The following is a 56788-nucleotide window of genomic DNA, read 5'->3' on the forward strand; positions in this document are numbered from 1 at the left end:
GATTCGTGGGTGCGCGAAGGCTATCTCACGCGGCGCGATGACCCGACCACGGTTGAGACGACCTTCGAGCTTTCGGTATCGACCGTTGAGGCGATCGGTTTCATTTCCTCTCTCGAGGAGCATCGCCCCACGACCACCGAGTCGCGCCTCACGCTCGTGATGCAGCAGTTCGAGCGACTCGCCGAAGACACCGAAGGTGACCGCGACGTGCGCCTTCGTGGCCTCCAACTGCGCCGCGCGCAGATCGAGCGAGAAATTCAAGCGCTCAGCGAGGGCGAACTCATGCTGCCTCCCGCTGAGCACTCCGCGGAGCGCCTTCGCGACATCCTCCAAGTCGCCGACGAGCTGAGCGGTGACTTCCTCCAATACCGCGAGGATCTGCGCGCCGTGGACCTCAATCTTCGCGAGCAGATTCTTTCGCCCGAAGGCTCGCGCGGCGAGATTTTGGAGCAGCTCCTCGCGGGCGATGACCTCCTCGGTCAATCCAAGGTGGGCAAAACCTTTACGGCGTTCTTCCGGATGCTCAACGACCCGAAGCAAAATGAGCGCGCCCAGGATCTCGTGGATCGCCTCCTTTCACGTGACTTCACGCGCACACTCACACGCCGCGAACGCGACCGCCTCGCGAACGTGTTCAGCGACCTGTACGAGCCCGCCCAAGAGGTGCTCGACGTCAAGACCGAGCTGTACCGTTCGCTCGCGCGCTTTGTGCGCAGCCAAGATTTCCGCCAGCATCGCGTTCTTCTCGACCTTCTTCAAGAGGCACAGGGCATTGCTCTTGCGCAAAAAGATTCCGTGAGCCATCGCAAGGCCGAACCGATTGATTTGGGGCTTTCGCGCGTGCAGATGAATTCGGTCGCGCAGCACCTTCTCAAGGATCCAAGTGATCCGGGTGTGCCGCCCGAAGCGGAAGTGCATGATGCCTCGCGTCTGAGCGTCGAAGTGCTCGATGAACTCGTGCGCACGAATGACATCGATCTCGTGGGGCTCGCCTCGTCCGTCAACGGCGTTGTCAAAGCGAAGGGCCAGGCGAGCATCGCTCAGGTCGTGCGCGAGCAAGGGGCCCCGCAGGGTCTCGCGAGCATCATCGGCCTCATGTTCCTCGCCACGGCGCACGCGGATGCGCGCGAGGGCGATACTGAGATCGTGCGCTGGCGCGAAGATTCCCTCGAGGCAGGTGGCACGGATTACGCGGCGCGCGTGCCCGCGTTCTTCTTCCTCAGCGAGGTCCCTGAGCAGTAAGCGTCGTGGTGGGCATTGCGGCGCCTGGCCGCTTCGCCGTGGAGACCGCGATACCGGCGATGAGCATCACGAGGAATCGCGCCCAGTCAATGACAAACGGCGCGAAAATCAACAGGAAGCTGAATCGCGGAAGCTTGTCTTGAAGCGATTGAGGGTCCGGTGAAAAGAGGACACCCACCGGGGCGAGGATGAGCGCCCAGATCGCTACGCTCACGATGGCACCCACGAAGAAAGCGATCGCCGCGATCGTCCCGAATCGAGCGGTAGCCGGCGAGGGGCAGCGACGAAGGGCGCGGACGATGGCGGGGATGGACGCGAACACCAGGACGTTCGCGGCGAGTGCCGAAACAACGCACATGAGGACCGAGCGGACAACGGTATACGTGAGCGTGTTGACGCTCCGGAAGGCCGGCATTGTGTCCGGGGGGTCCTCGATGAAGATGGGAAATGCGAAGAGGGCGAGCGCAACGCCTGGTGCGAGAACGAGCACAGCAATCGCGATAGAGGACATCAAGACCCACACGCGAGCGGGTGCGCGATGAGTGTTGCCTGTATACGCGTGAACTGGGGTGATCATGATGCGTGGACCTCATATGCGGAGGGTTTGACGAGGGATACTCGAATGCTCGCGAAGAAGAGATATATGAACCTGGCGATGTCGAGGATCGGAGGGACGGCGAAGGCAGCGGTCACGAAAGGCACAGCGACGTTCCGTGCGCCCTCGTTGTGTGAGGATGCCGCGTCGAGCACGTTCAGCACCACGAGGTAGAGGACGACGAACACGATGAAGCTGAGAAGCACGATGACGGGGCCCACGACGAAGTAGATGAGCGAGTAAATGTTCGTCCGGAAAACCTTGCGTGTGCACCGCTTGAGAGCCGTGAGCGCAAAGGGGAACGAGAACAGAGCGAGAAGGTTCGTGCCGACTAGCCAGCAGACGATGAGGACAGCGAGCGATTTCAGGCTCTCCACGAGCGAGTCAAACTGCTTTGCGTAGGTCCCCACATCGTTTGGACCCTGAGGTGATGGTGACGGGGACTCGCCTGCCGGGAAAAGAATGATGATCGGCAGTACGGGGATCATCGCCAGTGCGAGGCCGCTGAACAGCATCCATAGCGCAGCGGGGCGTCGGTGTGAGGGGGGTGCAGACGCCGTCACGATACCTCCCTGGACTCATTGAAGGTGACGCACACAACTTTACGGCACTTTCGCGGGCTGGGGAGTAGGACGGTTACCGCGCTCAAGGGGAGCCGGCAGGGTCAGAGCGGGGGTCAGCGAAGTACACGATGACTCCCGCAAACGACAGGACGGCGAATCGCAAGAGATCGATTGCGAGCGGGACAGCGAACGTTCCAAAGACGACCAGAGAGCGGAGTCCCTCCCACTCGGTCCTCACCGCGCCTGTGGCGGGATTGCTGGTGACCTCGGTTGCGAGGACCAAAGAAAGGGCGACCATGGTGAGCGCGCTCAGAACGGCGAGGAGCGGCCCGAGGATGAAAAAGGTTATCGCCGTGAGAGCAAACCCGGTGCGGTCTGCACCTTTGCAACGCGTGAGAGCCGCGATCGCAAACGGGACTGCGGCAAGCCCGGCGAAGTTCCCTGCGCCGAGGAACACGCTGATCACGAACAAAAACGCGAATATGCGCAAGAGGATCTGGTCGAGCCCCGCCAGTGGACTGTTGCCCCAGGCCGACTCGGGGCCGACAGGCACGAGCCACATTGCGACAGGGGCGAGGCACAGCCCTAGAACGACACACACGAGAGCGAACGTCGCAAGGATGACCCAAATTTTCGCGGGAGTGCGATGAGTTTCGCCAGTGAGCGAGGGAAGGGACACTTCGGCTCCTTCGGGTGAGGTGAGCTGATGCAGTCAACCTATGAACTCAAACGCGGGCCCAAAAGAGGGCGGGGGAAAATTGTGGATAACTCTTCGGCGGCCGGTAGTCTGGAGGGCGTGGAAAACGAGGAGAGCGCGCGCATGCGAGAACACGAGGACACGGTCACCGATGGCCGAACCGCCCCCGAGGCGATGCCAAGCGTGGATCGAGACGACTGGGCGCTCGCACGTGACGATGACGACCTCACCTACGCCGGCTCTACCGGGGGAGCGCTTGTCGAGGATTCCCGCCGCGTTCTCGTGGCCTTGCTTCAAGGGCCCTACCTGGACGGTCGACGCGACCCCCAGCGCTACGGCCAGCTCCTTCGCGATCGCGCCTACATCGAGCAGCGCCTCGCCGACATGTTCCTCGAACTCGTGCTCGACGACGATGCGCAGGTCGCATTCGTGCGCCAAAGCGAAGACGACCCGGACGCCCCGAAACTCCTTCGCCGACTCACGGGCCTCAACCGACTCGACACCGTGCTTCTTCTCGTGCTGCGCCAGCACCTCCTCACGCAGTCTTCGCGCGGCCAGCGCGCGGTTGTGAGCGAATCCGAACTCCTCGCCAACATCGCTCCCTACCGGCGCTCGACCTCGACCGATGAAGCAGGCTTCACGAAAGATATCCGCACGTCGATCGCGAAAATCCAGCGCGCAGGACTCCTCGAAGAGCAGGGCGATTCCTTCGAGGTCTCACCCGTTCTCAAACTCATGATCAACCCCGACACCGCGCGCACCTTCATCGACCTTTACGAGCGCGCGGGTGACGACGTCACGGGCGCCGCAAACGCACTTGACGATTCCCGCGCCACGACCGAAGGACAGGCCGAATGAGTTCTACGAGCGGAGATATGCCCATGAACGACGCGCAAAACCCCCTCGACGGCCTGGGCGAGGCAAGCGTCGGAACCGCCGCCGAAAACTCCCGGCGTGACGTGACGGATCCCGACCACCCGCACCCGGGCCAATGGCGCCTCAACCACGTGCAACTGAGCAACTGGGGCACGTTCCACGGCACCCACGACCTCGAGATCAGTTCGAAGGGCTACTTCCTCACGGGCGGTCCCGGCACGGGCAAGTCCACACTGCTCGACGCGATCAGCGCGCTACTCACCCCGCCGCGGGCCCTCCACTTCAACGCCGCCGCCTCCGACGCAGGGCCGCGCAGCACGAAATACCGCCGTACCGTTGCAAGCTATGTGCGAGGCGCGTGGGCGATGCACTACGACGCCGCGACCGGCGAATTCAGCCAGGAAGTGCTGCGCGAGAACTCCACGCTGAGCGTCGTGAGCCTCCGCTTCGGCAACGGCCTCGGCGAAACCCTCCAACTCACGCGTATGTTCCTGCTCCAATCGGGGCATAGCTCTGACTCGGACGTCAAGAGCCTCTACGTCATCTCCTCGAAGCCCTACGACGTTGCAGACCTACGCCCGTTCGTGAGCACGAGCATTGAAGGCCGCGAGCTCGAAAAGACTCTCGAGGGCACCGAGACGTTCCGCCAATTCCGCGAATACCGCGCACGCTTTAGCCAAATCCTTGGCATTCCCGACGAGAAAGCACTCGGGCTTCTCCACAAGATCCAATCCGCGAAGGAGCTCGGCGACGTCAATGCGCTGCTTCGCGACTACATGCTCGACGAGCCCCGAACCTTTGACCTGGCTGATCAGGCCCTCGCGAACTTCCAGAACCTTTCCGAGGTATACGACGCGCTCGTGACCGCGCGCGAGCAGCGTGACGTTCTCACAGGGCTGCGTGAAGCCGACAAGGTGTGGCGTGAGGCGCGCTCGCGCGGAAGCGAACTCGTGGATCGCCGCAACGATATTGATGTTTTCGCGGCCCAGCACCTCGTGCGCCTCCTCGCCGATGAAAAGGACCGCCTCACGCGTGACCAGGACAGGCTCCGCGCGCACCGCAACCGCCTCTCCCAGGACATCGCTGATGCACGCGGCGACCTCGCTCAGCTGAAGGAACAGCGCAAGAGCGCTGGCGGCGGTGAAATCGACGATTGGAAGAAACAGATCGCGGGCCTCGAGGTGGAACGCGACCGCCGCCGAGAACGCGCGACCGAGTTTTCCGGGCAGCTCGCGCTCGCGGACCTGCGCACACCGTCGAACGAAGAAACGTTTACACAAACCCAGCGTGAGGTCGCGAAATTGCGCGCCGCGCTTGAGGAAGACGAAAAGAACGAAGCGCAAACCCAGTGGGAGGCCGAGGCGAAGGTGCGCGAGCACGCGCACGCACTCGAGACCACCCGCCAGGAACTGGCCTCGCTGACGACTCGCGCCTCGAACCTCCACTCCGACGACGTCGCCCTGCGCGATCTTCTCGCCGAACGCATCGGCGTGGCCGCAACCGGTCTCCCGTTCGCGGCCGAGCTGCTGCAGGTGCGCGCGGGCGAAGAGGAATGGACGGCCGCCGCCGAGCAGGCCCTGCGTGGCCTCGCACGCTCGATCCTCGTACCCGAGCGCGCCTACCGTGCTTTCGCACGCGAAATCGACGGCATGAAGCTTCGCCGCCGCGTGTCCTATAACCGCATCAACACGGGCGTGAAACCGGCACCGAAGCGGCTTGAACCGCGCTCACTCGGGGCGAAAATTGACATTCGCGAGGGCGAGTTCCACGACTGGCTCTCGAACGAGGTTGCCTCGCGCATGGACTATCTGTGCGCGGAAAACCTCGAGGAGTTTACGAAGCACCCCCGCGCTGTGCTCCGCTCGGGTCAAATCAAGCACTCGGCAACCCGCCACGAGAAGAACGCCGAGCGGCAGATCAACGACCGCTCAAACTGGGTGCTCGGCTTCGACAACCGTGCGAAGCGTGCCGTGTTCGAAGCGGAACGCACGCGCGCCGAGCAGGCCCTTTTTGAAGCGCAGGCTCGCCGGCGCGACCTCGAAAAAGCGGCCCACACACGCCGAGAAAAACTCTTCGCGCTCCAGGCGATCCAAGCTGTGACCTGGGACGATGTGGACGCTGCGAGCGTCGCGCGCCGCATCGCGAACCTCGAAGACATGGTGCGCGCCGCCGAAGATGGCTCAAGCGCCCTCACCCAGATTGCCCGGCAGATTGACCAGGTCGAGATGTCGATCAGCGAAGGCGACGAGGAACTCCTCGAGATCGTGGGGCAGCTCGGCCGCGTCAACGAGCAGCTCGACCAGATCAGTGAACGCCACCTCCAGGCCGAAGCCCAGATCGAGGAACGCGCCCTCGCGCCCGAGACGAGGGCCGACCTCGAGGAACGTTTCCGCGCGATCGCCCCGACCCTTCTCCTCTCCAACATCGACCGGGTCACGCGCGATGCTTCCGCAACTCTCGATGCGGAACTCATGGCACTCACGAAGAAAACCGCACGCGCGGAAGAAGACATGCGCACCGCAATGCGCGAATTTACGCGGCGGTGGCCCGCGGGCGGCGCAGACGTTGACACCTCGCTCGAGGCCGCGCCCGAATACCTCGCGATTCTCCGCAGCATCGAGGAGGAAAAGCTCCCCGAGGTTGAGGATCGCTTCTTTGAGTTCTTTACCTCGAACACTCTCGGCGATGTGCAGGCCCTCGCGACCGCGATCGCGCGCGAACCCGCGCAGATTAGGAAGCGCCTTGCGAAGATCAACGAGTTGCTCGCGCAGGTCGAGTTCCACGAGGGCCGCTACCTCCAGCTGTCAATGAGGCCCGTGCACCTCGCGGCTCTCGACGAGTTCAAGCGCGCCTTGAACCAGGCGACGAATTCGAGCCTCGAGAACGACCTCACGCTTGATCGAGAAAAGGCCGAGGAGCGCTTCCTCGCGCTCCAGAACCTCATGGAGATCATCACGAAGGCTCGCACTCGCGAGGATCTTGCCTCGCGTGCAATCCTCGACGTTCGCCGCCATGTTCATTTCCACGCCGAAGAAGTGAACAAGGAAGGCGAAGTTGTCCACGCGCACGAGTCCGGAGGCCCGCTCTCCGGCGGTCAGAACGAACGCCTCACGACGTTCTGCCTCGCCGCCGCGCTGCGCTATCAGCTGGCCGGGACCGGCGTGGACGTCCCCCGCTACGCGCCCATCATCATCGACGAGGCCTTCAGCAAAGGCGCGGGCAAGTTCATCACCGCCGCGATGGAATCCTTCCGCCACTTTGGCTTCCAGGTCATCCTCGCGAACCCCGGTAAGAACCCGCAGGCCCTCGCGCCGTTTATCGGCGGCGTGGGAGTCGTGTCGATCCGCGAGGACCGCTACTCCTCCGTGAGCCCGATCGACTTCATTCCTGAAGCGTAGTGTGAGCCGTCGCCGTGAGCTCCTCGAGCGCGGTGAGAGGGATCGGGAGCCACTCCGGGCGGTTTTGCGCCTCGTACACGGCTTCGTAGGCGGCCTTATCGAGCTCGAACACACGGAAAAGTGAACGCAGATCCTCCGCGCTGCCCTCCCCGCCCCGCGCTGAACGTTCCGCGAGGTAAGCCTCGATGAAGGCCTCGCGCGCCGTGCCGGCCCACTCGCGCGCATCGATGCCCTCATTGAGTTCAACGTAGGCTGCCGCGTAGTCGATGCTTCGAAGAATGCCCGCGACATCCCGGCAAGGCGAGTCGGCCGTGACACGCTCCGCCATGGGGCGCAAAGGCTCCCCCTCGAAATCAAGAAAAACCCAGCCCTTGGTTGGCGAGTTGAGGACCTGGCCGAGGTGAAGATCGCCGTGGATTCGCTGGAATGGCGGCCACTCTATTCGAAGAGCACGTGTGAAAACGTCGTTTGCTGCCTCGGCGAAGCTCTCCAGTACGGGCAGAGCCTCGACGTGGTGCGCGAATCGGCGCTTCATTGACTCGAGTGTGAGTGCACGCGCATTGGTGCTCGCTCGCTCGGTGGGCAGGGCACGTGCGAGGTCCGTGTGGATCTGTGCGAGGGAGGTGCCAAGGTCCGACGCCTGCCCGGCAAAATCGATGCCCTGGGCAGCAGCGATGAGGGCTTCGCGCCACGCGTCTTGAACGTCGGGAAGGAAACGGTTGAGGATCGCGATGTCGGATCCGCCGAGCGCATCCGTGCCACTCACGTAGCCGAAGAATTCGGGAATCTGCGTGTTGCCTTCCGCCTGCAGAGCCTCTTGAAGTTCGGCATCGGGATTTGTGCCCTCATGGAGGTGGCGGAAGATCTTGATGATGTACTCGTTGCCGCTTTCCGTGTGAATGATGAGGGACGTGTTCGACTGCTCGCCCACGAGACGTTCGGTCGTGGTGATGGCCTGCAAATCTGCGCGTACACCCTGCGCGGTTGCCTCGCACAGGTGTGGGGTGAGCGTGAGCCCCTCGCCAGAGGCCCCCTCGACAAGGGCGCGGGCGAGGAGGGCGCGAGCGCGATCGATCCCCGTCGCGTCGTACACGTTGTGGGAGCCTACCGGGGTGTCGACATGCGTAATGAGGTTTTCGAGTTCCCCCTCTTCAACGCGACCGTCTTTATTCCACGCCACCGGAAGTGCGAAGCGTGCGCCGTCAGTGGCACCGAGGGTCACGAACGATACGACGAGGTGCTCATCCTCGGCGAGGCGAGTCCACCCCGCGATCTGTAGCTCGGGCGCTTCTCGGTGCGAGTTGCTGCACCAGCGTTGCCCCATGATGAAGCGCGCGGCATCCTCGAGAAACGAATCGCGGCGAAAATGATCGGAAAACACGATGCTGAGCATGGGACTCCCTACGCTGGGATACTTGGGCTCTCTAAGACTATCGTCGCTGGTAGTGTGGCGGGTGAATTCGAGGTAATCGTGGGAAGGAGAATCGTGCACCGGAAATCGATTCTCCAGAGTGCTCTCGCGCGCACCGCAGCGTGCGCGCTTGTTCTTGCGGCAACCGTCGGACCCGCGCTCGCTCCCGTGGCCCAGGGGCCCGGTGCCGTGGCTCTTGTTCCCGCCGCTCACGCACTCGGCGAAGATGGCCCCTTCACACTGCCCGCGGATCCAGCGGCGCTCAAGCACACGGCAACCCTTGGCAACCCCGGGGATTTTGACTTGTTTCTCATGGTGTCCGCGGAGGACCTCGAGACACTCGACACGGATTCGATGAGGCTTCTTTCGAGCACCGAATCCGAGGACGCGACGCCCACGAACGGCGGTAAGAAGCTCTCTGTCAAAGGCGTGGGAAAGTGGGAGATCACGGACACGCGAGTGAGGTTCACTCCCGAAAATTCCGAGGCGGGAGGATCCCACAGCGTGCAATTCTCGGTGCGTTCGAAGACCGGGTACGAATCGGCACCCGTCACCCTGACCGTGACGTATCCCGGAATCCCGAGCGTGAGCGCACGCGCCTCGGAAGGCGAAAAAGTCACCATTCCCCTTTCCATCAACGGTACGGGCGTGGACCCTTCCTCGCTCGCCTTCACGCTTGAAGGGCTTCCCGCGGGCAGCACGCTCGTGGAAGACGGCACGCGTCTCATCGTTCCCGATGAAGGAACGTGGGCACTCGCGACCGATGACCGGGCACAGGTGACCTTCACTCCGAGGCGGGAAAGGCTCGGGACCCAACCGAGACCCATCACGCTCGAAGGGCGCGACACGAAATATCAGCCCGTCGCCAAAGGCACCGTGACAGTCAAAACCCCCGCCATCAGAGACGTGACGCGCGCCGCAGGTTACGGTGCACCGGTGACCTTTGACCTCGCGAGCGCGGCGGCCAACGTCGATCCGTCAACGCTTGAGCTTGCGCCGTTCGGTGGCGAGACCTCTTACTACACCTCCGACGACGGCCTCTCAGTGACCGTGGCCGATCAGGGAACATGGGGGCTCGACCGGAACATGCAGACCCTGACCTTCACTCCGCTCGGCGACAAAGTTCGTGACGTGACGCCCATGGGGGTGAAAGGCAAAGATCTCGACGGCAACACGTCCTCGGTTGCACCCATGAGCGTCGGCTACCCCCAGGTTGGTGCACGGTATACAGCCGCGAAGTGGGGCCAGGTGGCAATGTTCACGCCCCTTGATGGATCCCTCAACGTTCAGCCCTACACTTTCGCGTTTACCGAGCGCGACATGCCGCAGGGCACGACCCTTTCCTCCGATCGCAAGAGAATGACGGTGCCTGGCGAGGGGGTGTGGGAATTCGACCCCGACTCCCGCGCCGTGGCCTTCACTCCCGATACGGTGCTGCGCAGCTCGCCCCACGTCGCCACTTTCACGATCGAAAGCGTCCTCGCTTCCAACACCACGAGCGGAACTCTCCACGCACAATACGCGAGCGCCGTGCCCACCGCGCGTGACGACGAAGCCCTCTCAAACAGCCGAGTGAACTCCGTGACGATTGACGTGCTCGGCAACGATACTCCCGCGAGTCCTGGTCAGACCTTCGATTCCTCGACACTCGTGCTGCGTAGCTCACGGGCCACCAACATTGAAGAACTCGTTGCAGGCTCGGGCCGTCGCCTCGAAATCCCCGAGGAAGGAGTTTTCGAGGTGACAAGCGCCGGCGGCGTGCGCTTTACCCCCGCGAACACGTTCGTGGGTCGCACTACACCCATCGAATACACGGTCGAAGACTCGGCGGGCCTACGCACGAGCGCCCACATTGTGATCGATGTCGAGCCGCTCGTTCCTAGCACTGCTTCCACGTCGCGCGATGCGGGGCTAAGCGCCATTTTCGGGCGCCTCATGCCTTCCTCGAGCGCGACATTCGCGGTGTTCATGACGAGCACGGCACTGCTCATCTTTACGGGAATCGTGTCCCTCTGGGTCGGGGGGCAAATGCGTAAAGACCGCGGTGCGGACCTCTAAGGATTCGCGCCCCTAGTCGAGGATTTTGCGGGACTCAACGCCGAGGTGGGCGAGAAGTGCCTCGTGTGCGCGCAGGCGTTCGTGAAGCTCCTCGGTGTCGATCGACGACCCCCACGCGTGCTGCGCGACCGCCACGAGGCGCGGGAACAGCATGTACTCGAGGTGACGGGCCGTGGGAATGAACTGACCGAACGCCGTTGCTTCGATGCCGAGTACGAGCTTGCCGTGCTCATCGCTGAGCTTTTTCGGAAGCGGGCTCGCCTTGAGCACGTCCTCGAGGCTCAAAACGGGGTGTGCGCCCGCTGGCTCGTTTCGGCTCTGCACGCGATCAAGCCCGAGCACCGACTCGGGTGCCGCAACGGTCTGGAAACCACGCGACGTCGCAGCCTTCACGCCCTTCGGCTCACCCCCCGCGAGCACAATCGCATCGTCGGGAATACGCACAAGGGCTGCGGAATCCCACACCGCAAGGCGCTTCCCCTTGTCGCGAAGCACCTCACCCGCGAAGGTGATGAAGCGGCCGAGGATTTCGCTCTCGCGCGAATATCCCCACTCCTCGCGGCGTGTGCGCGCCTCGGGTGAGCGTTCCCACTCGGTCAGGGGTGCATCTTCGCCGCCGACGTGGACGAAGGGCGAATCGAAAATCTCCGCAACCTGCTCGAGAACGTCACGAACAAACTGGAACGAGGCTTCGGACGTACCGAGCACGTGATCGCTCACGCCCCAGGTTTCACGCACGAGAAGCTGACGCTCGGGGAAGTTCCCCAGGTTCGGATACGCCGCGATCGCCGCCTGTGCGTGGCCCGGAAGATTCACGCCCGGCACGAGAGTCACGCCGCGTGAGCGCGCATACTGCACGAGTTCGCGCAGCTCATCCTGGGTATAGAAGCCGCCGTGGCGGTCTTCGGCGAACGTGTCCTCACCCTCAAACTGCGGGGTGCCCTCAACCGTGCGTTCGCGCCACGCGCCAACCTCGGTGAGCCGCGGGTAACCGCTTACCTCGAAGCGCCAGCCCTGATCATCCGTGAGGTTCAGGTGCAAAACGTTGAGGCGATACACGGCCATCACCGTGATAAGCCGTTTGAGGTCCTCAACCGGAAGGAAATGCCGCGCGGGATCCACGAGGAGGCCGCGCCACGCGTGCTTGGGAGAATCGTTCAAGGTTAGTGCCGGGATGCGGTAAGTGGGGTCCGACGGTTGCTCGGTAGTCACCGTCGCCGCGGCTGCGAGCTGCGAACGCACCGCTGAAAGGTGCACGATCTGCGCGAAGGCGTTGCGGCCATCGGCGAGCGCTGCCTCGCTACCCGCCGTAATCGAGGCGCCCTTCTTGTGGATCGTGATGGAGAAGTCGGTGCGGGGGACATCCTTGTTGACGCCCACCGTGACCTCGCCAAACGGATCCGAAGTCACCCAGTCCTCCGCAGGGGTGTTCCCAAAGCGCACCGAAACCGGTTCGGGGATGAGGGGCAGGGGAGCGGTATTGAGTTCAGGGTTCGTGGACATGTCACTCCTCGGGTAGATGGGGCGGGCTCCGCGCGCTCGAGCGCAAAGATACAGCTCAACCCTGCCATGAGGGGATAGGTGCACGCTGGAAAAGGGAAAGAGCGGTGAAGTCGTGGTGCCGTCGGACATAAAAACGGGCAGCCCCGAGGGGCTGCCCGCATGACTGATCGGTGTGGCCTCGATCCTCTTCCCACGACGCGTTGCGTCAGGATCGAACCCCTCTACCGGTCAGCGGTATGTGACGTAGATAACCTTCGACGTCCAAATATCTCGGTGAACGACCTGATTGCGCGAGCGGCTCGCGTCCACGATCTTGCCATCGCCCGCGTAGATGCCCACGTGGCCGTAGTTGTTCTGCGTGAACACGACGAGGTCGCCCACCTGCGCTTCGCTTTCCGAGATGATCGTGCCACCGAAGGCCTGCTTACGAGCCGTGCGCGGGATGGAGATGCCATGCTCGCGATACACGGTCGAGGTGAGTCCCGAGCAGTCGAAGCCCGAGGTCGAAGAGCCGCCCCATACATAGGGGGTGCCGAGGTATTTCTTGGCGCTCTCGACAATGGCTTCGCCAGAAGCATCGGATTTCACCGCGGTCTTGGGCGCGGGGGTCTTGGTGCCCCCAGCTGCACGCGGCCCGGAGATCGTGACGTTGCCCGAGTTGAGCTTGTCCCAGGTGCGGGGGCCCACGACGCCGTCGACGCCTACGCCGGCGGAGGACTGGAAGTTGCGCACGGCGTTGTAGGTGCCGCGGCCGAACTTGCCGTCTTCGCTGATGTTCGCGCCTGCCTTGTTGAGGAGGCTTTGGAGGTTCTTGACGGCACCGCCGCGGTTGCCCCTGCGGAGCTTCGGGGTGTTGTTGACCGCCGCTTTGTTCGTCGAGGCGGCGGCTGAGCCGGCGCCCGAGTTGAGCTTGTCCCAGGTGCGGGGGCCCACGACGCCGTCCACGCCAACGCCGGCCGAGGACTGGAAGTTGCGTACGGCGTTGTAGGTGCCGCGGCCGAACGATCCGTCGACCTTGATGTTGGCGCCGGCCTTGTTCAGGAGGCTTTGGAGGTTCTTGACGGCGCCGCCGCGGTTGCCCCTGCGGAGCTTCGGGGTGTTGTTGACCGGTGCCGAGGTGGTGCTCTCGGTTGGGCGGGAGTTGGCGATCGTGACGTTGCCGGAGTTGAGCTTGTCCCAGGTGCGGGGGCCCACGACGCCGTCGACGCCTACGCCGGCGGAGGACTGGAAGTTGCGCACGGCGTTGTAGGTGCCGCGGCCGAACTTGCCGTCTTCGCTGATGTTCGCGCCTGCCTTGTTGAGGAGGCTTTGGAGGTTCTTGACGGCACCGCCGCGGTTGCCCCTGCGGAGCTTCGGGGTGTTGTTGACCGCCGCTTTGTTCGTCGAGGCGGCGGTCGAGCCGGCGCCCGAGTTAAGCTTGCCCCAGGTGCGGGGACCCACGACGCCGTCCACGCCAACGCCGGCGGACGACTGGAAGTTCCGCACCGCGGTCTTCGTTCCGCGGCCGAACACGCCGTCGACCTTAATGTTGGCGCCGGCCTTGTTCAGGAGGCTCTGGAGGTTCTTGACCGCATCGCCGCGCGATCCGGGGCGCAGCTTCGGGGTGGTGTTGACCGAGGTCGGGTTTTTCGAGACGAGCGCCGAGCGAGTGCGGGCGCCCACGACGCCGTCCACGCCAATGCCGGAAGAGGACTGAAATGTCACGACGGCGTTGCGAGTCTTACGGCCAAACGAACCGTCGATCTTGATGCTTGCGCCGTGGTGGTTGAGGAGTGACTGGAGTGCCTGAACTTGCTGGCCGCGCTGACCGGTGCGCAGGGGCTTGGAGCCGAGTGCGGAGATCGACGGGAGTTTGGTGCCTGCCTGCGAAACGGGACCGTTATGGGTCGAAGGAGCGGCGTTTGCAGGGGCGAACTCGAGACCGGTTGCGGCCGTGGCGGCGACGGCAGTCAGAGCAGCGGCGCCGACGGCACCCTTCGAGACAGGGGCGAGAAGGCTGCCGTAGTCGATGACGGCGGGGCCTTCGGCACGATGAGTGCCACGCTGTGCGGTACGAAGCATTGGGGAGCAACTTTCCTACCCTCGCGATTGGTGCTTACACCAACTCCCGCCACAGGGTGCACATCGAGGAAGCTACCCCCGAGGTGACGGGAAGCGATCACGGGGGTGAGTCACGTGCATGACCCGCGCTCCACATTAGGGGAGGGGAGGGGTGGACGGGAACTCTCAGGAATCATTCAGAGCATCGGATTTGCCAAACTTTTACTCCTTTTTGCCCAAAGTGATGCCGCGGCGGCTTTTCAAAAGGATGTCATCGTGGTAGTTACATCCGTGTAATTCCAAGAGATGTATTTAAGTGAACGCCCTCCGATATCGAAGAAGAAAGTGCGTTGAGTTTTCGGGCAAAAGAAAAACCCCCGCCTAAGCGGAGGCTTTTTCTTGGTCGGGGTGACAGGATTTGAACCTGCGACCTCTTCGTCCCGAACGAAGCGCGCTACCAAGCTGCGCCACACCCCGAATAGAGCGCTCGGGCCGCATGGGCCCCGCGAACCTCATCAACTATAGCGCCTCGCCTCGCTGCGAAGCGAATTGATGTGGCGTGATCGCCACCACCGTGCGGCGCGCCGGGCGCTAGGTGAGGCGCGGTTTGAGCGTGAGGAGCGTGACCTCGGGCCGGTTAGCAAACCGCATGTTGTAGAAGGGGCTCGCGCCAATACCGCCACTGACGTGCAGCGGAACGCCTCGATGGAAACTGAGTCCTTTCGCCTGTGAACGGTGAAGATCGCAATTCGTCACGATCGCGCCAAAATACGGAAGGGCAAGCTGGCCTCCGTGAGTGTGCCCCGCGAAAATGAGGTCGCACCCATCGTCGACAAACTGGTCGAGCACGCGCTTATAGGGCGCATGGGTGACGCCAATCTTGAAGGAAGGGCGAGTGGTCCTGGCGGCACACGCCGGATCTACTGGGGGAAACTCGTCGTGTTCGAGGTGAGGGTCATCGACCCCGACAACCTCGATATCGCAGCCCGGAAGCTCGAGGAGGGCTCGAGCGTTCGAAACATTCGACCAGGCGCCAGCGGTCAATTTTTCCACGAGCCGTTCGACCTCGAGCGGCTCATTTTGAACGCCGTCACGGAAGTTCTTTGGCCTGGGATCGCGAAGGAGATAGCGGAAAATGTTTCGCTTCCCTGCCGCGTATTTATCGTTGGAGCCGAGGGCCACAACCCCCGGGCGTTCGAGCAGCGGCGCGATATCGCGTGCGATGGCATCGATAGCACCTTCGCTCGCCACGTTGTCGCCGGTATTGACGACAAGATCGGGTTCAAGCGAGGCGAGGCTTCGCAAAAATTCGCGTTTCTTCGTTTGTTCGGGGAGCAAGTGGGCATCCGACATATGGAGCACGCGGATTGGCTGGGTCCCGTAAGGGAGAACATGCAGGTCGAGTGCGCGGATTTCGAAAAGGTTGATCTCGATATGGCGGGCCCACACGTGGGCGGCCGCAGCGGTTCCGACGGCTGCAAGCGCGCCGGCGCCGCCAATGAGAGCGAGTGGTTTCGCGCTAGTCACCGGGGTAGTACTCCTCGTATTCCACGTAGTCGTCGTAGTCCGGGTCCCCCGGGTAGACGTACCTGTACCCCGCGGGTGCTTCTTCGCGCGCGGGAGCCGATGCGGCGGCGCCGGCGCCGGTCTCCGCTTCTTCCTGGGTGTCCTCCTGAGGTGCGTCGCCCTGGTCGGGCGCGGGAGCGGGCTCTTGAGGTTGGGTCGGTGCGGGGGCATTGCCACCGTCGTCCTCACTTGAGCCGCGAGAGTCCTGCGTTTTCGGTGCCCGCTGAACCCCCTGGGGCTTCGGCGGGAAGGGGATCGAGGGGAGTCCCTCGTGGGCCTTGATCATGAACTCTTGCCAGGTGGGAAGGGAAACGGTGCTGCCCCACACGTTGCCAACGAGGCGCTGACCATCGACCTCCACGCCGGTGGGCCGACGATTCGCGGTGGGGTTGCCGAACCACACGGCGGTGGAGAGGTTCTTGGTGAAGCCTACGTACCACGTGTGGTACTGCCTACCGGAGGTGCCCGTCTTGCCACCCGCATCGTGGCCGGGGATTGTTTTACCTTTGCCGGTGCCCCTTGGATCCGAGAGGCCCTGCATGAGAGTCCACGCCACCGCATTGGCGACTTCCGGCTTGATGACCTGCGAGCACTGCGATTTTGTGAAGGGAAGTTCTTTCCCGTCGCGGCCAACGACTGTTTCGATCGCTTGCGGCTTGCAGTAATTGCCTTCCGCCGCGAAGGCGGCGTAGGCGGCGGCCATGTTCACGGCCGGAATGTTAATCTCGCCGATGACCTGCGATGCCGGGGAGAGGTTCGTTCCGAACATGTCGGTCACGGCCTTTTCCTTGAGTTTCGGGTCCGCGTCGTTCCAGTTACCCGGGACCGCACCGAGGGCGCGCGCCGTGTTAGCGATGTTGCACAGATCGGTGCGCAGCGCGATGTTGGCGTACGCCGTATTGATCGAGAACTTCGTGGCGTCGAGAACGCTCATGGAGCCATGGATGTCCCGGCCGGCGTCCTTAAGGCGCCACCCAGTGCTCGAGCGCCAGCGGCCTTTCTTGAGGCAGTGCGCAGGGAAGTTGTTGAACGTGTTGGAGCCGCGCCCAACGGTGTCCCAAATTGAGCCGCCGTCGGTCAAGAAGGTCGTGAGAACGAATGGCTTGAAGGTTGACCCTACGGGGAAGCCGTTTCCGCCGCCAAGATAGCTGGGGGCCGTGTAGTTGAGCGAGGTTTCGCCCGGCTTCGCATCCTTGTAGGGGTTGAACTTGCGGTTTTGCGCCATCACGCGGATATTTCCCGTGCCTGGTTCAACGCTCACGATCGCGTGGCCGAAGCCCGACTCCGAATCGGCCGGAACCTTGCGGTTGACGATATCTTCCGCCATCTTCTGACGTGCCGGATCAAGGGTGGTCTTAATCGTGAGGCCGCCCCCGTAGAGGAGTTTGCGGCGATCCTCTTTCGTTTTGCCAAAGGCTGGATCGTTGAGGAGCGTGCGGGTCACGTAGTCGCAGAAGAAACCGCTGCCGCCGGCAGTCGAGCAACCCGCGCGGAAATCGGTGACCTTGAGCATGTCTTCGATGGGCTGATTCTTTGCCGCTTCGTAGTCCTCTTGGCTGATATAGCCCAGCTGGTACATGTCGTGAAGCACCTGGTTGCGCCTCTTGGTGGCGTTCTTCGGATGCTTCACGGGGTCATTGCCGTTTGGTGAGTTTGTAATACCGGCGAGAAGCGCTGCTTCGCCCGGCGTAAGATCCGCAGCACTCTTCGAGAAGTAATGCTGCGCAGCAGTTTCGACGCCGTACTGGGAGGGCCCGAACTGTGCAACGTTGAGGTAGCCGTTGAGGATCTCGTCCTTGCTCCACTTTTTCTCGAGGGAGATCGCGATTTTGGCCTCGCGAAGCTTCCTGATGAGTGAGGATTCGGTTGCGGCCTGAATCGCTTCATCGTCACCGCGCTGGAAGGCGTCCATGAGCAGAGCGTTCTTCACGTACTGCTGGGTGAGGGTCGAGCCGCCCTGGAGGCTATTGCCCGCGAGGTTCGAGGCGAGTGCACGGAACGTGCCCTGGGGATCGAAGCCGTTGTGCTGATAGAAGCGGCGATCCTCAACGGCGACCACGGCGTGCTGAAGATCCTCATCGATTTTGTCGAGCGGAACCATGATGCGGTTCTCGGAGTAGAAGGTCGCCAGCAGGCTGCCGTCAGCCGCTTCGATGCGGGAGGCTTCGTTCAGCGGTGCGACATCGAGTTCGCTCGGGAGGGAATTAAAGAGGTTCACGCCGTCCTTCCCGGCTGCCGACATCGCGGTCACGACCGGAAGGAAGAACGCGGCGAGCAGAATGCCCGCGAGAGTGCACACGGCGAGCAAACCGCCCACGCCGGTGAGCGCTTGGGTGAGAGTGGTGGTCGGTTCACCTGGATTGGAACGGACCAATGGCTCCTGCTGAGACTCTGGCATGCTCACACCCTACTAAGAGGAGCGCGCTCAGGGCAGTATCGCGCGTGTGAAAGTTGTGCGCAGGTTCCCGAATTGGGGGTCGCGTCACACTTTCATTAGTATGGGATCACGCCAAAATTCGAAGCGAGCTAATTCGGGAGGTGTGACAGTGAGCGTGAGCAGTGTTGACACGTTGCACGACACGCGTCATTGGGCATCGCAGGGCGCGTGCGCGAGCCTCAATCCGGAAGAGTTCTTCGTCCAGGGTGCCGATCAGCACAAGGCCAAAGTGGTGTGCCGTTCGTGCCCGGTCCTCAACCAATGCCTCGCCGATGCGCTCGACAATCGGATTGAGTTCGGCGTGTGGGGAGGCATGACCGAGCGTGAGCGCCGCCGCCTCCTTCGCGAACACCCGTCGATCACGTCGTGGCTGCCTGTGCTCGAGAACCGGAAAGGTTCAAGCACGCCCGGCTAAGCTGGGAGCATGGCTACGATTCAGAAGTGGGAATATCTCACCACACCTCTGCTCATTCACAACACCAAGGCGATTCTGGACAATTTCGGCTCCGACGGCTGGGAGCTCGTCCAGGTCATCCAAGGCCCTCAGGGCCCCGAATCCCTCGTCGCTTATTTCAAGCGACCCATTAATGAAGGAGCCTGATTTCCTATGAGTACCGTCGAACAAAAGCTCAGTGAGCGCGGACTGACCCTTCCCGAGGTGGCCAAGCCCGTTGCGGCCTACGTTCCGGCCGTTGTCACCGGAAACACCGTGCAGACCTCCGGTCAGTTGCCTCTCGTGGGTGGCAAGCTCGAGGTGACCGGCAAGGTCGGCGCCGACGTCGAGGCCGAGGTGGCGAAGAAGGAAGCCGAGAAGGCCACACTCAACGCACTCGCGGCAATCAAAGCTGAGATCGGGGACCTCGATCGCATTACGCGCGTCGTGAAGGTTACCGGCTACGTGGCGTCGGCTCCCGAGTTCACGGCGCAACCCGGAGTGATCAACGGTGCGAGCGAACTGCTCGGTGACGTCCTCGGGGAAGCGGGCTCGCACTCGCGTGCCGCGGTGGGCGTTGCCGCGCTCCCGCTCGATGCTGCCGTTGAGGTCGACCTCCTCGTGGAGTTCCGCTAACGATGAACCGCGAGCCCGATTCTTCCGGCGTGCAGCTTTCGTGGGTGCTCGCCCCGAATTCAGGGCCGCGAACGCTTGACGGCACGCGCACCTATATCTTTACCGCTCAGCGCACCGTGTGGATCGTTGATCCAGGTCCCGCGGTGCGCGGGCACGCCCAAAGCGTCGTCGACGCGGTTGTCGCGACCGGTGCGCGGCGAGTGGGGGGGATCATCGTGACCCACCACCACGAAGGCCACACGGGTGCCACGTCGATGGTGCGGCGAGCGCTCAGCTCCGCGACCGGCATCACCGTGCCGCTGTGGGCCGCCGAGCCCGCCCTCGTGCCCGGCGCGGCCCCCGTTCCGAGCGAGATCTCGCTCGACAGCCGCATCGTCGCCGACGTCATTCACCTCCCGGGCCACACGGCTGATTCGATTGGACTGCTCCTTGAGGGCGGTGAGTTGCTCACGGGCGACACCCTCCTCAACGGCGCACCGACCGTTGTGGGCGAGGATTGCACGCTCCACGAATACCTTCAGTGCCTCAATATCATTCGCGTGATGTGTATGGATGGGCGAATCTCGGGTCTTTACCCCGGGCACGGGGCACCGATTGAAGCCCCCCATGAGGCGCTCGTTGCTTCCCAGGAGGCCCTCGCACATCGGCGCGAGAGACTCGAGCAGGTGAGGAAAGCGCGCGAGCGCGGTGTTCTCACGGTGCGGCGCATGTTCGAGGAGATCTACGGACATGATTTCGTGGCCCTGCGTGAGGAGGGCGCGAGCAAGAGCGATCTTGAGAGTTTCCGAGAGGGTTCGGAGCGCAACATTCGCGCGGCGCTTGAATACATCACGGGTGCCGACCGGGCTTAGCCGCGCTCATGAGGCGAGAGCCGTAAGAAAAAGGAAGGGAGCGAACCCCTAGGGGTTCGCTCCCTTCCTTTGTTGCAGAGTGTTTCGCGCGTTCCTTAGCGTGCGCGGCGGCGCAGACGCTCGATGTCGAGGAGCAGCACGGCGCGAGCCTCGAGGCGAATCCAGTTGCGGTGTGCAAAGTCGGCGAGTGCCTTGTTCACTGTTTCGCGCGAAGCGCCGACGAGCTGGGCGAGCTCTTCCTGCGTAAGGCCGTGCGAGACCATGATGCCCTCATCGCTTTGGCGGCCGAAGCGCTGAGCGAGGTCGAGGAGGTTCTTCGCGACACGGCCGGGAACGTCCGCGAACACGAGATCCGCGAGCGAATCGTTGGTCTTGCGCAGGCGGCGTGCGAGCGAAGCGAGGAGGTGGCGGGCTACCTCGGGGCGCTGAGCGAGCACGCGGTAGAGGTCCTGCTGAGAGAGCGAGTAGAGGGTCGTCTCGGCAACGGCGGTTGCCGTGGCGTTACGCGGTGCCGGATCGAAAAGCGAAAGCTCGCCGAGAGTTTCGCCCGGGCCGAGCACAGCGAGAAGGTTCTCGCGACCGTCGCCGGAGGCGTGACCGACCTTAACCTTGCCGCTCGCGATGATAAAGAGGCGGTCGCCCTGGTCACCTTCGCGGAACACGACCGAGCCGCGGTGGAAGTCCTCCTGAGTCATCGAAGCGAGGACAGCCTGCTTGCCGTCGTCATCGAGCGCGGCGAATAGCGGTGCTGAACGAACGATGTTCTCGTCCACGGTTCCTCCTGTGGTTGCGCTGGTGTAGCGGAAATTTTTGGGGTGTGCGTTGCGCACACGCGTACTTCTTAACACTAATACCTGATTCGTGATCAGGCCTAGAGAAATCCGGAAACTTGCCGCGCGGTTTCTGCGTCCCTGGACACGAGTGCACAATGGCTTCATGAATTCGGGACTGAAGGACCAGGCAATTCCCGCGGTGGAGCGTGTCGATTTCGAGCTCGCGAAGCTCTATCCCGACGCGAAATGCGAACTGAACTTTTCTACGGCGTTCGAACTTCTCGTGGCGACCGTGCTCTCGGCGCAAACCACGGACGCGCGGGTGAACGCCGTGACTCCCGAGCTGTTCGAACGCTGGCCACATGCGCAAGCGATGGCATCCGCGCCCGAGGAGGAGATCGAGTCTATTTTGCGCCCACTTGGGATGGCCACGCGCCGCACCCGCCACGTGCAGGAGCTCTCCGCGCGCCTTGCCACAGACTTCGGCGGAGAGGTGCCCGACGATCAAAAGGCCCTCGAATCACTCGCGGGCGTGGGGCGGAAAACGGCGCATGTCGTGCGCGGAGTGTGGTTCGGTCACTCACTGCTCACGGTCGATACGCACGTGGGTCGACTTGCGCGAAGGCTCGGTTGGAGCGAAAGCACCACTCCGCGCACGGTTGAGCGGGACGTGACGGCGCGTACCGAGTCCGACGGTTGCCGGGACCTCGTGGACCTCACGATGCTTTCGCACCGGTTGATCTTCCATGGGCGGAACCTCTGCACGGCGCGAAAACCTGCGTGTGCCCAGTGCCCGCTCGCGAAACTCGAGACTCCATGCCCAAGCGCGTTCACTCAGTAACGCGAAGGTGCGTTTTCAAAAGAAAGAAGCCCCGTGGCGGCACTGGCGTCGGACTCGAAAGCCCACCCGGTGAACGTTGGATATCGCGCAGAGGTGACCTGCGCTGTGATGGCACCGCCTGCCCTTTTCCACGGCGGAGCGCTCGCGATAGACTAGAGCCTGTTTCACGCGCGTGAGCGCTCGAGAGAAAAGGCAGGAATCACTGTGCCGAACGGCAAGGTCAAGTTCTTTGACGCTGAAAAAGGCTTTGGTTTCCTCGTGAGCGAGGATGGCCAGAGCGTGTACGTGCATGCGTCGACCCTCCCCGAAGGGGTTCAGCAGCTACGCAAGGGCCAGCGCGTTGAGTTCGACATGGTCGATGGCAGCCGTGGCCCCCAGGCCCTCACCGTGCGCCTTCTCGATCCGGCACCGAGCATCGCTCGCGCACGTCGCGTCAAGCCCGAGGACATGGCCGTCATGGTCGAAGATCTCATCCAACTTCTCGACGGAGCCTCGAATGGGCTGCGTCACGGCCGCTACCCCGATAGGGGCCATGCAAAGAAAGTCGCGACCGTGTTGCGTGCTGTTGCCGACAACTTTGAGGCTTAATTCATGACTCCTACCGCCCCCGCGAAGGCGCGCACACGCGCCCCGAAGCTCGATGCCGTGTGCGCGGCCGCGATCGAACAGGCTGCCGCCGCCGTACTCGAGGTTGCCGAGCCTGATCAGGTTGGCGCGCACGTACGCGCCGAGGCAAGCGGTGAGCGCCTCGTGACGCACTTTTTTGAGGCGACGATGCCCGGGTATGCGGGGTGGACCTGGGTGGCCGTGCTCGCTCGCGCCCCGCGCGCGAAGGTTGCGACGGTGTGCGAAACGGCGCTCCTCCCAGGCGAAGAATCGCTTCTTGCCCCCGAATGGGAGCCGTGGTCCGAGCGTTTGCGCCCCGGCGACGTGGGCGAAAACGATGTGCTCCCCTACAACGCCGATGATGCGCGCCTCGAGCAGGGCTACGAGCAGACCGATGATGAGGAAGCCGACCGGGTTGCCGTGTGGGAGTTGGGGCTTGGCCGCAAGCGAGTGCTGTCGCGCGAGGGTCGCGAAGAGGCCGCCAAACGCTGGATGAGCGGCAACTTCGGGCCTCGTGAAGTCAGCAAGCGCGGGCGCAAAGGCACGGTGAAGGCGCAGTGCGCCTCGTGCGGTTTCCTCTCCCTGCTCAACGGTTCACTTCGCCAGGAGTTCGGCATTTGCACGAATGAGTGGTCGCCTGCCGACGGTCGCGTCGTGTCGCTCCAGTACGGCTGCGGTGCGCACTCGGAAACCGACGCCGAGAAGCAGAGCATCGCGGGGGACCTACCCGAGAAGGTCCTCGACGAAGAAGCCGTGGACTACGAAGACCGGTTCGAGGAAAAGTCGATCATCGACGAGGCGCTCCTGAAGAAAGAGCAGGAAAAGCTCGCCGCGAAGAAGGCCACCGAGGAAGAGTAAAGAGGTTCAGCGCGCCGCGACGATCACGGCGAGCAGCGCCTCGAGTGCGAGTTGCGGCGGCACGTTCATGCCGACCCGCTCACGTGCCACGCCCACGGCCTCAAGAAGAGCGAGCGTTGTGTTCGGCGAGTGCACGCGCGTGCGCTCGCTCAGCTCGCGCTCAATGCCGGGATTGACGAGTGGCGCGTCAGTTTCAAGCTGGAGCGCGAGCACGTCCCGAAGCACCGAGTGGATGTCAAGCAGATAGCGGTCGATGACGTCACGGACGAGCCGGGTTGCGCGCCGCTTCGCTTCGTCGTCGAGGGCCTTGACCTGGGCGCGAAGAGCTGGCGGAATGCGCCCGCCAGGTTCGATTCCAGCACCGCGCATAAACGCTTCGCGTTCGCGCGAACTCGCCTCGTCCGCTTCGGCGTGGGCCTCGGATTCGGCGCGTTCGATGAGCGTTTTCGCGAAGGCGATGGCGTGGCCGACGCTTGTGAGCGCAAGAAGCTTCCGCGCCGAATCCTCGCGCTCAGCAAGAGAATCGGGGTTCAGACCGTAGCGGCGGGCGATCCCGATGTGACCCTGAGCGCTCGCGGCGGCTCGGTGGGCAAGTTCGGGTGAAATCCCATCACGGTCGATGAGGAGCGCGGCGACGGCTTCGGGCGGAGGCACTTGGAGGTTGACGACGCGGCAGCGCGAACGAATCGTCTGCGCGAGGTCCTGGGGCGAGGGCACGCACAGCATCCATACGGTTCGCGGGGGCGGTTCCTCGATGGCCTTGAGGAGCACGTTGAACGTACCGGGGCTCATGCGGTCGGCATCCTCAATGATGAGCACGCGGTGGCGGCCCGAAGAGGGCGCGCGTTGCGCGGTTGCCACGAGCTCACGGACCTCATTCTTCGAGATCGTGAGCGTTTCGGTGCGCACGACCGTAATGTCGCCGTGGCTGCCCGCGAGGACGGTGCGGCATGGCTGGCACTCGCCGCAGCCCTGGCCGCCCACGGGGTTGTCGCACAAGAGACTCGCGGCGAAGGCACGCGCGATGCTCGAGCGACCGGAACCGGGCGGGCCCGCGATGAGCCACGCCTGGGCGAGAGAGCCTTCGGGCGAAGCCGCACGCGACAGCTGCGCGACCGCGGCTGCTTGGCCCACGACCGTGTCGTAGACGCTCACAGGAGCGAATCCGGTTCGGTAGTGCCCTCGACGGGATGCTCGGCCGCTCCGGTGAGGGTATGGGCATTGACGCGAACCCAGTCCGCGAGGCGTTGCGTGATCTCGGCGTGGACGTCGTCGATCGACCGCGAAGCGTCGATCACGATCCACCGCTCGGGGTCGCGGCGTGCGAGATCGAGGAAGGCGGCACGTACGGCCTCGTGGAACTCGATGCCCTCGCGCTCGAGGCGATCGAGCGAGGCTTTCTCGCGACGTTCGGCGAGAGCCTCGGGGGTGATGTCGAGGAGGAACGTGACATGGGGGAGGAGACCCTCGGTAGCCCACATGGAGAGCTCATACACATCGCTCGGGTCGAGCGCTCGACCCGCCCCCTGATACGCGACGGACGAGTCCAGGTAGCGGTCGCCGACGACGATCCCGCCTGATTCGAGGGCTGGCCGCACGACGGTCTCGACGTGATGAGCGCGATCGGCAGCGTAAAGCAAAGCCTCGCAGCGGTCAGAAACGTGATCGGAATGGAGGATCAGCTCCCTGATCTGGGCGCCGAGCGGACTACCTCCCGGCTCCTTCGTCACGGTGACCTCGGCCCCCGCGAAAGGGGAGCTTTCGCTGCGAAGCCATTTTTCGAGCAGCGGAATTTGCGTGCTCTTGCCGCCTCCATCGCCACCCTCGAACGTTACGAAAAGCCCCGTGGGGGAAGGCGAAGCCGTGGCGGGAGTGAGAGGCGTACGCGGTGCTGTGGGATCGATGCTCGACATGGCCCCATTGTCTCAGGTGCGCATGAATGCGCCCCTTAGTTCTCCTCTCCCGGATAGCGCACGCCAACAATCTCACGCACGCGATCCATCACCTCGAGAACAGCGAGGGTGTCACGCTCGCCCCAGCGCTGCGATTCAAGCTTTTCCGCGCGAATGTTCCGCGCGGCCTCCGCAATCTCGAACGCCATGCCGTAGTTGCCACCATCGGGATGCTCGGGAAGGGCGTAGGGGAGTGAGTTCTCGTACGTGAAACGCTCGGTCAGGTCCTCACCGTTTTCCCCCGCTTCGAACTGGGTCACGGTGAAGGCGTTCGGCACAAAGAACCACGAGTCCACGTCGATTTTGCCGCGTGTGCCGAGCACGTGCGCCTCGACCGAACTGCGCGCACCGAGCCCCGTTTGCACGGCGTAGACGGTGCGGCCCGAGAGACCCGAGATCGAGACCATCTCGTCGACCCCCGTTGCGGTGAGGGTTCCCGTGGCGTGCACCTGCGCCGGCGATCCCGCAGCCCAGTGTGCGAAAGCGAGCGGGTACACGCCGAGGTCAAGCAGCGCCCCTCCGCCAAGCTCAGGTGCGTACAGTCGATGCTCGGGATCGAACGGAAAGTACTGGCAGTGATCGGCGATGACCGCGGTGACTTCGCCGATCACTCCCGACTCGATCACCTGACGGATCACGTCGTAGTGCGGCATGAAGCACGACCACATCGCCTCTTGCACGTACGCGCCCTTCTCACGTCCAAGGGCGAAAAGCTCGCGTGCCTGATCGGCATTGAGGGTCATCGGTTTTTCAATCACGACGGGAATGCCGGCCTCGAGCACTTTCTTCGCAAGTGCGAAATGCTGCGCGTGAGGGGAGGCTACGTAGACGGCTTCGAGCCCTTCGTGGGCGAGGAACTCGTCAATGTTGGCATAGGCGTGGGCGCAGCCGGCGTCGGACTCAAAATCCCCCGCGAAAACCTGTGCGCGTTCGAGCGAACGCGAGCACACCGCCACGAGGCGCGAAGCGGTGGCCGCATGCATCGTGCCGATGAAGTTCCTGGCGATCCCGCCGGGCGCGATCACACCCCAGCGAAGGCCCGGGGCCTCGGCCGGATCGGGAACGGTAGTGGCAGGCAGCGTCAATGGTGCAGTCATGCAACCACCGTACGCCGGCTACCCCTATTTTTTCGAGGACTTCGCGCGCGAACTGGACTTTCGCGTCGTCTTTCGCTTCGCGGGACCTTTCGCGCGCTTCTCCGCGAGGCGCTCCACGGCGCGTTCATGCGTCATCGTCTCGGGCGATTCATCCTTGCGGAGCGTCACGTTGGTCTTGCCGTCCGTGATGTACATGCCGAAGCGGCCGTCCTTGATCACGATCGGTTTCTCGCTCGTGGGATCCACGCCGAGCTCCTTGATGGGAGGTTTTGCCGCTGCCCGCCCGCGCCGCTTCGGCTGGGCGTAGAGCGCGAGGGCTTCCTCCTCGGTGATCGTGAACAGCTGCGCTTCGGTCTCGAGTGAACGAGAGTCCGTGCCCTTCTTGAGGTACGGGCCGTAGCGGCCATTTTGCGCGGTGATCTCGACCCCCTCGGCATCCTTCCCCACGACGCGGGGAAGCGAGAGGAGCTTGAGGGCATCCTCGAGAGTGACGGTGGCGAGATCCATGTCCTTGAACAGCGAAGCGGTGCGGGGCTTCGGCTGCTTCGTTTTTGGAAGCGCCTTCGTTTCTTCGTCGAGCTCAAGGTTTTCCGTGACGTAGGGGCCGTAGCGGCCATCCTTCGCGAGGATCTCGAAGCCCGAATCAGGATCGCGGCCAAGCACGCGGCCGTCGTCCTTCGCGCGGGTCATGAGCTCTTCGGCCTTCTCGAGCGTGAGCTCATCCGGTGCGAGATCGGCGGGCACATTCGCGCGCTGAGGCGTATCGGAGCCCTCGACCGCACGCTCAATGTAGGGCCCGTACTGGCCCATACGCAGGTCGATACCGTTGCCGATCGAGACGGTGTTGATCGCACGCGCGTCGATCTCGCCAAGGTTATCGAGCGTTGCCTTGAGGCCACCCTCGACGGGCGTGTCGAATGAGCCGGACTTGCCGTAATAGAAGTCGCTCAGCCAGTGCACGCGGTCGGTATTGCCCGCCGCGATGCGGTCAAGGCCGGCTTCCATGTCGGCCGTGAACTCGTAGTCCACGAGCTTTCCGAAATGCTCCTCGAGAAGACGCACAACGCTAAAGGCGAGCCAGCTCGGCACGAGCGCCGTGCCCTTCTTCTCGACATAGCCGCGGTCTTGGATCACCGAGATTGTGGCGGCGTATGTCGAGGGGCGGCCAATTCCGCGTTCCTCGAGTGCGCGCACGAGCGAGGCCTCGGTGTAGCGCGGCGGGGGAGTGGTCTCGTGCCCGTTCGGCGTGTACTCGGCAGCCGTCAGCTGCTGGCCCTCCTTCATTTGGGGGAGACGCTTATCTTTGCCGTCCTGCTCGGCATAGCGCGATTGGTCACGACCCTCTTCGTAGGCGGCAAGGAAACCGCGGAATGTGATGATCGTGCCCGAGGCGCCAAACTGGGCGGTGCGCCCCTTGCCTTCAACATCGAGCGTGACCGACGTGGTCGTGCCTTTCGCGTCGGCCATCTGGGAGGCCACGGTGCGTTTCCAAATGAGTTCGTAGAGGCGGAACTCGTCGCCGCTTAGCTGGTTCGACACCTGCGCGGGCGTGCGGAAGTTCGAACCCGCCGGGCGAATCGCTTCGTGCGCTTCTTGCGCGCCCTGCGACTTGCTCGTGTACACGCGGGGTCGATCAGGGACGTACTCGGCGCCGTACATTTCTTGGATCTGTGCGCGGCTCGCGCGAATCGCCTCGCCGGAGAGCACGACCGAATCGGTACGCATATAGGTGATGTAGCCGTTTTCGTAGAGCCGCTGCGCGGTGGACATCGTGTGGCGGGCGCCCATGCGCAGCTTGCGGCTCGCCTCCTGCTGGAGAGAGCTCGTGGTGAAGGGGGCGGCGGGGCGGCGCGTGTAAGGCTTGGACTCGAGATTTCCGACGGTGGCCTTGGCCCCCTCGAGCGCTTCGATGAGAAGTTGTGCGCTTTCCTCGGTCAGGACGGTGACGTTTCCCTTGAGGCTCTTCTTGAGTTCGCCCGTATCGGTGAAGTCACGTCCCGTGGCGACGCGCTGGCCATCGAGCGTGCGCAACTGCGCGGTGAACGCGGGCGTATCGGCGCTGCGGTCACTCAACTCAGACGTAATGAACTCGCCCGTCAGATCCCAGTACGAGGCGGACGTGAAGGCCATGCGCTCGCGTTCGCGCTCCACAACGAGGCGCGTTGCGACGGACTGGACGCGGCCCGCGCTCGTGCCGCGGCGGACCTTGCGCCACAGCACGGGGGAGAGTTCGTAGCCCACGAGGCGGTCGAGGATGCGGCGCGTTTCCTGCGCATCGACGAGCGGCATGTCGAGCTCGCGAGTCTCGGTAAGCGCCTTCTGGATGGCTTCCTTCGTGATTTCGTGGAAAACCATGCGGTACACGGGAAGCGATTTCTTCGGCTTGAGGGCCTCGAGAAGATGCCACGCGATCGCTTCACCCTCGCGGTCCTCATCGGTGGCGAGGTAGAGAGCATCGGCCTCTTTGAGGAGCTTCTTGAGCTCGGAGACGGTCTTCTTTTTGTCGGGGTTCACGACGTAGTAGGGCTCGAAGCCCTCTTCGACGTTGACGGCGAAACGACCATAGGGCCCCTTTTTCATGTCGGCGGGCAGCTCTTTGGGCAGGGGAAGGTCACGAATGTGCCCCACGGAGGCGGCGACCGTGAAATCGTCCCCGAGGTATTTCCCGATGGTCTTTGCCTTCGCGGGGGACTCAACGATCACGAGGTTGCGAGCGCTCACTCGATGTACTTCCTTACTGCGGTGTGTGCGTGGCGGGAATATGGTGCCGCGCGGTTTGCCCTGAACCGTACCGTAACACTACGCGGCTTTTGGCTGCTCGACGATGTGGAGAAATCCCCATTCGACGAGGGTGCGCGTCGTGCGCATGATTGCGTCACGTGCAGCTTCGGCATGTTCGGCCTGGTCAGCGGCTTCGAGGAGGGAAGCGTAGGCCGTGAGGAACACGCTGAGCGGGTACTCCCCGGTGAGGGGGCCGACGATGGCCGCGGTGTGGGTGTCAATCTGGAGCGTGCGCCCGAAACCCCCGCCCTGGACAAGGTCGATCACCATGGGGTCCTCGTCACCGGGAGTGTAGTGGCGTCGCTCGATGACGTCGTCGGCGCGCGCGAGGACGAGTTCGCCGAGAGCGGCGTCGTCGAGCTGTGCGAGGTGCGCGCGTGCCCGAAGCATCTCCGCGTAACGGGGGCCTAGGGGACCGGAGCCGGTGGTCTCGATGAAGGCGTAGTGCTCGAAACGCTTCTCCCCGTCGCGAGGCTTCGTGAGGAGCACGTGGCCGAATCCGATACCGGCGACGTTGCGGGAGGCGAAGTCGTCGAGCCACGCGTGCGTCATGGGCGCCCAGCGCTCGTCGCGGTCGGTGACACCACCGTCACGCAGCCACGTCGAGGCATAGGACGCCGGATCCTCGATGTCGCGTTGAACAATGAGCGCGCTCGCACTCGAGTTTTCGAGCCAAGTGCGCGGCCGCGCATCCCACTCGGCGCCCGCGGTGATCTCCCAGTTGGCGAGCATCGCGGCGATGCCGCCTGGCGCGAGATAACCGTCGATTTCGGAAAGGAGGCTCGCCACGAGCGTGTCGCCCTCCGCGCCGCCGTCGCGATAAGTCCACGTTTCGGCGCCCGCCACGCGGGGCGTGATCACGAACGGGGGATTGGAGACGATGAGATCGAAGGCTTCGCCGCTCACGGGTTCGAGCATCGAGCCCTTGCGGGTCTCGATCACGTGGCCCGCGGGCAGAGTGTCGTGATTGAGGGCGACATTGAACTCGGTGAGCGTAAGCGCACGTTCGGAGATGTCGGTCGCGACGACGTGCGTCGCGTGGCGGGCCGCGTGAAGCGCCTGAATGCCGCAGCCGGTGCCGAGATCGAGGGCTCGAGTGACTTTGGCGCGCGGCGTGATCGCGATGAGAGTCGAGGTGGCCCCGCCGATACCGAGAACATGCTCGCCCTCGAGCGCGCGGCCCGTCGCGAGTTCGCCGAGATCGGAGACGATCCACCAGAGGATGTCGCCGAAATCATCGGTGGCCTGGTACGGGCGAAGATCGAACGTCGCGGTGAAAGCTGAGGTGTCGTCGGACTTTTCGCTGCCCACTTCCCGCACGAGGCCGAGCGCAAGAATTCCCTCGGTGCGCACGTGCGGGAGTGCGCGGTCGAGTTCGGTGCGCGTGGCGGTGCGACCGAGCGTAAACAGGCGCATGAGGGTCGCGCTCGCGATGCCGCTTTCGGCGAGCGGACCGAGCTCGCGCAACGCCGGGATCGGGTTCTCGCGCTCGAGCGCGGCCCGGGCGGGGACACTGAGGATCTCGTCAATGCCATCGGCGGTGTAGCGCGCCGAGGCGAGGTCGTCGCGCAGCCGCGCAAGGAGAACGGGGTCGATCGTGGGCGTCGGGGGAAGAGTGCTGCTCGTGTGTGCCGTGCTCATGCCTACCATTGTGGCGTACCGCGTGAGTGGAGCGAAGATGAGAGTGGAGGCGGCACGTGAAAGGCGAGGCTTTCGATGCGGAGCGCGCGCTCGCGCGCCTTTCGGCGCCACCGCATCGCACCGACTCGCTTAGATTCGTTGAACATCGCCCCGCGCGCGAGGCCCGCTTCGCCGAGTGGCCGCGATGGGTGAACTCGTCGCTGCGCACGTCTCTCGAAGCACACGGGGTTGAGCGGCCGTGGTGGCATCAAGCGCAGGCCGCCGAATTCGCCCACGCGGGCCGCGACACGGTCATCGCGACCTCAACTGCGTCGGGGAAGTCACTCGGCTACCTCATGCCGGCGCTCACCGACATTCAAGCGCGCCGCGAGGACCCCTCGGCAAGGCGAGCGAGCGCCCTCTACATTGCCCCCACCAAGGCTCTCGCCTACGACCAGTTCACCTCGATCGAGCGTCTCGCGCGCGAGGCGAATCTGAGGGAGGTTCGTGCAGCGGTGTTCGATGGCGACACCCCGCTCGACCAGCGGCGATGGGTGCGGCGACACGCCAACCTCGTGCTCACGAACCCCGACATGCTCCACTACGGCATCCTCCCGGGCCACGAGCACTGGATTCCGTTCTTCCGAACGCTGCGCTACATCATCATCGATGAGTGCCACGTGTACCGCGGCGTGTTCGGGGCGCACGTCTCGATGCTTATGCGGCGTCTCGCGCGGGTCGCCGAGTACTACCGGGCACATCCCACGTTCGTGCTCGCCTCCGCGACGAGTGCGAGCCCCGAGGTGAGCGCCTCCAGGCTCGTGGGCCGAAGCGTCACGGCTGTCACCGAGGACGGCTCGCCAAAGAATCCCCTCACGATCGCCCTGTGGGAGCCGGGCATTGTCGATCTTGACGAGGGGGAGGATGCCCGCGAAGCCGCACGCAGGGCAAAGGCGGAGCGCGAGCAGGCCGCAAAGGCCGGGGTGAAAGCCCACGTGGAGGTCCGACGGCGCCCAGCCCCCACCGAGGCCGGGGCCTTGCTCGGTGATCTCGTGTGTGAAGGGGCGCAAACGCTCGCCTTCACGCGTTCGCGGCGCTCAAGCGAGTTGGTCGCGAAAAGCGCACAGCGCGCGGTGAACGCCGCGGCGGAAGCGACCGGCTCCGCGTTGCTTGCCGACCGTGCGACGCGCATCGCGGCCTACCGAGGCGGATACCTTCCCGAGGAACGTCGCGCTCTCGAGCAGGCGCTGCGCTCGGGGGAGCTCGTGGGGCTCGCCTCCACCAATGCACTCGAGCTCGGCATCGACATTTCAGGGCTCGATGCCGTACTCGTCACGGGATGGCCGGGAACGCGAGCATCGCTGTGGCAGCAATTCGGGCGTGCAGGGCGCTCTCACGGAGCTCACGCTCGCGATGCCCTCGCAATGTTTATCGCGCGCGAGGACCCGCTCGACACGTACGTGGTGCACCACCCCGAGATGATCGTCGGCGCCGAAGTTGAGGCTGCCGTGTTCGATCCCTCCAACCCTTATGTCATGACGCCCCACCTGTGCTCCGCCGCGGCGGAGATCCCCATCCGCGACGGTGAGGAAGAGATCTTCGGCCCCACGAGCAGGGAGCTTCTCGAGAACTTGGCGGCGCGGGGCATCCTCAGGCGTCGGCCTCACGGCTGGTATTGGACGCTTGACGAGCGGCCGCACGACCTCACCGATCTGCGGGGCAGCGGAGGTGAGAGAGTGAGGATCGTGGACGAAGCCAGCGGGCAGCTCATCGGTACGGTCGATGGCGCGAGCGCCCACCAGCACGTGCACGACGGCGCGGTGTACCTCCACCAGGGCGTGACCTACGTCGTGAATCACCTCGATGTGGAGAACGCCGTCGCGATGGTGCGTCGGGAGAGCCCGCAGCACACCACCCAGCCGCAAGAGACCTCGTCGATCAGCGTGCGCCAGGTCGAGCGCAGCGAACGGTGGGGTGACATCGACGTGTGCTTCGGGCAAGTCGAGGTCACCGACCAGGTCACCGGTTACCAAGTGCGTGACATCTACACCTCCGCCGTGCTCGGCGAACACCCGCTTGACCTGCCCGCTCGCACCCTCGCGACGAAAGCCGTGTGGTTCCAGATCCCCGCCTACCTTCTCCACGCGTGGGGCCTCGAGGAAGCCGATTTCCCAGGTGCGCTGCATGCAGCTGAGCATGCCCAAATTGCCATGCTGCCGCTTCTTGCGACGTGCGACAGGTGGGACATCGGCGGCGTGTCTACCGCTCTGCATGCCGATACCGAAAAACCCACGATCTTTGTGTACGACGGCGCGCAAGGCGGAGCCGGCTTTGCCGAACGCGCCTACGAGAGCGCCCCCGCATGGGTTCGTGCGACCGCCGACATGGTCGAGGCGTGCGAATGCGAGGCGGGCTGCCCCGCGTGCATAGTGTCCCCGAAATGCGGCAACGGTAACGACCCCCTCAGCAAGGTGGGTGCGCTCACGGTTCTGCGGGAGCTGGGCCGGCACGCGCCAACTCGGTGAGGCTTTGAGCCCCGAGTAGCGGGATGTGCACCCTTACGGCGACCGCTATCCGCGCCTCGAAACCTTGCGTCTCGCAGCTTTCGAGAATCGTTCCGTATTTCTCGGCGACCTCAAGGGCAACTGCACACGCCTCGCCGGCGGCGCCGCCACCTGCGAGCGCATCAGCGGCCGAAAGCGCCGAAAGCTCGGCGGCTGAGGCGGCTAGCGACCGGCCTTGATGGACTATTCCAAGCGTGACGAGCACAGTGAGGATGGCGGAGGTAATCGCGATGGCCCCGAGTGCGGTCACGGTAGCGTTGCCACGCTCTTCGCTGAGGCGCGCCCTCACGGCCCGTTCCTCACCAGATGCGGCTCGAGGCGCGTGTGAGCGCTGGCCTCAAGCGGAAAGGTCATACCGAGGACCGGCCCGCCCACGCGCCAGGTCGCATGAGCATTGACCGTGACCCAATCGCCGCTCGTGCTGATGTTGAATGATGCCCCGTCACCGCTCACGACTTTCGCCTTCGCGATCGCTCCCTGGGGATCTGCGGAGATCATCATTTCCCTCGCCGCGGTGCGAGCGCCTTCTGATAGGCGTGCGTGGCTCACGAAGAGCCCTCCGAGTGAGACGATCAGTGCGAGAAGAGCGAAGACGGCGATGAGCACCACCGCCGTCTCCGCCGTGGCCGCACCGGAATCCGCTCGAAGTGCTCGCCTAAGCGGTCGGGCACGTTGCTCGGTTTCCGGTACCATGCTCAGCTCGCCGAGTGGAGGGCGCCCTGGATAATGCTCGTGAGAATGCCCTGCATTTCGCCGCTCGTGAGCACGGCGAACAAGAGCGCGGCAAAAGCACACGCAGCGACGATCGTGACTGCGTATTCTGCGGTCGTCGCTCCCGTGTCATCCGCGAGAGTTTCACGAAGTGAGGCGCTATTCGGCTTGGTGTGAGTAGTCGTATCGGTCATTGATGTATCCCCCTTCAAGGATTCTTCTGTGCTGCGCAACGGCGGTCGCCGCGCGCCTACGGCCAGATGCGGCCGAAGTGTGTGGTGACGAGATCCGTAATGATCGGGACAATTCCGAGCAACACGAATGCGGGCAAGATCGTGATTCCCGTGGGAAGAACGAGACGCACGGCGAGTTTTGCGGAGGCCTCGTCGACCTCGCGCACGCGTGCACGGCGTCGATCGCGCGTGACGGCAGAAAGGATCGGCGCAAGACGAGCGCCTGTGGCGTGGGAGAGGCTGGCGGCGCTCGTGAGCACCGCTAAGTCTCCTTCGAGCGTGGAAAGCGCGCCTTCGGGTGGCATGCCGCGAGCGAGAGCGCGCCCCGCCTCGAGAAGCGCGGGACCCGGGGGCGTGTTCTCGAGGGCTTCGCCTATGCGCATGCAGGCCGACGAAAGCGGGATCCCCGAGTGGACGACGCTCGCGATCAAATCGATCACGATGAGCGGATCGATGTCGGCACTCACGCCGCGCGCGACGGCGAGCATGCGGTTCATCCACGCGAAACCAATCGCGGTGAGCAGCACACCGGTGCTCAGCATGAGCATGCCGTACCTCGACGTGAGAAGCACTCGCAGCGGATCCGCGCCCATGGCATAACCGAGGCCAATCGCGAAGAGTGGCAATACCATGAGAACGCGAGCTGTGCTCTTCGCGCCCGCGAAGGCGGCGCTGCGGGCCCGGGCAGCGTCGGAAGAATCGCGAAGCCCGTTCGCGAGCGAAGTGAGCAAACCCGAAAGCGGCGCCCCCGTGCTCTCACACATCACGTGACAGAGCACAACCGCACGCACCGCTTCCCGAGGAGCGTTGAGGGCGCCGTTCATCCGCTGCACAAGTGCCGGTGGGATACGGGCCATCGTTTCGGCGAACTGCTTCTCACGCGGCGTACGCGTGGCTTTTGCGACCGCCAACCACGCGTGCGGCGCCGTCACGCCAGCCCCGAGAGCCATCGCTACGTGGTCGAGCAGCCCAGCGAGGGCATCGTCCGAGAGCAACGCCCCGCTTTTCATAGGGCACCTCCGTGCGCGAGTCGGGCTTCGAGCGCATCGAAAGCCGGGAACCGACGCTCTCGTGCACCAAAGCTCACCGCTGGAACACACTCGAGTCGTCCATCGCCCCCGCGTTGCAGAATGGCAATCGTGGAAAGCGCACGACCGTCGAGTGAACGGTGCATGTGCAACACGACAGTGATCGCCGAAAGAGCCTGTGAGGCGAGCGCAAGCGGGTCGAGTCCAGCGAGAGCCCCGAGGGCCTCGAGCCTCGCGGGAACATCTGCTGCGGTATTCGCGTGAAGGGTTCCGCACCCGCCCTCGTGCCCCGTGTTGAGTGCCTGGAGGAGCTCGCGGATGTCCTCTCCACGGCATTCGCCCACGACAATGCGGTCGGGGCGCATTCTCAGACACTGCCGGATCAAGGTCGCGAGGTTAATCTCGCCCATGCCCTCGGCATTCGCGTGACGCGCCTGAAGGTGAACCACGTGCGGGTGCGCGGGTCGCAGTTCGGTGGCGTCTTCCACGATGATGACCCGTTCGCGGGGATCCACGGCACCGAGCATCGCCCCGAGCAGAGTCGTTTTCCCGCTACCGGTGCCGCCGCTCACAAGAAAGGAGAGACGTGCGTGGATAATTGCCTCAACCAGTGCCCGCCCGGACGGCGTGAGTGTGCCCGAGGCTTCGAGGGCCTTCAGTGAGAAGGGGAGGGCCGCGGCGCGCCTCAGGCTTATGCTCGCACCGCCCGCCGAAAGCGGGGGGAGCATACCGTGGAAGCGGAGGTTGCCGGGAAGCTGCGCATCGGCCCACGGCATCGCGTCGTCGAGGCGGCGGTTCCCGAGCGAGGCAAGTCGGGTCGCGAGAGCACGCGCCTCGCTCGCGGTGAGCGTGAGACCAGTGCGCTCGAGCCCGTGAGCTGAATCCACCCACACGCTGCCGTCGGGATTCACGAGAATGTCGCTCACTCCCTCCGCGGCGAGGGTATGCAGGGGCCCGAGACCTTCGAGATGATGGCGCACCTGATCGGTGAGCTCGAGAAGTCCCGCGCGATCGAGGATGAGACCGTGGGCCTGGGCAATGCGTGAAATGCGGCGGGCATCGATCGTGCCTGGCTCCTCCCGCAGTGATTCGTGCACGCGAGCGAGGAGTTCGTCGGTGAGGATCATGACTGCACCCCGGAAAGTCGGGATCCCGCGAGCGTCGCGAGGAAACGTGTGCACGCGGCCTCGATCCCTTTGCGGTCGCGATCGAGCCCTGGAACGAAACCCTCGCGTGCGCTCCGGTAGCTGAGCATGACGGGAAGCCCGAAGTGGTCGGCGATGTCGCGCGCACGGTAGGCCTCGCCGCGGCGGCGAGTGCGCAGGGCGATCCCTATGCGCGTGCGTGGATGTACCTCGCGCAGAGCCTCGAGGGTACGCTCGGTCGCGGCGAGGGCGTGTTCGCTCGGGTGGAGCGAGACGAGGGCGATATCGGGACTGAAATGCGCTGCGACTCCGGCCCGCATTGGCGCGTCCAAAATGAGCGTGCCGGGTGCGGCGCGCAGGCTTTCGAGCGCCTGCACATTTACCGTTTCACCGGGGGTACGAGAGAAGGTGAGGAGTCGGTAGCCGTCAACGAGAGGGAGAGCCTCAACTAGCACCTGAGCATCCGTCGTGCCTCCTGCCCCGCCCAGGTCGCTCCACCGTGCACCCTCCACGTGTCGAGCCTGCACGAGCGTGTCGATCCCACCGCCATGCGGATCCGCGTCCACAAGTGTGGCTGGGCCACCCCGCTTCGATGCGGCGAGAGCGAGCGCGACTGCGAGGGAGGTGGCTCCCGCCCCGCCGTGCCCCGGAAGGCACGCGAGGATACGGCTTTCCTCCGAGGCCGCGGCGAGTGCGGAAAGGTCGCCGAGAAGTTCGGCCGATTCCGATGGCAGGGTGCGAAGAGCGCGTGCACGGTGGTCGAGAGCCCGCTTGTATTCGTGCGAGCTGGGTTCGCCTTCGCAGACGGCGATGAGAGGTAGAGCGGGGAAGGCCTCGGTGGCCTTTTCCAGGAGGGAGACCTCGCACACGACTGCGCGCACGTGCCCGCGCGGGAGGTCTGCTGCGGCGAAGTCAAAGCCTGTTGCTTGGATGAGATCGCGCACGAGAGTTTCGAGGGAGAAGTTTTCGCCGAGCCACGCGATAGCGTCATGCGAAGGCTCGTGCGTGGCAAATGGGGTTTCGCCGGCTACGCGACTCACGAATGTGGAAGCGTTGCGGCGCCCGTGTGCGACTCGAGGGAAGGCATGTGTCATGCCTCTATGTTTCGCGGCACAGAAGGTCCGTTCTAGGGCCAGCCCAATCTTGTGGAGCGGAGCGTGATGTGGAGTGCGAACGGAGAGTCGAAAATTCTTCCCGGTGAGGGTTGCGTGGGTCACAATGAGTGTGTAGAGTGGTGGGCATCACAAAGCAAGGGAATGATTCGAAACCCACGTGCGAGTGGTCCACGTTTGGACCGGTGCGGATTCGTCGAAAGCGGATACCACACCACCAAGTGCACGCTTGATCCCGGATCGGCCCCGGGAGGCGCTCGAGAGGGCGCCTCCTTTTTGGCTCGATTCTCTTCCCCCACACCCCGCTTCTCTCACGGTCATCGCCGCGCACAAGCACGAAAGAGGAACGCGCCTATGCAGGAAGCAGCGCTCATGCGCGCTAAGCAGCCCTCCGAGGGGCCGCTCAAGGCACCCTCCGTTTCCGGTGTGGAATCGGGCTGGCATATCGACCCCATAACACTGCGCCCCGTGATCGACGACCTCGAAGCCTTCGAGCGAGAATTCGCCCACGACTATGCGCGAGAGGTGATTCGGGCCTTGTGGAGCGGTGACCCCGTGACGGCTCGCGAGCGCTGCGAAGTCATGCTCGCTGAGCGCCCTTCATCGGTGCGCTTGCGGGCGATCCTCGCCGATTGTCGCAGAGACCTCGGTGAAACCGATCGGGCGATTGCCGACTACCGCGTGCTGCTCGAGGAGTGCCGAGGCACCGCGTGGGAGTCCGTTCTTCACCAGCATCTCGGCAAAGCGCTCTTCACGGCCGGCCACTACGACCTCGCCTTGACGGCCTTCGCGCAGGCTTACGAGCTGCGCGTTTTTACGGGCGCACACTCGAGCCTCATTGACTCGAGCATGGTCGCGATGTCTCGCACGCAGCACATGCTTGAGATTCAGCACCGCGCGCGGCGGCGTCACTAACGGGGCTGCGGGAGGTTTTCGACGCTCGCTTTGGCCTCGCCGCTCCTAGAGGTGCACATCGACGATCACGGGCGCGTGATCGCTCGTCGACTTCTCCGCACGCTCGGCGAGGTCGATCATCGCCCCGGTCGCAGCCTCGTGCACGGCGGGCGAGCCGAAGAGGAAATCGATGCGCATTCCCTGCTTTTTCGCAAACTTGAGGCCCTTGTAGTCCCAATACGTGTAGGTGCCAGGTGCATCGAGCCAGTCGCGCGTGAGGTCGGCGTAGCCTGCCTTCTCGAGCGCCGCGATTGCCTCGCGTTCGGGTGCGCTCACGTGCGTCTTCCCTTCGAAGGCGGCAATGTCCCACACGTCGGCATCGGTTGGGGCGACGTTGAAGTCGCCAGCGAAGAGCGTCGCCGAACGTTCTCCGGAATCTTCGCCGGGCCCGCTCGGGGTGAGACGCGCCGCGCCGTACTTTCGAAGAGCCTCGAGCCACGCGAGCTTGTAGGGGTAGTGCGGATGGTCGAGTTCGCGTCCGTTCGGAATATAGAGGCTCCACAGCTCGAGAGGCTTCGAATCGCGGGCGGCCTCGCCCACGACAGCGCCGATCGCACGTGCTTCCACCACGGCGCCCTCTCCCTCGCCCCACGTGGGAAGGGAAGGGAGCTCGCGGCGCACCTCGCGAAGGCCCACGCGTGAGGCGATGGCCACGCCGTTCCACTGGTTCAGGCCGTGGGCGGCAACCTCGAAGCCGCGCTCGGTGAGGGCGCTGAGGTCAAGCTGCTCGGGTTTGGCTTTGATCTCCTGGAGTGCGATGACGTCGATATCGCGGCGATCAATGACCTCGAGAAGCCTCGGCATGCGCGCGCGAAGAGAGTTGATGTTCCAGGTGGCGATTCGCATGTGCCCATCCTATGGGTGCACGAAGGTTCGCGTGGATACGCTTAGGGCATGACTCTCGCGCTCGTCACCGGCTCAACCTCCGGCCTCGGCCTCGAATTTGCGTGGCAGCTCGCCGGCAGCGGTCACGACCTCGTGCTCGTGGCCCGAAATGAAGATCGCCTCGCCGCCGTCGCCGCCCAGATTGAGGCGGTGTCCGGCGTACGCGTGAACATCCTTCCGGCGGATATCTCCGTTCAGGCCGATGTTGAGCGTGTGGCGCGCCGCTTGCTTGATCCTGTGGACCCCATCGGCCTGCTCGTGAATAACACGGGGCACTCGGTGCGCGCGTCCTTTCTGGAGGGGGAAATCGAGGAGTTTCTCGAAGAGGTCGATTTTGATGTGCGCGCGACCTTAATCCTCGCGCACGCTGCGGCAACAGCAATGACGCGCAAGGGGTCCGGCGCAATCCTCAACGTGTCGTCGATGGCGGGTTTTACCGCCACAAACCTCTCGGCGGCGGCGAAGAGCTGGGTGGTCATTTTTACGGAGTATCTCGCCCAAGAACTCGAAGGGACGGGCGTGAGCGCGACCGTGCTGATTCCCGGGTTTGTGCACACGGAAAGTCACCACAACGCCGCCGTCAATATGGATGGTGCGCCGCGCGTGACGTGGCTCAAGGCGCCATTCGTGGTGCAGCACGCTCTCAAGGATGTTTCGGCGGGTGAGGTTGTCTCGATTCCGTCGCTCGCCTACAACTCTGGGGCCCTTGAAAAGGCAACGCCGAAGGCAATTAGGCGTGCCCTCCAAAGCGAGCCGATTGCGCAAGCGATGAACAGGGTGCGCGTCCATAAAGTTGAGCGCGCGGCCGCGCGCAGGTCAGTCGTCGATCGGTTGCTGCGCAAGCGTCGGGACTAACCTCGACCTTTCCGTGCTCCCGCCGCAGCGGTGGGAGGAGTTGTGCCGTGGCTTCTACGGCTGGTTCACGGCGAACGTGTCGCAGGCCTTGGAGGTTCCCTCGTTGTAGCCCTTCACGAACCAGTTCCGGCGCTGCTCGGAGGAACCGTGTGTCCACGTGTCGGGCATGACCTGGCCGCCCGTGACCTCGCCCTGGATGTGGTCGTCGCCCACGGCGCTTACGGCACTGAGGGCGTCGTCAACGTCCTTGTCGGTAAGGGGCTCGAGCATCGTCGTGCCTTCGTCATCAACCGTGGTTGCCGCATGGTGCGCCCACATGCCCGCGTAGCAGTCGGCCTGAAGCTCGAGACGCACCTGATCCGAGTCGGGGCCTGTTCCCGAGCGATCGATGCGCTGCATCGTGCCGTCAAGCTTCTGGATGTGGTGCCCGTACTCATGTGCCACGACGTAGGCCTTCGCGAGTTGGCCGCTGCTCGCCCCGAAGCGTGAACTGAGCTGCTCATAGAACGAGGTGTCCACGTAGATCGTGGAATCGGCGGGGCAGTAGAACGGGCCCGTCGCGGAGGTCGCGGGGCCGCAGCCCGTGTTGACCGAGTCGGTGAACACCACCGCTTGTGGCTCTTGGAACTGGAACCCGGCCTCCTTGGCCTGGCCGGCCCACAGCGAGTCGGCGGATTCAACGGTTGCTTGCACGAGACAGTCGTCGTTCTCGTTCGCATCGGCACCGGTCTGGCATTCCTCGAGAACAGCTCCCTGCTGGGGCTGCTGCTGAGAGCTTGGAGCGGGGGCCTGGCCGCCACCAAGAAGGATTGACGGGTCGACGCGGAGGAAGAGCATCACGATGACGAGAACGAGCGTGCCGAGGCCGCCGCCACCGAGGGCGATCGCCCCTCCGCGGCGCATGCCACCACCGCCACCCGAACGGCGGCGGGTGTTATCGGAGCGAATCTCGGAATTGGGGTTGAAGGTCATGTCGCCAATGTACCGTTTCGCCCCGGAGTTTCCCCTGGACTTGCGGTCTACGGGGGTGAGGAATGTTCGGCGTACTCTCGACCCTTTAGACTAGTTACGGTTCCGTAGCCTACGGTTCCGTATCCGACGCGAAAGCACCGTTTTCATGCCTACTTCCTTGCGCGAATACACAAGCCCACTTCTCGTTGAGCCGAACGGCGTTGAGCGCCTCACCGACCTCTTTGTGAACCGTGAGAGCGAGGCGCCCGGCCATATCGCGTTCCAGGTTCCGAGTGGTACCGACGCCGCTGGAGCGACCACGTGGAGCGACGTGACCACCAAGGAGTTTTTCGCCTCCGCACGTGCGCTCGCGCGGCACTTCATCGCCGCGGGGATCAAACCGGGTGACGCAATCTCGATCATGGGCCCCACGCGCTACGAATGGGTGCTTGCCGATATCGCTGCGCTCTGGTCCGGTGCCATCGTCGTGCCGATCTACGACACGAGCGCCCCATCCCAGGTCAAGGCGATCGTTGAAGACGCGGGGATTACACGCGCCGTTGCCGGCACCGCACAACAGGCCGAGTCACTCGCGGGTGCCCTCGGCGGCGCGGATCGTGTATGGACCATGGAGCGCACCCCGGGCTACGAGTGCGTGAGCGACCTCGTGAAGCGCGAGCCGGAATCGCCCGTGAGCGACGCCGATCTCGAAAGCGCCCGCACGTCCCGCATGCTCGAGGACATTGCGACGATCGTCTATACCTCGGGGACCACGAGCGACCCGAAGGGTGTGCAGCTCACGCACGGCAATTTCGTGGCTCAGCTTCAAAACATCGGCGTGTCCCACGGGGAGGTGCTCAATGAGCACGGCTCCACGATCCTCTTCCTTCCCCTTTCGCACGTGCTCGCGCGCGGCGTGCAGCTCATGTGCCTCGCTCTCGGGATGCGCGTTGCTCACCTTTCGGATACCTCGCGCATCATTCCCACGTTCACGGAGATCCGCCCGACGTTCGTCATGGTCGTGCCGCGCGTGCTTGAGAAAATCCTCAACGCCGTGGCCGCGCAAGCCGATAAGAAACACGTGGGGCGCCTGTGGAAGGACGCGCGTGAGACCGCGGTGCGAATCGGCATGATCGGCGAGGGCTTCCACGAGCGCGAGCGCCCGAAACTCCCGTTGCGCCTCGCCGCGAAGCGTGCCCTTTACGAACGCCTTTTTTATCGCACGATTCGCCGCTTGCTCGGTGGAAACATCCACTACATTCTGTGCGGGGGTGCGAAACTCCACCCATCGCTCGCGCTCGCTTTTCGCGGCTTCGGTATCCCGATCATCGAAGGGTACGGCCTCACGGAAACGACCGCTCCGATCGCCGCGAACCGCCCGGGAGACCTCACCGCGGGGAGTGTGGGCGTTCCCGTTCCCGGCACCACGATCCGCATCAGCGAGGAGGGGGAAGTGCTCGCGAAGGGTCCCGGGGTTTCGCCTGGGTACAGGAATGCTGAGCACACGGCGGCGGCATATTCCGACGGTTTCTTGCGAACCGGCGATCTTGGAAGCCTCGATAGCTCCGGCCGCCTTACCCTCAGTGGCCGTTCCAAGGACGTGATCGTGACCTCTGGCGGAAAGACCATTGAGCCAGCGGGGTGGGAAGGCGCCGTCGAGCAGCATCCGAGCGTGGCCTACGCGGTCGCCGTGGGCGATGATCGCCCGTACCTTACGGCGCTGCTCATCCAGCAATCGGAAGACGGCGACAATGGCGGCGACGATATCGAAATCATCGAGAACCCGAAGCTCATCGCGGAAATTCTGCCCTACCTCGAGAACGCCAACCTCGACGTGTCGCGCACGGAACGCATCAAGAAGTTTGCGCTCGTGAAGGCGAACCTTGCCGATCCGAATCTCGTGACGCCTTCGCTTAAGCTGCGTCGCACCGTCTTCCTCGAGAAGGCTAAGGCCGCGATCGAGGAGCTGTATGAAAAGGCACCGAAGCCTACGATCCACGAGATCGTGAAGCGCGAGATCGCGGAGAAAGCGTCGGAACTCAAGGCAAAAACGAGCGGCAAGGCCCACAAGGACGCTTCGTCGAACGACTAGTGGGCGCACCGGGGCACGTACACTGGGACGGTTGCGCGCACGCGCCTAGGCGCATGAGGAGGAGGGATCTGACGTGAACGTCGTTGAATGGGCGATCAGCATCATGAGTTCGATGGGGGGCATCGGCGTGATGCTTCTGCTGCTGCTCGAATGCGTGTTCCCGCCGATCCCTTCGGAGGTGATCCTCCCGCTCGCGGGAGTGACGGCCGGCACCGGCGAGCATTCGTATTGGGTGCTGCTTCTCTGGTCGGTGATCGGCTCGACTCTCGGCGCCTACATCCTCTATGGTCTCGGTCGCATCCTTGGCCCCGAACGCACGCGCACCCTCTTCATTAAGCTCCCCCTCATCAACGTCGAGGACTACGAGAAAACGAACGCCTGGGTCGATAAGCACGGCATGCAGGGCGTGTTCTTCGGGCGCTTCATCCCGGGCATCCGCTCGCTCATTTCGATCCCCGCGGGCATGTTTGCGATGAAGCTTCCCATGTTCACACTGCTGACGGCCTTGGGAAGCGCGATATGGAACTCGATCTTCCTCGCGTTCGGCTACTTCCTCGGCACGCAATGGCACGTGATCGAGCCCTACACGGACATCTTCTCGAAGGTCTGCTACGTGCTCGTCATCCTCGTGGTGCTCTACTTCTTCGTGAAGCTCGTTCGCCGTGAGCGCCGCCGCAAGAGCCTCGGCCTCCCCGACCCAGACGACGCCGTCAAGTAATGTCTGGCGAGCGCGAAGTCGGCGTGGGGCCCTGGCAGGGGGACTGGCCGAAGGAACCTCACTACGATCCGCCGCTGCTTGAAGCGGGCGACCGTCGGAACGTTCCCGATCGATACCGATACTGGCGCCGCGAAGCGATTATCGCGGATCTCGACGCGCACTACCGCAACGGCCTGCACGTCGCGATCGAGAACATCGACCACGATTTCAATATCGGCTCGATCGTCCGCACGGCGAACGCGTTTGGGGTCGCGGCCTTCCACATCGTTGGAAAGAAGCGGTGGAATCGACGCGGGGCGATGGTGACGGATCGCTACCAGCACGAGTTTCACCACGCGAGGCCCGAAGACTTCCTCCAGTGGGCCCGCGACAACGATCGCGCGGTCGTCGCGGTCGATATCGTCCCCGGCGCCGTCCCTCTCGAACACACGCGCCTACCGGAAAACGCCGTGCTCGTGTTCGGCGAAGAAGGCGGGGGAGTGTCGAAGCCGCTCATCGATGCGGCTGCGCTTACGGTCGCGATTTCTCAGTTCGGCAGCACGCGCTCCATCAACGTCGGGCACGCCGCCGCGATCGTCATGCACACGTGGATCACGCAGCACGTCGAGATTCCGCGCGAACTAACGCTGTAGCTGCGGGAGCGACGAGGATCGTCAGAGATGTTTCTGACCTGGGAAGTAGGGTGAAAGGGCAACGGCGCAAACCGCCGAACACCCGATCCATGGTTAGGAGCACACCATGAGCATTACCGTGAAAGCCCTGCAAAAAACTGGCCCGGAAGAGCCCTTCAAGGTCGTCAATATCGAGCGCCGCGAGCCACAGGGGACCGATGTTCTCATCGACATTAAGGCCGCCGGCGTGTGCCACAGCGACATCCACACGATCCGAAACGAGTGGGGCGCCGCAAAGTTCCCCCTCGCCGTTGGCCACGAGATCGCAGGCGTGGTCGAGGCCGTTGGCCCCGAGGTCACGAAGTACAAGGTCGGCGACCGCGTTGGTGTCGGCTGCCTCGTCGGTTCGTGTGGCGAGTGCGAGCAGTGCAACAAGGGTTTCGAGAACAACTGCTTGAACGGCGCGATCGGCACCTATAACGCGATCGATGAGGACGGCACCGTCACTCAGGGCGGCTACTCACAAAAGGTCACCGTGCGCGAGCGTTTCGTGTGCCGCATTCCCGACTCACTCGACTTTGATGTGGCCGCACCGCTTCTGTGCGCAGGTATCACGACGTACTCACCACTCGCGACGTGGGAGGTAGGCGAAGGCCAGAAGGTCGCGGTCGCAGGTCTCGGCGGTCTCGGACATATGGGCGTGCAGATTGCCGCGGCGAAGGGCGCCGAGGTGAGCGTCATTTCTCGCTCGCGTAAAAAGGAAGAGGACGCCCTCGCGCTTGGCGCGAAGGAACTCCTCGCCACCGGTGAGGACGAAAACTTCTTCGAGACCCACAAGGGCAAGTTCGATTTCATTCTCAACACGATCAGCGCCGAGTTCGACCTCCCGGGCTTCATGGATCTGCTCAAGCCGGGCGGAAAAATGGTGCTCGTCGGCCTTCCTCCCGAGGGCATGCCGATCCCAACCCGTTCCCTCACGGGCGGTCGCAAGGTTCTCGCCGGCTCAAACATTGGCGGCCTCCCCGAGACCCAGGACATGCTCGACTTCTGTGGAGAACACAACATCGGCGCGAAGATCGAGATCATTGGCGTGAACGACGTCGATGCGGCCTACGATCGCGTCGTCAAGGGGGATGTGCACTTCCGTTTCGTCATCGATACCTCGACGTTCGACGACGCCGAGGTTGAGGAGGCCTGAGCCCCGCTCAGTCTTCGCCGATTTCCACGAGTCCCGATTCGTAGGCGGCCACGACGATCTGTGTGCGGTCGCGAAGGCATAGTTTTTGCAGGATGTGGGACACGTGGGTTTTCACGGTGGGCTCCGCGAGAAACATCGCGGAGCCCACTTCGGCGTTAGAGAGCCCTTTCGCGACGAGCTTCGCGACCTCGCGCTCGCGGTCCGTGAGAGCAGCAATGGCCTTGGTGAGGGCGGGATCGGTCCGACGCTGGCTGCGCGTAAGCGCGCCAAAATCCTCAATCACTTTCCGCGTGATGGAGGGGGAGAGGAGGGCCCCACCGCGGTAGACCTTCCGCACGGCATCGACGAGCTCTTCGACCTCGGCGTCCTTGAGCAGGAAGCCGCTCGCGCCTCCCTTGAGGGCCGTGAACACGTAGTCGTCGGCGTCGAAAGTGGTGAGGATGATGACGCGCGGCGCGGGATCGAGACCGGCGCGGAAGATTTCCTCCATCGCGGCGAGCCCGTCGAGGTTCGGCATACGGATGTCCATGAGGATGATGTCGGGCCGATTCTTAAGCGCGGCGTCGATGGCTTCGCGGCCGTCGGAGGCAGTGGCGACGACGTCGATGTCTGCTTGCGCTGCGAGGAGTGCCTCGAAGCCGGCGCGCACCATGGGTTGGTCGTCAGCGATGATGACGCGGATGGGGGAGTTTTGGCTCATGTCTTAAGCCTAGGTCAGAGGGCGCGCCCTCACGCGAATAACGGCTCATCCATAAGTATTGCCGTGAACAAGACCGGGGGGTGATGTCGAGTTCTGCCTGGGCGTCTACGGTTAACCCATGGCAGAAGTAGGAGAGAACGCGCCCGGCGCGCACGCGGTCGCGCCGTGGTCGAAAGCGCCGCTCAAAGTGCACGCTAAGCAACTGGGACGCGACTTCCTCTACGTGTTTCCGAGCCTCGTTCTTGGACTTCTCCTGGGTGGTGCGCTGTTCACGCTTGGTTTTTTGAGCGTTTTTGCCTTGGCCTTTTTCCTCATTGGTTTGCTGTTTCTCCCGGGAATCCTCCTCGCGGGAGGGTTCGCTGCGGATCTCACGCGACTTCGCTCTAATGTGTGGCGGGGTGAGAAGCTGCTGCACCTCCGCACGAAAGTTCCCGAGTTCCACTCGTTCGCCGACTACTTTCGGCTCTTCGGGAACCTACGTTTGTGGCTCGACTATCTCAGCGAAGCTCTCATTCTGAACACCGTGCGCGTGAGCAGCGCCATTGTTCTTGGTGGCCAGGTGATTTTTGCTCTCTTGTGCGGCATTCTCTTCCCGTTCGTGACGCTCATCGACCAGGCGTACGAGTCGGGGATCACCGGCACCATTGTTCGTGAGCTCGACGCCGGAATCGATCTTGAACCTTACGCGAGCACGCTGAGCATTATCGATTCGGCAATCTACGCCCTCGTGGGGCTCGCTGTCCTCGCGCTGCTTCCCCTGACACTGCACCTCGCGGCGCGTATCGAGAACACCCTCGCGCGCGAGATTCTCGAAGGGGACTCCTTCGCGACGATCAGCTTCAAGGGATGGGCGACCGCGGTGATCGCGGTCATCGCGCCGATTCGCATCACCATCTCGGGTGACAACTTTCTGTGGAATCAAGTCCCGCCGCGCTATCTCGCGCTCGGTTTCTTCACGATTCCCGTCACCGGGCTCTTCTTCGGCCTACTGGCGCTTGCCTGGGGCCTTGCGTTCGTTCTGCTCGTACGCAGACCCAAACTCGGTGCGGTGTTTGTGTGCGTGCCCTTCTTCGCGTCGTACGCGACCACGATCGTGATCACACTCTGGAAGTCCTACACGCAAGCCCTCGTCCCAGGCTCCGACGTTCCCCTCTTGGTAGGCGCTCTCGCACTTTTCACGCTGAGCCTCCACCGCAACATTCGGCGCAGCGCCGCAACATTCGCGGCGTTTAGCGTCATCGTCGTCATGGGAACATTCGTGAGGCTCGCGTGGGGGGTCGTGTGGGGATTTGTGGCCACCCCAGATCCCGCGGGCTTTGTGCAATGGTCCCTCTTCTTCCTTGGCCTCACGCTCGTGATGTGGATCGTGAGCGGAGCCCTCGGATACGGGCTTCGCTGGCTCGCCGATTCGGCTCGCGACGTCTCGCGTGAACGGGCGGCACGCCGCGAAGCCGAAGAGCGCCAAGAGCGCGCCTTCGCCGAGAGCGCCGAGCTCAGCGAGAGAGCTCGCATCGCGCGCGAAATGCACGACGTGGTCGCCCACTCAATGTCGGTTATCAGCGTCCAAGCACAGACCGCTCCCTACCGCCTCGCAGAATCACAACTCGACGAAGCGACACGCGCCGAATTCGCCTCAATCGCCGCGACCTCGCGCAACGCCCTTCAAGAAATGCGTGCTCTTCTCACGATGCTGCGCGGCACCGGCAGCGAAGAAGATGTCGCGAGGGCCCCGCAGCCCGAGCTCAAGGATCTCCCCGAACTCGTGCAGCGCTCGCGCGATGCCGGCGCCCACGTGAGCCTCACCGTGCCAGAGGCGGGCATCCCCACAGTCCCCGCAACCGTCGGACTTGCCCTCTACCGCGCCGCCCAGGAGGGACTCGCCAACGCGCTCAGGCACGCACCCGGAAGCGACATTCACATCACGCTCATGACGAGTGAACATGTCACCGGCATCGACGTCGTCAATACCGCACCGCCCGAGGACTTCGAGCCTGCGCCCGGCTCCGGAATGGGGCTGCGCGGCGTTCGCGAGAGGGCCAACGCGCTCGGCGGCACCGTGAATGCGGGGGCGCATGCCGACGGTTCCTACAGCCTCATCGTGCGAATTCCGCACGCCGGAACGTGGGCAGCCGTCGGACAGCCCACGCCCCAGTGACCACTCGTGTGGCTCAGCTCTCACGTTTCGTGCTGGGAGTGGCCCGTCCCCGAGCGTCCCGAACGACGTGTGGAAGAATGAAAGGGCAAACGCAACGTGGATCTGCGAGGTACACGGGTGCCCGCGATCCCCACTCGAAGGAGCACACATGCCTGTTGCAACCCCGGAACAGTTCAACGAAATGATCGACCGCGCGAAGGAAGGCAAGTTCGCCTACCCCGCGATCAACGTCTCGAGCTCGCAGACTGCGATTGCCGCACTCCAGGGCTTCGTCGAAGCCGAGTCTGACGGCATCATTCAGGTGTCCGTTGGCGGCGCCGAGTATCTCTCCGGTTCGACCGTGAAGAACCGCGTTCGCGGCTCGATCGCTCTTGCGAAGTTCATCCACGAGGTTGCCGAGGACTACAACATCACGGTTGGCGTTCACACCGACCACTGCGCGAAGGAAAACCTTCCCACCTGGGTTGAGCCCCTCATCGAATGGGACCTCAACGAGCGCGTCAACAAGGGCCTGAACCCGCTGTTCACCTCCCACATGTGGGACGGCTCGGCCGTTCCGGTCGACGAGAACCTTGAGATCGCGAAGCGCCTCCTCGAGAAGACCGTGGAAGCGAAGAAGGTCCTCGAGATCGAGGTTGGCGTCGTCGGTGGCGAGGAAGACGGCTACTCGGCGGACGTCGACGAGTCGAAGCTCTTCTCGACCCCGGAAGACGGCCTCAAGACCGCCGAAGCCCTCGGCCTCGGCGAAAACGGCCGCTACATCACCGCCCTCACCTTCGGTAACGTGCACGGCGTGTACAAGCCGGGCAACGTTCGCCTCACCCCGTCGATCCTCCTCGACATCCAGAAGGCTGTTGGCGAGAAGTACGGCAAGGACATGCCGTTCGATCTCGTGATGCACGGTGGCTCCGGCTCGACCCTCGAAGAGATCCAGGAAGCTGTGGACAACGGCGTCATCAAGATGAACGTCGACACCGATACCCAGTACGCGTTCTCGCGTCCGGTTGCGGGCCACATGCTCGAAAACTACGAGGGCGTTCTCAAGATCGACGGCGAGGTCGGCAACAAGAAGATGTACGACCCGCGCTCGTGGGGCAAGAAGGCCGAGGCCGGTATGGCGAAGCGCGTCGTGGAGGCGTGCGAGAACCTCCGCTCGGCTGGCCACAAGATGTGATCGTCGCTTGACGTAGAAGAAGCGCTCCTCCCCGGGAAGCCGGGGAGGAGCGCTTCTTACTGTGCTCGGATCGTTTAGCGAGCTTAGCCCGGCTCGTTACCAGCGCTCGAATTATTCCCGCTTGGGCCGATCGTGAACCACTCGCCGCTCACGCCGTGTATGCACGTGATCGATTTGTCGTCGTCGTTTGCGGTGCATGCGATCCCGCCATAGCGCACAGCGGTGCCCACCTCGAGGGTTTTCACGGAGTTGACGTCAATGCGGTACGAGTTTTGAACCTCGGGAACCTCGTCGTTACTCGAGACTTCCCCACCGCTGATGTTGTAGCTGAAGCTCGCGACGGGATCGGGATCGCCCACGCGTTCACAGTCTGCTGAGGGTTCGTTGAAATGGTCATTCGGATACATCGTGCACAGGATGCCGTGACCGTTGGTGAAGGCGAAGGAAGGCTCTCCCTCCATTGTGCTCGACACGTCGGTCATGTCTTCCGCCGATACCGAGACCGCGTCAAAGGTGACGGGAACGCCATCCGTACCCATAGCGAACGTCGATTCGAGGACCTCGCACTGCATGAGAGCGAACTCTTTCGAGGACGGCCCGAGGCTGATCTCTTTGCAAGCAGGGTTGCCGTTGAGGGTGATGGTGGAGGAAGCCTGGCACGCGTCGTCTCCGTTTTCGCGCGCGTTCCACTCGTACTCATCGGAATTACCCCATCTGCCGCATAGACGTGCGTGGTTGTCTTCGCTCGGGGAGTGTGCCTTGAGCTCTTCGAGAGTGTCGGCGCGCCCTGTGCGGACGACCTTCGTGCCCTCGTCATTGAGGCTCCAGCGGGAGAACGCGGTATATGGATCGCTTTCGCCGCCGAGGATGATTGGCGGTCGACCGTCGGGATAAAAATTTCGAGGATCGGGGGACTTCTCCTTCATGAGGATTTCACCGCCCTCGGTGCTCACGATCTCAAATCGCTCGAATCCCTTGGAGTCGCCGCCCGTCGTGCTGTAACGCTCCCGGTAGTTTGCAGACGAGAGCGCGCCGAGCTGGGTGACCTCACCATCGACGATGCCGAGCGCAAGATACCCCTGTTCGTATGTTTGATCTGCGGCAGGAAAGGCGCATTCGAAGCTGACGATCGCGATCTCCTGGGCCGGATCGCCAAGTTTCACGAACAGAGGTTTTTCGGTATTCCCGGGAACGAAGACATCGTATGTTTCTTCGTCGACGTCATAGGGGTAATAGATCTCGACATCAACCGTGCCGTTACCGTTCTTGACCCTGAGAGTCTCCGGCTCATCCATGTGGGGGCAGCGATCAAAGTTCGCGATGGTCGTGTTTTCGAAGTCGATCCCCGAAAATGCGCTGGCGGGACCGGTGCCCGAGGAACCGCTAGCTTTTCCAAGCGACGTGCTCTGCGAAAGCGCGCCACACGCGGGAAGAAGCGCGAGCATGAGCGCCGCGGCGAAGGCGAGAAGAGGGCGAGGTAAGGTGAGGGAGCGGGGCACGGCGGGCCTCCTTTGGCGCGGGAGTGCCCTCAGAGTAACAGCGTTCGGCGGTGCTCTTGCCCTGTTTTCGCGAGTGCGCGCGAAATCAGATCACGCTCGTGTCACCCGTGGCGACAATCTCCTTGCCGAAGGGGAAGCACGTGATGGGGATGAGCTTGATATTGGCCCAGGCGAGCGGGAGGCCAATGATCGTCACGGCCTGCGCGATCGCGGTCACGACGTGACCCGCGGCGAGCCAGAGCCCCGCGATGAGGAACCACACGACGTTGCCGAGAGTCCCGACCGTGCCGAGGGGCCGCACCTGCACGGCTTCGCGGCCGAACGGGAGGATCACGTAGTTCGCGATGCGGAAGCTCGCAACACCGAACGGGATCGTGACGATGAAGATGCACGCGATGATGCCCGCGAGGATGTACCCGAGCCACAGCCAAAGCCCGGCGGTAAGAACCCAAATGATGTTGAGAATGACGTTGATGATGGTGCGCATACCACCAACGTACTCCCCGAAACGAAAGAGTGCGAGGGCCGTCCGGGCCAGCGCGCTACGGCATTAGCGAGCGCCGTCCGTGGCATCGAGCGCAACCCACGGATCCGGCTCGTGAGTGAAACGATTGCGAAGGTCGCGGCGCACGATTTCAATACTCCACATCCAGATGATGTGGCCGAAGAACTCGCTCACGTGCTCCTGCCACGGCTGATCCCACGGCGCGGGCACCGTGCCGAGCGCAGGCATGAGCAGAACGTGGAAAACGACGTGGATGACGATGCCGAATGCTGCACCCTGCCACAAAGTGATCTTGGGGAAACGCTCAGCAACAACGCAGTAGAGAACCGCGAAAAAGATCGCAAAGCTGAAGTGGACGATGAAGCTCATGATTGGCAGGCCGTTGCCATTGAAATGAACGAGCGTGTGGGTGAAGTCCTCGCCGAATCCCAGTTGTTGTAGGAGCTGCTGCGGCGGGTTGGTGGCGTTGCGCTCGGGTGTGCGTGGTGGGAACGGCACCTCCCAGCCAAACTTCACGATTGCGGAGAACAAGCCGCCGATGAGGCCGACGAGGAGGGCGGTCGCGTAGCGGCGGCGAGAAGGATCGGTGGTCGAAGGAAGTGCCATGATTGCCTTTCGAATGTGGCCCGACGGTTGCCAGGCCACCGTCGGACTCAAAGGCGCACCCTGGGCGCGCGCCTTTTACACTAGCCACCCATGCACCCGGTAGGGAGGTCGAAAGTCCGCACGCCGTGAACCTCCGAGGATCAGGCGCGGACGCGGTTTCACAATGTGAGGGAAGCGCCCTTTGTCCTCGCATCGGGAGCCCGCGCGACTAGACTAGATCCGTTTTCAACGATCCGGAGGGCGAGGAAGGCGGAGCACGCGTGTCACAGTCGCAGGGCCTCTTGAGGGGAACGCCGTGGAAGGCAATCGTGCTCTTTTCCGTGCCGCTTTTGATCGGCAACGTCGTGCAGCAGCTCTACCAGTTCGTCGATGCCATGGTTGTGGGGCGCCACCTCGGCGTACTCGCACTCGCCTCGGTGGGCGCGAGCATGAGCCTCCTGTTTCTCATCACGGGCTTTGCATGGGGCATGACGAGTGGCTTCGCGATTCCCGTCGCGCAGGCTTTCGGAGGGAATGATGTTAAGGGCCTGCGGCGCTCGGTAGCAGCCGGTGCGATTCTCTCGGCACTCTCGAGCCTGCTCATGACGCTCGTGGGCACAATCTTTATTCGCCCCCTGCTCCAGATCATGCAGACGCCGCCCGAGCTTATGGACGATGCCGTGACATTCGGGTTCTGGAGCTTCCTGTTTATGTTCACGCTCGTGTTCTTCAATTTCCTCGCGGCAATCATCCGCGCCGTCGGCGATTCGCGCACGCCACTCGTGTTCCTTGTCATCGCGTGCCTCCTCAACGTCGTTCTCGTCATCCTGTTCGTTTCCGTGTTCGAATGGGGCATCGCCGGTGCAGCTTTCGCCACGGCGGTTTCGCAGCTCACGTCGGTGCTCCTCTGCGTGCTGTGGGTGCGCGCGCGCATTCCCGTGCTGCACATGAGCCTCGACGATTGGAAAGTCACGATGCCCGAGCTGCGCGAGCACCTCAACTTGGGCCTTCCGCTCGGCTTCCAGACCTCGGTGATCGCGATCGGCACGATCGCCGTGCAGGTGCGACTTAACGACCTCGGCCCCGATGCCGTCGCCGCGTTTACGGCCGCCGGTAGGGTCGACGGCATCGCCGTCACGTTCCTCGCCTCGCTCGGTCTGGCCACCTCAACGTTCGTTGCACAGAACTACGGCGCGCGCCAAATCGACCGCGTGAAGCACGGCGTGCGGCAAGCACTGATCGTCAGTATCCTCGTGTCGATCGCGATCGGCCTCGCCCTATTTGTGCTCGGCGGCGTATTCGTGGAACTCTTTATCGGCAGTGAGCAACCCGTGGTGCTAGGTATGGCGCACGACGCCCTGAAGATCTACTCGGTGGCCTATTGGACGCTCGGCATCCTTTTCGTGGTGCGCGGTTCGCTGCAGGGCCTTGGCCACATGAAGCCGCCGTTCTATTCGGGTATCGCCGAGCTTGTGATGCGCGTGTTCACCGCTGTCGTTCTCGGTGCGGCGTTCGGCTTCATCGGTGTTGCATGGGGTGCCCCACTCGCCTGGGTCGGATCCATCGCGCTTCTCATCCCCTCCTATATTGTGATCAGCCGCAAGCTCGAAGAGCGCACCTACCGTCAGGGCCCGCGCACCGAGGAGATCGAGGTTCTCTCCGCTCCTTTCCTCGCGGAGAAAGGCGTCGTTGCCGACCCCACGATCCTGCAGGGCGAGAGCTTCGAAGACGTGCGCACCGGTGCGATCCCGATCGTGCGCGACCGCGGTGAAACCGGGCAGTTTCCCGCGCTCGACGAAGCCGATCTTTTCGATGCGGGGGAGCATCCATCCGAAGATTCGGAGAGTGAACAGCGGTAAAATCCCAGGTGTCGCGGGAGTGAGTATTTACCAGGTTTGATGGTGCATACTTGCTGTGCCCCGGGCGGGGAGAGAACCCGCCACCGAGCAGAAAGGTCACCGTGTCCGTCGCACGCCGCACACTGACACCGCTCGTCGAAATCATCGACGAAATGCTCCTCATTTCGCGCCGAATCCAGGCGCTCACCGTTGACATTCCCGGCATGCGAGGGCTCTCAACGGTCGAAGCGATGATCCTTCGACATATCGGGCGCACCCCGGGAATCACGCCCGGAAAGGTCGCCGAGGACATCGTTCTGCGGCCCTCGAATGCGAGCGCAGCGATTCGTGACCTCGAGGTCAATGGGCTCGTGGGGCGCGTGCCCGACATGGTTGACCGGCGCTCCAACCACCTTTTCATTACGGAAAAGGGCGAGCGAGCGGTCGCAGCCATGCACCAGGCCTGGGAAGAGTACTACTCGGGGGCTCTCGCTCCGGGTGATCTCGAAGAAGCCCGCGCGGTTGTGCGCGCCATGGGCGAGCGGGTTCGTGCCTCGATGATGGGTGACGACCCAGAAAGTGATGCCGACTAGCGCGAGCGAGGCCCGCGGGCGTTGCCCATGACCTGCCGTAAAGCGGGAAGGACGTCGGCGAGGAACACTCCCGCCATGACGAAACCGATGACCTGGAGCATGATCGTGAAGGGGCCCATACCTCGGCCAAAGCCCGTGACAACACCGATCACGAGTGCACCGGCCGTCATGAGCGCCCAAAAAGTCTTCGTGCGCTTGAACGCCGCGTCATAGGCTTTCGAGGGGAACCGGAGCGCGTTGATGAGCGCCCATGCCTCGATCGCCACGAAAATGACGGCGAGGGCAAGGGACAGGTAGTACGCGATGGTGTAGGTAATCACGGCTTCCTCTTACGGTCGGGATCGGTGCGATCGGTGATGAGAAGTTCAAGTGCTTCCGTTGAGGCAGGTGGCTCAACGGCCTTCATCTCGCGCGTGATGGGGCGCGGACCCACGATGTCGGAGTCGGCGACGACGATGAGGGAGGGCAAGAAACGGCGGGCGTCCGAACTGGGCAGGCCGGTCGCTTCGAGGAGATCAACCGCGAGGGCGCGTAGCTGGATGACGAGCGAGATGCCTTCGAAATGGCCGAGGCGTCCGACGTTTCCCTCCGCCGTCGCAAGCAGAGTTTCGGGAGTGAGGTGCGCACAAAAGAGGCGAAGTTTGCGCCTCGCCTGAGTGAAGTCAGCTTCCGTGTCGACCCCGGCCTGAATTTCGTCGATCGCGTTGACCGCCGCTGTGAGAGCTTCGGCAAGGTTCGGGAAGGTGTGGGGCTGCGTGACGCGCAAGAATTCGACTTCGCGCCGCGCGATGACGCGGGCGTTGCGCATGGCGCGGTCGCTGCCCACGAGGAGGTGCTGGACCCGGTTCACGTGCTTGTGGTGGCGGTGAAGCGTGGGGGAGTAGCTCGTGAGTTCGTTCGCGGTGTCGTTCGCAAGGGCCCACGCGTCGGTGTGGCGCTGGGACGTGCTGCGGATCTGCGTGAGCGCTTTCGTGGCGAGTCGCGAATCGCCCTTCAACGCGGCCTCGCTCAGTTTCGTGAGTGCGTTCCTGAGTTCCTCGAAGAACTTGTCGGCAGCTTTTCGCTGCTCGTGGCGCGGGTCCCGGGAAAAAGCGATGTGCACGAGCAGGCCGAGGGAAATGCCCGTGATCGCGTCGAGGGCCCTGCCCTGGGGCGTCATCGTGGGAGTTTGCGGCAGGAGCAGCACGATCATGGATTGGATGCCCACCTGGATCGAAAAAATGACGCTCGCTTTGATGAATCGCGCAAGCATGAGCGAAACGAAAAGCGTGACGAACAGCTGCCAGGTTCCGGAGCCGATCACGAGACGCGCAATCTCCCCGAGGATGATTCCCGTAAAAACGCCCGTGCTCATGTCGATGCTTTTACGGATCTTCGTTTCGAGCGTGAGGCCGATGATGAGGAAGGCGGTAATACCCGAGTAGAACGGGGCGGGGTGGCCCCACAGGTGCTTGGAGAGCCAGTAGGCCGCCGCGGCCGTGAAGGCAGCGAGCAGAATTTGCCAGGCGCCATCGCTCGCGCGGGAAGCACCCGCGTGTAGCCAGTCGTTGAGCTTCGGGCTTTTCACGCCGTGGGCCTCCTTGCGGGCGCGACCGGTTCGTGGAGGCGCAGCTCAAGGAGCTTGTCGATTTCGAACCATTCGCCGTCGCGACCCCCGCGCCCCACGATGAGGGGCGCGCTCTTTGGCTCGAGCGTGGCGCCCTTGAATCGGGTCATGAGGTCGCCCGGGGCGGAAAGAATGTAGTAGTGCCCCTCGGTATCGATGCCGACCGTACGATCGGACTTGAGGTACCAACCGACATGCGTGGTTTTCACGGGGCGCGAACCCCTGTAGGGGAGTGCCCGCAA

Annotated in this window: 51 protein-coding genes and 1 tRNA gene (2 of these 52 cut by a window edge); 22 read left to right on the forward strand and 30 right to left on the reverse strand. The window is 63.6% G+C overall.

What is annotated here, in order from left to right:
* Positions 1 to 1242: the 3' portion of a DUF3375 domain-containing protein gene (locus tag D8M36_RS04365; RefSeq protein WP_126847043.1), read on the forward strand. It extends 252 nt beyond the left edge of the window; the window shows 1242 of its 1494 coding nt (coding positions 253–1494); its start codon lies beyond the left edge, outside the window; the stop codon is at positions 1240 to 1242.
* On the opposite strand, the gene D8M36_RS04370 is transcribed toward D8M36_RS04365, so the two are convergent.
* From D8M36_RS04370 to D8M36_RS04380, 3 genes are all read right to left on the reverse strand, one after another.
* A complete protein-coding gene (locus D8M36_RS04370; protein ID WP_126847045.1) occupies positions 1220 to 1819 on the reverse strand; it encodes a hypothetical protein in 600 nt (199 codons plus the stop codon). The two genes, D8M36_RS04365 and D8M36_RS04370, sit on opposite strands and share 23 nt — an antisense overlap.
* On the reverse strand, positions 1816 to 2400 hold the full coding sequence (locus D8M36_RS04375; protein WP_126847047.1) for a hypothetical protein: 585 nt from the start codon (positions 2398 to 2400) through the stop codon (positions 1816 to 1818). Before D8M36_RS04375 ends, D8M36_RS04370 begins: the two co-directional genes overlap by 4 nt.
* Positions 2401 to 2482: 82 nt before the next feature.
* Positions 2483 to 3079 carry a hypothetical protein gene (locus D8M36_RS04380; protein ID WP_126847048.1) on the reverse strand — a complete coding sequence of 199 codons (597 nt, stop codon included), beginning with the start codon at positions 3077 to 3079 and terminating at the stop codon, positions 2483 to 2485.
* Positions 3080 to 3220: 141 nt separating this feature from the next.
* Here D8M36_RS04380 and D8M36_RS04385 point away from each other — a divergent pair, with 141 nt between their 5' ends.
* Together D8M36_RS04385 and D8M36_RS04390 are read left to right on the forward strand one after the other, a co-directional pair.
* Positions 3221 to 3955 carry a DUF4194 domain-containing protein gene (locus D8M36_RS04385; protein ID WP_238638381.1) on the forward strand — a complete coding sequence of 245 codons (735 nt, stop codon included), beginning with the start codon at positions 3221 to 3223 and terminating at the stop codon, positions 3953 to 3955.
* Positions 3952 to 7371: an ATP-binding protein gene (locus D8M36_RS04390; RefSeq protein ID WP_126847050.1), complete on the forward strand. Its 3420-nt coding sequence runs from the start codon at positions 3952 to 3954 to the stop codon at positions 7369 to 7371. Before D8M36_RS04385 ends, D8M36_RS04390 begins: the two co-directional genes overlap by 4 nt.
* Here D8M36_RS04390 and D8M36_RS04395 read toward each other — a convergent pair.
* Complete coding sequence (locus D8M36_RS04395) at positions 7355 to 8764, reverse strand: phosphotransferase (RefSeq protein WP_126847052.1); 1410 nt, start codon at positions 8762 to 8764, stop codon at positions 7355 to 7357. The two genes, D8M36_RS04390 and D8M36_RS04395, sit on opposite strands and share 17 nt — an antisense overlap.
* Before the next feature lie 93 nt (positions 8765 to 8857).
* Here D8M36_RS04395 and D8M36_RS04400 point away from each other — a divergent pair, with 93 nt between their 5' ends.
* The gene (locus tag D8M36_RS04400; protein WP_126847054.1) at positions 8858 to 10840 is read left to right on the forward strand and encodes an Ig-like domain-containing protein; all 1983 of its coding nucleotides are present in this window, start codon (positions 8858 to 8860) and stop codon (positions 10838 to 10840) included.
* Positions 10841 to 10852: 12 nt separating this feature from the next.
* Here the strand turns inward: D8M36_RS04400 and D8M36_RS04405 are convergent, their stop codons facing one another.
* From D8M36_RS04405 to D8M36_RS04425, 5 genes are all read right to left on the reverse strand, one after another.
* A complete protein-coding gene (locus D8M36_RS04405) occupies positions 10853 to 12343 on the reverse strand; it encodes a beta-N-acetylhexosaminidase (RefSeq protein WP_126847056.1) in 1491 nt (496 codons plus the stop codon).
* Positions 12344 to 12571: 228 nt separating this feature from the next.
* Entirely contained in the window at positions 12572 to 14404 is a 1833-nt protein-coding gene (locus D8M36_RS04410; RefSeq protein WP_126847058.1) for a C40 family peptidase, read from the reverse strand.
* A 379-nt stretch (positions 14405 to 14783) separates the two neighbouring features.
* A tRNA-Pro gene (locus tag D8M36_RS04415) sits at positions 14784 to 14860 on the reverse strand.
* Between the two features lie 114 nt (positions 14861 to 14974).
* Entirely contained in the window at positions 14975 to 15910 is a 936-nt protein-coding gene (locus D8M36_RS04420; protein ID WP_126847060.1) for a metallophosphoesterase, read from the reverse strand.
* Positions 15903 to 18347, reverse strand: coding sequence for a transglycosylase domain-containing protein (locus tag D8M36_RS04425; RefSeq protein ID WP_126847062.1), 2445 nt, complete (start codon positions 18345 to 18347; stop codon positions 15903 to 15905). The genes D8M36_RS04420 and D8M36_RS04425 overlap by 8 nt, the downstream gene beginning before the upstream one ends.
* Before the next feature lie 148 nt (positions 18348 to 18495).
* Here D8M36_RS04425 and D8M36_RS04430 point away from each other — a divergent pair, with 148 nt between their 5' ends.
* The 4 genes from D8M36_RS04430 to D8M36_RS04445 are packed head-to-tail and all read left to right on the forward strand — an operon-like array spanning position 18496 to position 20306.
* Positions 18496 to 18801 carry a WhiB family transcriptional regulator gene (locus tag D8M36_RS04430; RefSeq protein WP_082991175.1) on the forward strand — a complete coding sequence of 102 codons (306 nt, stop codon included), beginning with the start codon at positions 18496 to 18498 and terminating at the stop codon, positions 18799 to 18801.
* A gap of 9 nt (positions 18802 to 18810) precedes the next feature.
* Entirely contained in the window at positions 18811 to 18987 is a 177-nt protein-coding gene (locus D8M36_RS04435; protein WP_150332685.1) for a DUF4177 domain-containing protein, read from the forward strand.
* A 6-nt stretch (positions 18988 to 18993) separates the two neighbouring features.
* The gene (locus D8M36_RS04440; RefSeq protein WP_065248434.1) at positions 18994 to 19455 is read left to right on the forward strand and encodes a RidA family protein; all 462 of its coding nucleotides are present in this window, start codon (positions 18994 to 18996) and stop codon (positions 19453 to 19455) included.
* Between the two features lie 2 nt (positions 19456 to 19457).
* Complete coding sequence (locus D8M36_RS04445; RefSeq protein WP_126847064.1) at positions 19458 to 20306, forward strand: MBL fold metallo-hydrolase; 849 nt, start codon at positions 19458 to 19460, stop codon at positions 20304 to 20306.
* Between the two features lie 95 nt (positions 20307 to 20401).
* Here the strand turns inward: D8M36_RS04445 and D8M36_RS04450 are convergent, their stop codons facing one another.
* Positions 20402 to 21079, reverse strand: a complete 678-nt coding sequence (locus tag D8M36_RS04450; RefSeq protein WP_065248830.1) for a Crp/Fnr family transcriptional regulator — start codon at positions 21077 to 21079, stop codon at positions 20402 to 20404.
* A 163-nt stretch (positions 21080 to 21242) separates the two neighbouring features.
* Between D8M36_RS04450 and D8M36_RS04455 the strand changes: the two genes are divergently transcribed.
* The 3 genes from D8M36_RS04455 to D8M36_RS04465 all read left to right on the forward strand — a co-directional run bounded on the left by D8M36_RS04455 (position 21243) and on the right by D8M36_RS04465 (position 23384).
* Positions 21243 to 21920, forward strand: a complete 678-nt coding sequence (locus D8M36_RS04455; protein WP_065248432.1) for an endonuclease III domain-containing protein — start codon at positions 21243 to 21245, stop codon at positions 21918 to 21920.
* Positions 21921 to 22124: 204 nt separating this feature from the next.
* The gene (locus D8M36_RS10395) at positions 22125 to 22508 is read left to right on the forward strand and encodes a cold-shock protein (RefSeq protein ID WP_126847066.1); all 384 of its coding nucleotides are present in this window, start codon (positions 22125 to 22127) and stop codon (positions 22506 to 22508) included.
* 3 nt (positions 22509 to 22511) lie between these two features.
* Positions 22512 to 23384 carry a DUF3027 domain-containing protein gene (locus tag D8M36_RS04465; RefSeq protein ID WP_126847068.1) on the forward strand — a complete coding sequence of 291 codons (873 nt, stop codon included), beginning with the start codon at positions 22512 to 22514 and terminating at the stop codon, positions 23382 to 23384.
* Positions 23385 to 23390: 6 nt separating this feature from the next.
* On the opposite strand, the gene D8M36_RS04470 is transcribed toward D8M36_RS04465, so the two are convergent.
* From D8M36_RS04470 to D8M36_RS04490, 5 genes are all read right to left on the reverse strand, one after another.
* Entirely contained in the window at positions 23391 to 24539 is a 1149-nt protein-coding gene (locus tag D8M36_RS04470) for a DNA polymerase III subunit delta' (RefSeq protein WP_126847070.1), read from the reverse strand.
* Positions 24536 to 25297, reverse strand: coding sequence for a dTMP kinase (tmk, locus tag D8M36_RS04475; RefSeq protein WP_126847072.1), 762 nt, complete (start codon positions 25295 to 25297; stop codon positions 24536 to 24538). The genes D8M36_RS04470 and tmk overlap by 4 nt, the downstream gene beginning before the upstream one ends.
* Positions 25298 to 25332: 35 nt before the next feature.
* Positions 25333 to 26433, reverse strand: a complete 1101-nt coding sequence (locus D8M36_RS04480; protein ID WP_126847074.1) for a Gfo/Idh/MocA family protein — start codon at positions 26431 to 26433, stop codon at positions 25333 to 25335.
* Between the two features lie 24 nt (positions 26434 to 26457).
* Positions 26458 to 29154 (reverse strand): type I DNA topoisomerase, encoded by a 2697-nt coding sequence (gene topA / locus D8M36_RS04485; protein WP_065248426.1) that lies wholly within the window; start codon positions 29152 to 29154, stop codon positions 26458 to 26460.
* A gap of 78 nt (positions 29155 to 29232) precedes the next feature.
* Positions 29233 to 30855: a DUF7059 domain-containing protein gene (locus D8M36_RS04490; protein ID WP_161970203.1), complete on the reverse strand. Its 1623-nt coding sequence runs from the start codon at positions 30853 to 30855 to the stop codon at positions 29233 to 29235.
* A gap of 56 nt (positions 30856 to 30911) precedes the next feature.
* On the opposite strand from D8M36_RS04490, the gene D8M36_RS04495 reads away from it, so the two are divergent.
* The gene (locus D8M36_RS04495; protein WP_126847078.1) at positions 30912 to 33359 is read left to right on the forward strand and encodes a DEAD/DEAH box helicase; all 2448 of its coding nucleotides are present in this window, start codon (positions 30912 to 30914) and stop codon (positions 33357 to 33359) included.
* On the opposite strand, the gene D8M36_RS04500 is transcribed toward D8M36_RS04495, so the two are convergent.
* Genes D8M36_RS04500 through D8M36_RS04525 form a run of 6 tightly spaced genes read right to left on the reverse strand, consistent with a single transcriptional unit; the run spans position 33316 to position 37609 of the window.
* Positions 33316 to 33687, reverse strand: coding sequence for an Rv3654c family TadE-like protein (locus D8M36_RS04500; protein WP_126847080.1), 372 nt, complete (start codon positions 33685 to 33687; stop codon positions 33316 to 33318). The genes D8M36_RS04495 and D8M36_RS04500 overlap by 44 nt on opposite strands.
* Positions 33684 to 34091, reverse strand: coding sequence for a TadE/TadG family type IV pilus assembly protein (locus tag D8M36_RS04505; RefSeq protein WP_074298304.1), 408 nt, complete (start codon positions 34089 to 34091; stop codon positions 33684 to 33686). Before D8M36_RS04505 ends, D8M36_RS04500 begins: the two co-directional genes overlap by 4 nt.
* 2 nt (positions 34092 to 34093) lie before the next feature.
* Complete coding sequence (locus D8M36_RS04510; protein ID WP_065248421.1) at positions 34094 to 34303, reverse strand: DUF4244 domain-containing protein; 210 nt, start codon at positions 34301 to 34303, stop codon at positions 34094 to 34096.
* 56 nt (positions 34304 to 34359) lie between these two features.
* On the reverse strand, positions 34360 to 35352 hold the full coding sequence (locus D8M36_RS04515) for a type II secretion system F family protein (RefSeq protein WP_126847082.1): 993 nt from the start codon (positions 35350 to 35352) through the stop codon (positions 34360 to 34362).
* Positions 35349 to 36497, reverse strand: coding sequence for a TadA family conjugal transfer-associated ATPase (locus D8M36_RS04520; protein ID WP_126847084.1), 1149 nt, complete (start codon positions 36495 to 36497; stop codon positions 35349 to 35351). The genes D8M36_RS04515 and D8M36_RS04520 overlap by 4 nt, the downstream gene beginning before the upstream one ends.
* Entirely contained in the window at positions 36494 to 37609 is a 1116-nt protein-coding gene (locus D8M36_RS04525; protein WP_126847086.1) for a hypothetical protein, read from the reverse strand. Before D8M36_RS04525 ends, D8M36_RS04520 begins: the two co-directional genes overlap by 4 nt.
* Before the next feature lie 372 nt (positions 37610 to 37981).
* Here D8M36_RS04525 and D8M36_RS04530 point away from each other — a divergent pair, with 372 nt between their 5' ends.
* Positions 37982 to 38542 (forward strand): hypothetical protein, encoded by a 561-nt coding sequence (locus tag D8M36_RS04530; protein WP_202974869.1) that lies wholly within the window; start codon positions 37982 to 37984, stop codon positions 38540 to 38542.
* 45 nt (positions 38543 to 38587) lie between these two features.
* Here the strand turns inward: D8M36_RS04530 and D8M36_RS04535 are convergent, their stop codons facing one another.
* Positions 38588 to 39427, reverse strand: a complete 840-nt coding sequence (locus D8M36_RS04535) for an exodeoxyribonuclease III (RefSeq protein WP_126847088.1) — start codon at positions 39425 to 39427, stop codon at positions 38588 to 38590.
* A gap of 48 nt (positions 39428 to 39475) precedes the next feature.
* On the opposite strand from D8M36_RS04535, the gene D8M36_RS04540 reads away from it, so the two are divergent.
* Positions 39476 to 40321, forward strand: coding sequence for an SDR family NAD(P)-dependent oxidoreductase (locus D8M36_RS04540; RefSeq protein WP_074298293.1), 846 nt, complete (start codon positions 39476 to 39478; stop codon positions 40319 to 40321).
* Positions 40322 to 40375: 54 nt separating this feature from the next.
* Here the strand turns inward: D8M36_RS04540 and ypfJ are convergent, their stop codons facing one another.
* A complete protein-coding gene (gene ypfJ, locus D8M36_RS04545) occupies positions 40376 to 41293 on the reverse strand; it encodes a KPN_02809 family neutral zinc metallopeptidase (RefSeq protein WP_074298291.1) in 918 nt (305 codons plus the stop codon).
* 145 nt (positions 41294 to 41438) lie between these two features.
* On the opposite strand from ypfJ, the gene D8M36_RS04550 reads away from it, so the two are divergent.
* The 4 genes from D8M36_RS04550 (at position 41439) to D8M36_RS04565 (ending at position 45891) form a co-directional block, all read left to right on the forward strand.
* Positions 41439 to 43364 (forward strand): AMP-dependent synthetase/ligase, encoded by a 1926-nt coding sequence (locus D8M36_RS04550; protein WP_074298289.1) that lies wholly within the window; start codon positions 41439 to 41441, stop codon positions 43362 to 43364.
* Positions 43365 to 43437: 73 nt separating this feature from the next.
* Positions 43438 to 44082, forward strand: a complete 645-nt coding sequence (locus tag D8M36_RS04555; protein WP_074298287.1) for a DedA family protein — start codon at positions 43438 to 43440, stop codon at positions 44080 to 44082.
* Positions 44082 to 44714: a TrmH family RNA methyltransferase gene (locus D8M36_RS04560; protein ID WP_074298285.1), complete on the forward strand. Its 633-nt coding sequence runs from the start codon at positions 44082 to 44084 to the stop codon at positions 44712 to 44714. Before D8M36_RS04555 ends, D8M36_RS04560 begins: the two co-directional genes overlap by 1 nt.
* A gap of 106 nt (positions 44715 to 44820) precedes the next feature.
* Complete coding sequence (locus tag D8M36_RS04565) at positions 44821 to 45891, forward strand: NAD(P)-dependent alcohol dehydrogenase (RefSeq protein WP_074298283.1); 1071 nt, start codon at positions 44821 to 44823, stop codon at positions 45889 to 45891.
* A gap of 7 nt (positions 45892 to 45898) precedes the next feature.
* On the opposite strand, the gene D8M36_RS04570 is transcribed toward D8M36_RS04565, so the two are convergent.
* Positions 45899 to 46591: a response regulator gene (locus D8M36_RS04570; RefSeq protein ID WP_074298281.1), complete on the reverse strand. Its 693-nt coding sequence runs from the start codon at positions 46589 to 46591 to the stop codon at positions 45899 to 45901.
* A gap of 118 nt (positions 46592 to 46709) precedes the next feature.
* Here D8M36_RS04570 and D8M36_RS04575 point away from each other — a divergent pair, with 118 nt between their 5' ends.
* Positions 46710 to 48746, forward strand: coding sequence for a sensor histidine kinase (locus D8M36_RS04575; protein WP_126847090.1), 2037 nt, complete (start codon positions 46710 to 46712; stop codon positions 48744 to 48746).
* 148 nt (positions 48747 to 48894) lie between these two features.
* On the forward strand, positions 48895 to 49920 hold the full coding sequence (gene fbaA, locus D8M36_RS04580) for a class II fructose-bisphosphate aldolase (protein WP_065248408.1): 1026 nt from the start codon (positions 48895 to 48897) through the stop codon (positions 49918 to 49920).
* Between the two features lie 83 nt (positions 49921 to 50003).
* Here fbaA and D8M36_RS04585 read toward each other — a convergent pair whose 3' ends face one another.
* The 3 genes from D8M36_RS04585 to D8M36_RS04595 all read right to left on the reverse strand — a co-directional run bounded on the left by D8M36_RS04585 (position 50004) and on the right by D8M36_RS04595 (position 52530).
* On the reverse strand, positions 50004 to 51419 hold the full coding sequence (locus D8M36_RS04585; protein WP_126847092.1) for a hypothetical protein: 1416 nt from the start codon (positions 51417 to 51419) through the stop codon (positions 50004 to 50006).
* A gap of 85 nt (positions 51420 to 51504) precedes the next feature.
* Positions 51505 to 51906, reverse strand: coding sequence for a YccF domain-containing protein (locus D8M36_RS04590; RefSeq protein WP_074298275.1), 402 nt, complete (start codon positions 51904 to 51906; stop codon positions 51505 to 51507).
* Between the two features lie 63 nt (positions 51907 to 51969).
* Positions 51970 to 52530: a YagU family protein gene (locus tag D8M36_RS04595; protein ID WP_065248406.1), complete on the reverse strand. Its 561-nt coding sequence runs from the start codon at positions 52528 to 52530 to the stop codon at positions 51970 to 51972.
* A gap of 260 nt (positions 52531 to 52790) precedes the next feature.
* Here D8M36_RS04595 and D8M36_RS04600 point away from each other — a divergent pair, with 260 nt between their 5' ends.
* Positions 52791 to 54368, forward strand: a complete 1578-nt coding sequence (locus D8M36_RS04600; protein ID WP_126847094.1) for an MATE family efflux transporter — start codon at positions 52791 to 52793, stop codon at positions 54366 to 54368.
* Between the two features lie 101 nt (positions 54369 to 54469).
* Positions 54470 to 54940 carry a MarR family winged helix-turn-helix transcriptional regulator gene (locus D8M36_RS04605; RefSeq protein ID WP_126847096.1) on the forward strand — a complete coding sequence of 157 codons (471 nt, stop codon included), beginning with the start codon at positions 54470 to 54472 and terminating at the stop codon, positions 54938 to 54940.
* Here D8M36_RS04605 and D8M36_RS04610 read toward each other — a convergent pair.
* The 3 genes in view from D8M36_RS04610 to D8M36_RS04620 are tightly spaced (each overlapping or abutting the next) and all read right to left on the reverse strand, a layout consistent with a single transcriptional unit that may run on beyond the window.
* Positions 54937 to 55260 (reverse strand): DUF2516 family protein, encoded by a 324-nt coding sequence (locus tag D8M36_RS04610; RefSeq protein WP_238638382.1) that lies wholly within the window; start codon positions 55258 to 55260, stop codon positions 54937 to 54939. The two genes, D8M36_RS04605 and D8M36_RS04610, sit on opposite strands and share 4 nt — an antisense overlap.
* Positions 55257 to 56507 carry an FUSC family protein gene (locus D8M36_RS04615; RefSeq protein WP_126847098.1) on the reverse strand — a complete coding sequence of 417 codons (1251 nt, stop codon included), beginning with the start codon at positions 56505 to 56507 and terminating at the stop codon, positions 55257 to 55259. Before D8M36_RS04615 ends, D8M36_RS04610 begins: the two co-directional genes overlap by 4 nt.
* A protein-coding gene (locus tag D8M36_RS04620) for a hypothetical protein (protein WP_126847100.1) crosses the window boundary here: on the reverse strand, positions 56504 to 56788 show its 3' portion. Its footprint extends 153 nt past the window's final position; 285 of the gene's 438 nt are visible here — the last part of the coding sequence; the start codon falls outside the window, past its right edge — the gene reads right to left on this strand; the stop codon is at positions 56504 to 56506. Before D8M36_RS04620 ends, D8M36_RS04615 begins: the two co-directional genes overlap by 4 nt.

The sequence above is a fragment of the Dermabacter sp. HSID17554 genome (assembly GCF_003989295.1).
Lineage (GTDB): Bacteria > Actinomycetota > Actinomycetes > Actinomycetales > Dermabacteraceae > Dermabacter > Dermabacter vaginalis.

What these genes read in the sequence shown, in the direction of transcription:
- D8M36_RS04525 (WP_126847086.1), bottom strand. Translation starts at nt 37,609, where the DNA reads ATGACACATGCCTTCCCTCGAGTCGCACACGGGCGCCGCAACGCTTCC.
- D8M36_RS04550 (WP_074298289.1), top strand. Translation starts at nt 41,439, where the DNA reads ATGCCTACTTCCTTGCGCGAATACACAAGCCCACTTCTCGTTGAGCCG.
- D8M36_RS04590 (WP_074298275.1), bottom strand. Translation starts at nt 51,906, where the DNA reads ATGCGCACCATCATCAACGTCATTCTCAACATCATTTGGGTTCTTACC.
- D8M36_RS04455 (WP_065248432.1), top strand. Translation starts at nt 21,243, where the DNA reads ATGAATTCGGGACTGAAGGACCAGGCAATTCCCGCGGTGGAGCGTGTC.
- D8M36_RS04390 (WP_126847050.1), top strand. Translation starts at nt 3,952, where the DNA reads ATGAGTTCTACGAGCGGAGATATGCCCATGAACGACGCGCAAAACCCC.
- D8M36_RS04520 (WP_126847084.1), bottom strand. Translation starts at nt 36,497, where the DNA reads ATGATCCTCACCGACGAACTCCTCGCTCGCGTGCACGAATCACTGCGG.
- D8M36_RS04505 (WP_074298304.1), bottom strand. Translation starts at nt 34,091, where the DNA reads ATGGTACCGGAAACCGAGCAACGTGCCCGACCGCTTAGGCGAGCACTT.
- D8M36_RS04370 (WP_126847045.1), bottom strand. Translation starts at nt 1,819, where the DNA reads ATGATCACCCCAGTTCACGCGTATACAGGCAACACTCATCGCGCACCC.
- D8M36_RS04535 (WP_126847088.1), bottom strand. Translation starts at nt 39,427, where the DNA reads ATGCGAATCGCCACCTGGAACATCAACTCTCTTCGCGCGCGCATGCCG.
- D8M36_RS04560 (WP_074298285.1), top strand. Translation starts at nt 44,082, where the DNA reads ATGTCTGGCGAGCGCGAAGTCGGCGTGGGGCCCTGGCAGGGGGACTGG.
- D8M36_RS04435 (WP_150332685.1), top strand. Translation starts at nt 18,811, where the DNA reads ATGGCTACGATTCAGAAGTGGGAATATCTCACCACACCTCTGCTCATT.
- D8M36_RS04445 (WP_126847064.1), top strand. Translation starts at nt 19,458, where the DNA reads ATGAACCGCGAGCCCGATTCTTCCGGCGTGCAGCTTTCGTGGGTGCTC.
- D8M36_RS04570 (WP_074298281.1), bottom strand. Translation starts at nt 46,591, where the DNA reads ATGAGCCAAAACTCCCCCATCCGCGTCATCATCGCTGACGACCAACCC.
- D8M36_RS04405 (WP_126847056.1), bottom strand. Translation starts at nt 12,343, where the DNA reads ATGTCCACGAACCCTGAACTCAATACCGCTCCCCTGCCCCTCATCCCC.
- D8M36_RS04530 (WP_202974869.1), top strand. Translation starts at nt 37,982, where the DNA reads ATGCAGGAAGCAGCGCTCATGCGCGCTAAGCAGCCCTCCGAGGGGCCG.
- tmk (WP_126847072.1), bottom strand. Translation starts at nt 25,297, where the DNA reads ATGTCGAGCATCGATCCCACAGCACCGCGTACGCCTCTCACTCCCGCC.
- D8M36_RS04565 (WP_074298283.1), top strand. Translation starts at nt 44,821, where the DNA reads ATGAGCATTACCGTGAAAGCCCTGCAAAAAACTGGCCCGGAAGAGCCC.
- D8M36_RS04490 (WP_161970203.1), bottom strand. Translation starts at nt 30,855, where the DNA reads ATGAGCACGGCACACACGAGCAGCACTCTTCCCCCGACGCCCACGATC.
- D8M36_RS04425 (WP_126847062.1), bottom strand. Translation starts at nt 18,347, where the DNA reads ATGCCAGAGTCTCAGCAGGAGCCATTGGTCCGTTCCAATCCAGGTGAA.
- fbaA (WP_065248408.1), top strand. Translation starts at nt 48,895, where the DNA reads ATGCCTGTTGCAACCCCGGAACAGTTCAACGAAATGATCGACCGCGCG.
- D8M36_RS04575 (WP_126847090.1), top strand. Translation starts at nt 46,710, where the DNA reads ATGGCAGAAGTAGGAGAGAACGCGCCCGGCGCGCACGCGGTCGCGCCG.
- D8M36_RS04480 (WP_126847074.1), bottom strand. Translation starts at nt 26,433, where the DNA reads ATGACTGCACCATTGACGCTGCCTGCCACTACCGTTCCCGATCCGGCC.
- D8M36_RS04440 (WP_065248434.1), top strand. Translation starts at nt 18,994, where the DNA reads ATGAGTACCGTCGAACAAAAGCTCAGTGAGCGCGGACTGACCCTTCCC.
- ypfJ (WP_074298291.1), bottom strand. Translation starts at nt 41,293, where the DNA reads ATGACCTTCAACCCCAATTCCGAGATTCGCTCCGATAACACCCGCCGC.
- D8M36_RS04395 (WP_126847052.1), bottom strand. Translation starts at nt 8,764, where the DNA reads ATGCTCAGCATCGTGTTTTCCGATCATTTTCGCCGCGATTCGTTTCTC.
- D8M36_RS04385 (WP_238638381.1), top strand. Translation starts at nt 3,221, where the DNA reads ATGCGAGAACACGAGGACACGGTCACCGATGGCCGAACCGCCCCCGAG.
- D8M36_RS04465 (WP_126847068.1), top strand. Translation starts at nt 22,512, where the DNA reads ATGACTCCTACCGCCCCCGCGAAGGCGCGCACACGCGCCCCGAAGCTC.
- D8M36_RS04595 (WP_065248406.1), bottom strand. Translation starts at nt 52,530, where the DNA reads ATGGCACTTCCTTCGACCACCGATCCTTCTCGCCGCCGCTACGCGACC.
- D8M36_RS04410 (WP_126847058.1), bottom strand. Translation starts at nt 14,404, where the DNA reads ATGCTTCGTACCGCACAGCGTGGCACTCATCGTGCCGAAGGCCCCGCC.
- D8M36_RS04515 (WP_126847082.1), bottom strand. Translation starts at nt 35,352, where the DNA reads ATGAAAAGCGGGGCGTTGCTCTCGGACGATGCCCTCGCTGGGCTGCTC.
- D8M36_RS04510 (WP_065248421.1), bottom strand. Translation starts at nt 34,303, where the DNA reads ATGACCGATACGACTACTCACACCAAGCCGAATAGCGCCTCACTTCGT.
- D8M36_RS04540 (WP_074298293.1), top strand. Translation starts at nt 39,476, where the DNA reads ATGACTCTCGCGCTCGTCACCGGCTCAACCTCCGGCCTCGGCCTCGAA.